Genomic DNA, 57,671 nt, shown 5'->3' on the forward strand with positions numbered 1-57,671 from the left:
GGACCGTTCGCGGTCGGAGCCTCGCCCGAGCGAGGCGGTGCCGAGGACGACGCGGCCGGCCCGGCGTCCGGGCGAGGCGGCACCGCACCCGACGCCGCTGTACCGGCGCTCGAGCGGGGCGACCCGGCGTCCGGGCGAGGCGGTGCCGCGCTCGGCAGGGCCCCACCCGTGCTCTCCTGGCGCGTCTCGCGGCCCGCTGTCGGTGGTGTGTCCGGGAAGCGGGCCGAGGCCTTGGGCGGGGGTGGGGGTGCGGAGGTGGTGTTGCGGGGGGACGTGGCCCACGGGTTCGGGGAGCGGAGTCGGAAGGGCCGCGAGGTGGATCCCGGGCCGGCCCCGTCGGACTCGCTGCCGCGGTCGTCCTCGCTGCGCCGGGGCGCCGCGACGGCACCGGAGCCGTCACCGGCCGTCGACGCCCGGGCCGACGGCACGGTCGACCCGGCACCCGACGCCGATCCCGGCTCCGGAACGGCACCACGGGAGGTCGCCGGCCCCGGCTCGGTGTTCGCCTGCGCGGTCGGCAGTCCCGGCCCCGAAGACCCGCTGGACCACTGACGGCCCGCCTCACCGGTCCTCTGTCGCCCGGTCGCGTCGAACACCTGGCGATCTGATCCACCGGTTTCCTGCTGCCCGGTCCCGTCGAACCCCTGACGGCCCGCCGTCGGATTCCCCTGCGGGCCCGTTTCGTCGCCGTCCGCCTCTGCCGTCGTCGGCGGCTGGAGCGGGCGTGGAGGAATGGAGGCGCGGCGCGCTTCCGTGCTCATGCACCCCCCGTTTCCTCAGGCCCGGGCCGTCCCGGGCACGCATACCCGCATGGGGGGACCGGCATCCCGGCGCGGGCGTGCGACCGGGGGCGGAACGGTCCTCCGTGCGTGCGCGTCACTCTACGGGTTGTTCCTGGGCGAACGGGAACCAGTCCGCGAGGCCGGGGCATCTGCCCGGAACGTCCCCCTACCCTGCGGTAATCCTGTCTGGCAGGCTGCGTTCATGACTGCGCGCGCCGCCGACCGGGCCCGTTACGACCGGGCCACCGCCCATCTCGACGCCCCCCTCGCGATCGTGGACCTGGACGCCTTCGACGCCAACGCGGACGACCTCGTCCGCCGGGCCGGGGGCAAGCCGGTCCGGGTCGCCAGCAAGTCCGTACGCTGCCGGGCCCTGCTCGAACGCGTCCTGGCGAAGGACGGCTTCGCGGGCATCATGTCCTTCACCCTCGCCGAGTCCCTGTGGCTGGCGAGGAGTGGTTTCGACGACGTGCTGCTCGCCTATCCGTCCGCCGACCGCGCCGGGTACGCCGAGCTGGCCGCCGATCCCAAGCTGGCCGCCGCCGTGACCGTGATGGTCGACGACCCGGCGCAGCTCAGGCTCATCGACGAGGCGCGCGACGGCGGGCGTGAAGTGATCCGTGTCTGCCTGGAGTTGGACACCTCGCTCAAGCTGCTCGGGGGGCGGGTGCGGGTCGGGGCGCGTCGGTCGCCGCTGCACTCCCCCGCCCAAGTCGCCGACATGGCACGTGTCGTGGCCCGGCGGCCGGGGTTCAAGGTCGTCGGGATCATGGCGTACGAGGGCCATGTCGCAGGCGTCGGTGACGCCGTGGCCGGGCGGCCCCTGCGTTCGCGTGCCGTACGGCTGATGCAGGCCACCGCCCGCCGGGAACTCGCCGAGCGGCGTGGCGAGGTCGTGCGCGCGGTCCGGGCCGTGGTGCCGGACCTGGAGTTCGTCAACGGCGGCGGCACGGGCAGCGTGCAGCACACCGCCGCGGAGGACGCGGTCACCGAGATCGGCGCCGGGTCGGGGCTGTACGTACCGCGGCTGTTCGACAACTACACGTCGTTCAGCGGCCGTCCGGCCGCGCTGTTCGCCCAGCCCGTCGTACGGCGGCCGGGGGTCGGGGTCGTGACCGTCCTCGGCGGCGGTTATCCGGCCTCCGGTGCGGCCGGGCCGGACCGGCTGCCGGTGCCGTATCTGCCGGAAGGGCTGAAGTACGACCCCCAGGAGGGGCCCGGCGAGGTGCAGACGCCGCTGCTCGGCTCCCCGGCCGACGACCTGCTGATCGGCGACAAGGTGTGGTTCCGGCACGCCAAGGCCGGTGAGCTGTGCGAGCGGTTCGAGACGCTGCACCTGATCGAGGGGGACGCGGTGACGGGGACCGTCCCGACGTACCGGGGTGAGGGCCGCACGTTCCTGTAGGTCGGCTTCTTGCAGGTCAGCCGGCCGGGCCGAGGCTGCTGCCCACGCCGCCGCCCGTGTCCGCGTCGTCGATCGACCGGATCCCCTCGGTGATCCGGTCCATGTCGGCGAGCGGCGGTCCGTCCGGTCCCGCGTCGAAGACGAACCGCACCAGGACCGGCGACTCGCTGCCGACGCTGGACGGGAACACCAGCGACTGCACATAGCCGCCGGGCCCGTCGGCCGTCGTCACCTGCCGGCGCACGAGGTACCCGGCGCGTCCGGCCACTGCGACCTGCCCGGACTTGACGGTCTTGTGCGACTCGATGCCTCCGTAGAGGCGCCGGCCGAGTGCGTCGCGGTCGTAGGCGTCGTCGGTGGCCTTCGAGATGTCCTGCTTCGCGAGGGCCTCGGGGGACTTCTCGTCGTTCTCGGTCACCGTGCGCGAGAAGACCGTGCCGTGCCGGCAGATGCCGACGCCGGCCGGGCAGTCGTAGGTGCCGTCCGTGGTCATGACCACGTCGTCGTCGGCGACGTGCTGCGGCCTGACCCATCCGTCGGGCAACGGCAGGGTGATGCCGTTGAGTTCGTCGACGACGACGGCCGGGTCGTCGGCGGACGGCTCGGAGGTGGTCGGCGAGGGGGCGGGGGAGGCTGTGGACGCGGTGGGCGTGGAGGACGTCGCCGCGGGGTCCGCCACCGTGCCGCCGCCGTCGTCGTCCGCGCCGAGTACGGCCACTCCCGTGACGATCGCGGCGACGAGCACGACCCCGGCGATCGTGAGGGCGACGACGGCCTTCGCGCGTCCGGAGGCCCCGCCGGCCGGCTGCGGCGGCCCGGGTGCCTCGGGGGCACGCCGGTGTTCGGTCCACGCGGTCCCGTCCCACCAGCGCTCCAGGTGGGGAGCGTGGGGGTCGGCGTACCAGCCGGGCGGGGGCGTCATGCTCATTCCGGCACTGTAGGGCGAGCCCTACAGCGGTGTGACGTACGCCCCCGAGATTCCGCCGTCGACCAGGAAGTCGGTGGCGTTCACGAAGGAGGAGTCGTCGCTGGCCAGGAAGGCGACGGCGGCGGCGATCTCCTCGGCCTCGGCGAACCGGCCGAGCGGGATGTGGACGAGCCGGCGGGCGGCACGCTCGGGGTCCTTCGCGAACAGTTCCTGGAGCAGCGGGGTGTTCACCGGTCCGGGGCACAGGGCGTTGACCCGGATGCCCTCCCGCGCGAACTGCACGCCCAGTTCGCGGGACATGGCGAGGACGCCGCCCTTGGACGCGGTGTACGAGATCTGCGAGGTCGCCGCGCCCATCCGGGCCACGAAGGACGCCGTGTTGATGATGGAGCCCTTGCCCTGGCGCCGCATGTAGGGGATCGCGGCCTTGCAGCACAGGTAGACGGACGTGAGGTTGACCTCCTGGACGCGCTTCCAGGCCTCCAGGCCGGTCTCCAGGATGGAGTCGTCGTCGGGCGGGGAGATGCCGGCGTTGTTGAAGGCGATGTCGACGCTGCCGTAGGTGTCGTACGCCGTCTTGAACAGCGCCTCGACCTGCTCGGGGTCGGTGACGTCGACCTTCACGAAGGTCCCGCCGGCCTCTTCGGCGGCGGCCTTGCCGCGCACCTCGTCCACGTCGCCGCAGACGACGTGCGCGCCCTCGGAGGCGAGCCGGCGTGTGGTGGCGAGACCGATGCCGCTGCCGGCTCCGGTCACGACGGCGGTACGGCCCACGAGGCGGCGGCAGATGATTTCTTCGGTCACTGTGCGGGGCCCTCCGTGCTGATGAAGACGTTCTTGGTTTCGGTGAAGGCGGTGAGGGCGTCCGGGCCGAGTTCGCGGCCGATGCCGGACTGCTTGTAGCCGCCGAAGGGGGTCCAGTAGCGGACGCTGGAGTGGGAGTTGACGGACAGGTTGCCGGCGCGGACCGCCTGCGAGACGCGCAGGGCGCGGCCGACGTCCCGGGTCCAGATGGAGCCGGAGAGGCCGTAGTCGGTGGCGTTCGCGAGCCGGATCGCCTCCGCCTCGTCCTCGAAGGGCAGGACCACGGCGACCGGGCCGAAGACCTCCTCGACGGCCACGCGCGCGTGCGGGTCGACTCCGGTCAGGACGGTGGGCGGGAACCAGAAGCCGGGGCCTTCGGGGGCCTTGCCGCGGATGCCTTCGGCGTCGTCGGAGACGTACGAACGCACGCGGTCCAGTTGGACCCGGGAGATCAGGGGGCCCATGTCCGTCCGCTCGTCCGCCGGGTCGCCCACCAGGACCGACTCGATCGCGGGGCCGAGGAGGTCGAGGAAACGGTCGTAGGAGGAGCGCTGGACGAGGATGCGGGTGCGGGCGCAGCAGTCCTGGCCGGAGTTGTCGAGGAAGGACATGGGGGCGGCGGACGCGGCGGCTTCGAGGTCGGCGTCGGCGAAGACGATGTTGGGGCTCTTGCCGCCGAGTTCGAGGGTGACGCGCTTGAGGAGGGCTGACCCCTTGGCCAGCACCTGTTTGCCCACGGCCGTCGACCCGGTGAAGACGATCTTCGCCACGCCGGGGTGCTCGACGAGCGCGTTGCCCGCGACGGGGCCGTGGCCGGGCAGCACCTGGAACAGGCCCTCGGGCAGGCCGGCCTCCAGGGCGAGTTCGGCCAGGCGCAGGGCGGTGAGCGGGGTCGTCTCGGCGGGCTTGAGGATGACCGCGTTGCCGGCGGCGAGGGCCGGGGCGGTGCCCCAGGCCGCGATGGGCATGGGGAAGTTCCAGGGGGCGATCACGCCGACGACGCCCAGCGGTTCGAGGATCGTGACGTCGAGGCCGCCGGGCACCGGGATCTGTCGTCCGGTCAACCGCTCCACTCCCCCGGCCGCGTAGTCGAGCAGGTCGCGGACGTTGCCCGCCTCCCAGCGGGCGTTGCCGACGGTGTGTCCGGCCTCGCGGACCTCCAGCCGCGCCAGCTCCTCGAGGTGTTCGTCGACTGTCGTCGCGAACCGGCGCAGCAGGCGGGCGCGGTCGCCGGGTGCCAGGGCGGCCCACTGGGCCTGTGCCCGCGTGGCGCGTACGACGGCCGCGTCGACGTCGGCCTCGGTGGCGCCGGGGACGGTGGCGACGACCTCCTCGGTCGCCGGGTTCAGTACTTCGAGCTCGTACTCGTGGGACAACTCGGGGGACAAGTAGGGCCTCACAGGCGTTCGAAGGAGCGGCGGAGTTCCCAGTCGGTCACCGCGGCGTCGAACGCGTCCAGTTCGACGCGCGCCATGTTGCGGTAGTGCGCGACCACCTCGTCGCCGAAGGCGGCCTTGGCGATCGGGCTGTTCTCCCAGAGTTCGGCGGCCTCGCGGAGTGTCGTGGGGACGTGCGCGAAGTCGGCGGCGTAGGCGTTGCCGGGACAGGGCTCGGGCAGCTCCAGCTTCTGCTCGATGCCGTACAGGCCGGCCGCCACGAGTCCGGCCACGGCGAGGTGCGGATTGACGTCGCCGCCGGGCAGCCGGTTCTCGAAGCGCAGGGAGCGGCCGTGGCCGACGACCCGCAGGGCGCAGGTGCGGTTGTCGTACCCCCAGGCAACGGCGGTCGGGGCGAAGGAGCCGGGCTGGAAGCGCTTGTAGGAGTTGATGTTGGGGGCGTAGAGGAGCGAGAAGTCGCGGAGTGCGGCGAGCTGTCCGGCGAGGAAGTACCGCATGGCGTCCGACATGCCGCCCTCGTCCTGGGGAGAACCCGCCATCGCGTTGTTGCCGGCGGCGTCCGCGAGCGAGAGGTGGATGTGGCAGGAGTTGCCCTCGCGCTCGTTGTACTTGGCCATGAAGGTGAGCGAGACACCCTCCTGGGAGGCGATCTCCTTGCTGCCGGTCTTGTAGATGGCGTGCTGGTCGCAGGTGACCAGGGCGTCGTCGTAGCGGAAGGCGATCTCGTGCTGGCCGGGGTTGCACTCGCCCTTGGCGGACTCGACGGTGAGACCGGCGGCCGCCATCTCGTTGCGGATGCGGCGCAGCAGGGGCTCGATCCGGCCGGTCCCGAGCACCGAGTAGTCGATGTTGTACTGGTTGGCCGGTGTGAGCCCTCTGTAGTTCGCGTCCCAGGCCTGCTCGTAGGTGTCCTTGAAGACGATGAACTCCAGCTCGGTGCCGACCTGGGCGGTGTAGCCGTACTCGGCGAGGCGTTCCAGCTGGCGGCGCAGGATCTGGCGGGGGGCGGCGACGACCGGGGAGCCGTCGTTCCAGGCGAGGTCGGCGATGAGCATGGCCGTGCCCTCGTTCCAGGGGACGCGGCGCAGGGTGCTCAGGTCGGGGTGCATGGCGAAGTCGCCGTAACCACGGTCCCAGGAGGACATCGCGTAGCCGTCGACGGTGTTCATCTCCGTGTCGACGGCAAGGAGGTAGTTGCAGCCCTCGGTGCCGTGGTGGAGGACCTCGTCGAGGAAGAAACGGGCGGCGAACCGCTTGCCCTGAAGCCGCCCTTGCATGTCGGGAAAGGCCAGGACGACAGTGTCGATCTCACCGCCCGCGACGAGGGCGTGCAGCTCCTCGACGCCGAGCGGGGGTGTGCGGTCTGCCACGGGAAAGCCTCCTTCGGCTTCTTCGGTCAGCCGGAAGCCCTAAGGTATTGGTGAGAACCATTGCTTGGGAAGGGGGGCACGGCCATATGTCGGTGGACGCTGACGGCGGCCCGGACGACCGGCTGACCCCGGTGCTGCGCCCGGTGCGGGCGGGCAACGGCTTCGAGGAGGCCCTGGAGCAGATCCTCCAGGTCGTACGGCTCGGCCTGGTGCCGGGCGGGGAACGGCTGCCCGCGGAGCGGGAGCTGGCGGAGCGGCTCGGGATCAGCCGGGTGACGCTGCGCGAGGTGCTGAAGGTGCTCCAGGACCAGGGCCTGGTCGAGTCGCGGCGCGGGCGGTACGGCGGAACGTTCGTCCTGCCCCGCACGGACGCGGGCGGCGAGGACGAGCTGCGGCGACGGATATCCGCGGTCGACATCGAGGACGTCCTGCGCTTTCGGGAGGTCCTCGAGGTGGGCGCGGCGGGCCTGTGCGCGACGCACGGCCTGTCCGCGGAGCAGGCGGACCGGCTGCGGGAGGCGCTGGCCGCCACGCAGGACGCGCCGCTGACCGAGTACCGCCGCCTGGACACGCTGCTCCACCTCACCCTGGCCGAGCTGTGCGGCTCGCCGACGCTGACCGCGCAGTACGCGGCGGCACGGGCGTCGGTGAACGACCTGCTCGACTGCATCCCGCTCCTCGTACGCAACCTGGAGCACTCGCAGCGCCAGCACACCGCGCTGGTCGAGTCGGTGCTCGACGGGGACGCGGACGGGGCGCGGGAGATGATGCGGGAGCACTGCGCGGGGACGGCGGCGCTGTTGCGGGGGTTCCTGGCGTGAGCGGCAAGAGCGCCCTTGCCGTCCGGGGTGACACTCGGCAAAGGTATAGGTGTAATCCATTGCGGGAGGGCGCATGGCGGACAGGCCGTTGATCGGGATCAGTACCTACCTGGAGGCCGGGGCGCGCTGGGGCGTGTGGGAGCTGGAGGCCGCGCTGCTGCCCGCCGGGTATCCGCGGCTCGTGCAGCGGTCGGGCGGGCTGGCCGCGATGCTCCCGCCGGACGCGCCGGAGCACGCCACCGCGACGGTCACCCGCCTCGACGGCCTGGTGATCGCGGGCGGCCCGGACGTCGAGCCGGTCCGCTACGGCGCCGAGACCGACCCCCGCACCGGGCCGCCCGCGCGCGCCCGGGACACCTGGGAGCTCGCGCTCATCGACGCGGCGCTGACGGCGGGCGTCCCGCTCCTCGGCATCTGCCGGGGCATGCAGCTGCTGAACGTCGCGCTGGGCGGCACGCTCGTGCAGCACATCGAGGGGCACGCGGAGGTCCCCGGCGTCTTCGGCCGGCACCTCGTGAAGCCGGTGCCGGGGACGTCGTACGCCGACGTCGTCCCGGAGGAGACGTCCGTGCCGACGTTTCACCACCAGGCCGTGGACCGCCTCGGCACGGGCCTGGTCCCGTCGGCGCACGCGGCGGACGGGACGGTCGAGGCCGTGGAGCTCCCCGGCGCCCGCTGGGTAGTGGGCGTGCAGTGGCACCCGGAGATGGGTGAGGACCTGCGGGTCATGCGCGCACTGGTCGAGGCTGCCTCTGGCACCGCTCCCTGAGCCGCCGTTCTCTGAGCCGCGAGCACGGGATGAATCCGGCCAACCACATAGCGCTACACCACTGCCCAGACTTCACCGCTTTGTCGATCGGTCCGGCCCCCGGGCCTGGGACACGGGCGGGAACACGGACGGCCGCTCGCGCATTGAACTGAAAGGCAGCGCTCGTTCGCCCGTCCCGCGCCCGCCGTGCTCACCGGCCCGGACGGCCGTCCAGCGCTGCTGGTCAGCCTCTTCGTCCCGGAGAGGGAATCCGCTCCCGGCCAGGCCCGGCGGCTGATCCACTGGCGCGAACTGTGAGGTCCGAGGACACCCAATGTGACATCGATGTGACGGCCGCATGAAACGGTTTGCCGAACATGCGTAAGGTGCAGACAACTCATCAGAAGCGGTGCGCCGTGGCCGGCGCGCACGGGAAGCGCGACGACGAGCGAAGGAGGGAGCCGGAGCGATGGGCGACTACAAAGAGCAGCCTCTTCGGGTGGGCGCGGCCGTACGGCGTCGGCGCCGGTCGCTGGAGCTCACCCTCGCCGTCGTGGCCGAGCGCAGCGGCCTGTCGGTCCCCTTCCTGAGCCAGATCGAGAACGAGCGGGCACGGCCCAGCAGAAGCTCCCTGGAGAAGGTCGCCGACGCCCTGCGCACCACCGCCGTCGAACTCCTCGCCGCCGCCGACCCGGCGTGCAGCGTCGATGTCGTACGCGCGGAGGGCATCGAGGCGGCGCTCGCGCCCCAGGTGCGTTCCCTGGTGCGCGGTCACCATCAGATGCATGCCTCGGAGTTCACCGGCGACCATGACGCGGGCCGCGAATTCCAGTACCGCAACGACCAGTTGATGTACGTCGCCGACGGCGGCGTGGAGATCGAGGCGGAGGGCCGCGCCTACCGTCTAGGCCGCGGCGACACCCTGTATCTCACCGGCGGGGTCCGCCACCGCTGGCGGGCGACGGTGGCGGACACCCGCGTGGTCGTCGTCGCGGTGGCCGAGCACATCGAGGCGGTTCACGACCGGCCACGCCAGTGAGGGTCGTCTCGCTCGTCCCGTCACTCACGGAAGCCGTCGCGGCGACGGTCTCCGGCACCCTGGTCGGCGCCACCGACTGGTGCACGCACCCGACGGACCTGGACGTCGCCCGAATCGGTGGTACCAAGAACCCGAAGGTCGACCGGATCGTCGCCCTCGCCCCCGACCTGGTGATCGCCAACGAGGAGGAGAACCGCGCCCCCGACCTGGCCGCCCTGCGCGCGGCAGGCATCGAGGTACTGGTGACCGAGGTACGCGACGTACCGCGGGCGTTCGAGGAACTCGCACGCGTGCTCCAGGCGTGCGGGGCGACGGCCCGGCCGCGCTGGCTGGACGAGGCGGAGCAGGCCTGGTCGGCGCTGCCACCACCGGCACACCGCACGACAGCGGTCGTACCGATCTGGCGCCGGCCGTGGATGGTGGTGGGCCGGGAGACGTTCGCGGGCGACGTCCTGTCCCGCCTGGGTGTCGACCACCTGTACGCGACGCACACCGAGCGCTATCCACGCATCCCCGTCGAGCAGCTCCGGGCGGCGGCACCGGACGTGGTCGTGCTCCCGGACGAGCCGTACCGCTTCGCGGCCGACGACGGTCCGGAGGCCTTCCCGGGTCTGCCGTGCGCGCTGGTCAGCGGCCGGCACCTGACATGGTACGGACCGTCGCTGGCCGAGGCACCACGGGTGCTGGGCGAGGCGCTGCGAGCAGCTCGCCGTTGACCAGGCCGCGCACGGTGTGCAGGGCAGTGGTGGCCCAGACGGCGACCAGGACGACGTACAGCCCGACCGCGAGCCGGCCGTAGGCGAGTGTGCGCGGGAAGGGCGACTCCCGCGGTGGCGACGACGGCGGTGCCCATGACGGAGGCGCACCAATTCGGCCCGAGGTGACGGATGGCGGTGACCATGTGTCCACCGTCTCGTCGGTGAACGCCCCCGACCAGGGAGTATGACTCCATCAAGGCATAAGGTGTCTTTATGAGCGGCGTTGGGGAACAGCAGAACGGCCGGTCCATGGCCGGTGGCTCGCTGGCGCACCGGGTGCCGGATCTCGGGGCGCTGGAACTGCTGCTGGCGGTGGCGCGGCTCGGGAGTCTCGGCGGGGCGGCGCGCGAAGTGGGCATCACCCAGCCAGCGGCCAGCAGCCGGATCCGCTCGATGGAACGCCAGTTGGGCGTCGCACTGGTGGACCGTTCACCGCGCGGCTCCCGGCTCACGGACGCCGGGGCGCTCGTGACGGACTGGGCGCGGCGGATCGTGGAGGCGGCCGAGGCGTTCGACGCGGGAGCGCAGGCGCTGCGGGACCGCCGCGACTCGCGGCTGCGCGTGGCGGCCAGCATGACGATCGCCGAGTACCTGCTGCCGGGCTGGCTGCTCGCGCTGCGCGCCCAGCGGCCGGACACGGCGGTGTCGCTGCTGGCGGGCAACTCGGCGGCGGTGGCGGAGCGGCTGCTGGCGGACGAGGCGGACCTCGGATTCGTGGAGGGGCTCACCGTGCCGACGGGCCTCGACTCCGTGGTGATCGCCCACGACCACCTGATCGTGGTGACGGCACCCAAGCATCCCTGGGCGCGTCGGCGCCGCCCGCTGGAGGCGTCGGAACTGGCGGCGACGCCGTTGATCCTGAGGGAGAAGGGATCGGGGACACGGCAGGTGCTGGACGCCGCGCTGGGCGGGCTGGCCCGGCCGTTGATCGAGCTGTCGTCCACGACGGCGGTGAAGGCGGCGGCCGTGAGCGGGGCGGGGCCGGCGGTACTCAGCGAACTGGCCGTGGGCGAGGAGTTGGCGATGCGCCGCCTGGTGAGGGTGCCGCTGGAGGACGTGTCGCTGGCGCGAGATCTGAGGGCGGTGTGGCCGACGGGGCACCGACCGGTGGGACCGGCACGGGAATTGCTGTCGCTGACGCGAGGATAGGGAAGCGTTCCGGGAAGGTGGGCCCCACCCCGGGCTGACGCCGGATGGAGCCGGGAGCAGCCGGGGGAAGCCAGGTGCAGCCGGGCGGAGCCGGGAGCAGCCGGGAGCAGCCAGGAGCAGCCGGGAGCAGCCAGGAGCAGCCGGGACCAGCCGGGCGGAGCCAGGAGCAGCCGGGACCAGCCGGGCGGAGCCCACCTCGCCCCTCAGGACGCCTTGGAGCCCGTGGCCGGTCCGGCGTCACCGTTGAGCTTCGGCGTGCTGCCGTCGAACTCGATCCCGCGGAACGTGATCGTGCGGCTCTCGCCGATCGTGTCGGACCACCCGCATCGGGTCCAGCCGGCCGACGGCCCCAGGTAGTCGTGGCACTCGTAGTCCCAGACGTCGGTCTCACCGTCGCCGAAACCCCAGCCGCCGACGGCGTGGTGGCCGTCCGCCTGTTCGTCCCGCACCCAGATGACGTCTCCCGCCTTCTGGAAACAGACGGTGACCCCCTTGCCCACCGAGCACGGAGCGCCGCTCGGCGGGGCGGAGCCGTCCTTGGCCGTCTGCTTGACGGACTCGGTCGCCAGTGCGGGCGTGGCAGCCAGGACGACCGCGGTCACCATGGCTCCCGCCACTGTCAGGATCCTGCTGTTCATGATTGCCGGTCTCCTCTGCGGGCGGGTCAGGAGGTGGGAGCGATCGTCTGCGGGCTGGCCCCATTGGGGACGATCTGGTCGCCGTCCATCGTCATCGGCCAGATGGTGATGTTCTTGTTCTCGGCGATGACGCCGGAGAGCCCGTCGCACACCGTCCAGCCGGCGGCCTTGCCCGCGTGGTCGTGGCAGACCCGGTCGTCGCTCGCGCTGCCACCGGTGAGCCACCAGTGGACGGCGGCGTGGTAGCTGTCGGCGCGGGTGTCCCGCACCCAGATCTCGTCGCCTTCCTTGACGAAACAGCCCTCGGCCCAGCCGCCCGTGGCGCACGCCGCCCCGGCCGGAGGCCCGCCGGAGACATTCCGTGCCGTATAACCGCCGGCGGCGAATGAAGTCCCCGTGGCCAGAACAGTGGCGAGAAAGGCAGAGCCGATTACAGTCGCGCTTCTCTTCAACGCGTCCCCCTTCAATGGTCGGGCACGGGGAAATCCCCGGGAATATCCGACCCGACGCCCCCCGCGCAGCAAAAATCTCCCACATCGGGCGAGAGTGGATCAACCTCTGAAGGGAGCAGGACGAAAAATGGGTGGAATGGTTTCCAAAGTTTCACGGAAACCATTCCACCCACACCTCCGAGGCGTATCCGGAGGCGAAAACCAATCGTCAGGAGTCAGGCCACAGGATCAGGCCACCGGAGCCAGCTTGTCCTCAAGTCCCGGCTGAGCGTCCAGCCACTTCCTCGCGGACGCCTTCTCGTTCCCGGCGCCTCCCTTTTGTATCTCCACCTCGAGGGACGCGAGCTGTTCCTCGGTGAGCTTGAAATTCTTCAGCCAGCCGGCGAACTCCGGGAATTCCTCGCTGAAGCCCTTGTGCGCGACGGTGTGGATCTGTTCGCCCTTGCCCCAGGCCTCTTCCGGGTCCTTGAGTTTCTTCAGGTCGTACTTCCCGTACGCCCAGTGCGGCGTCCACAGCGTCACCACCACCGGCTCACGCTTCTTGATCGACCGGTCCAGCTCCGCCAGCATCGACGACGTACTCGACGACACGACCTTGTACTCGCCCTGAAGCCCATAGGCCTTCAGGACCTTCGAGTTCAGCGTCCCCATCATCCCGGCGCTCGCCTCGATACCGATGATCTTGCCGCCGAACTTCTTCCCCTGACCCTTCAGATCCGCCAGCGAATCAATGCCCTTCACATACGACGGAACCGTCAACTCGAGCGACGTCGGCCCGTACCACGAACCGAGATCCTCCAACTGGCCTTTGTAGCGGTCCACGTACTGCTTGTGCGTGGTCGGCAGCCAGCCGTCCAGTTGGACGTCCATCTGCCCCTGGGCGAGCGAGGTGTAGAGCGGTCCGGGATCGAGCTGCTCGACGTTGGGCTTGTAGCCGCGGTCCTCCAGGATGTTCTGCCAGAGGTAGGTGGCGGCGATGGCCTCGTCCCACGGGAAGTAGCCCATGTCGACCGTCTTCCCCGCGTCCTTGCCCTGCGCCTTCGTGCCCCCGGCGACCGGGGCGAGCTGGTCGACCAGGCCGGGGTTCTTCTTGAGCCACGTGCGCACGCCGTCCTGCTCGGCGCCCTCGCCCGCGGCGCGGATGTCGTTCTCCAGGCTGGTCAGTTGCTGCTCGGTGAGCTTGAAGTCCTTCAGCCACTGCGCGACGACCGGGTCCTTCTGGCTGAAGCCCTTGTGCGCGACGGTGTGGATCTGTTCGCCCTTGCCCCAGGCGCCTTCCGGGTCCTTGAGCTTCTTCAGGTCGTACTTCCCGTACGCCCAGTGCGGCGACCACAGCGTCACCACCACCGGCTCACGCTTCTTGATCGACCGGTCCAGCTCCGCCAGCATCGACGACGTACTCGACGACACCACCTTGTACTCGCCCTGAAGCCCATAGGCCTTCAGGACCTTCGAGTTCAGCGTCCCCATCATCCCGGCACTCGCCTCGATACCGATGATCTTGCCGCCGAACTTCTTCCCCTGACCCTTCAGATCCGCCAGCGAATCAATGCCCTTCACATACGACGGAACCGTCAACTCGAGCGACGTCGGCCCGTACCACGAACCGAGATCCTCCATCTGGGAGCTGTACTTGTCCCAGTACGCCTTGTGTGTCGTGGGCAGCCAGGCGTCGGTCTGGAAGTCGATGTCCCCCCGGGCCACGCCGGAGTAGAGCGGTCCCGGGTCGAGCTGCTTGACGTCCGTCTCGTAGCCGCGCTCCTCCAGGAGCTCCTTCCACAGGTACGTCGTCGCGGTCCCCTCGTCCCAGGGGATGTAGCCCATGTTGATCTTCTTGCCCTGGCCGACGTTCGTACCGGCCCCGGCGACCTGCTGGGAGTCGTCGGAGCCCGCCAGGTTCATGCCGCCCGCGACGAGCGCGAGAACCACGACGCCGATGACCGCGACCGCGGCGTTCGGCTTGTAACGCGTGAACTTCACGCGCCCCGCGGCGACGGCGGCCGCCTTGGCCGCCGCCCGGCGGCCGAGCGGGGACACCCGCTCGCCCAGTGCTCCGGTCATGCGGTCCAGGTACATGGCGAGGATGACGACCGCCACACCGCTCTCGGCGGCCAGGCCGACCCGGAGCTGGGTGATCGCGGAGTAGACCTGCTCACCGAGGCCGCCGGCCCCCGCCATGCCGCCGATGACGACCATCGACAGGGACAGCATGATGACCTGGTTGACCCCGGCCATGATCGTCGGCAGCGCGAGCGGCAGCTGCACCCGGGTCAGGGTGGTGCGCGGGCTGGTGCCGAACGCGTCGGCCGCCTCGATCAGTTCGCCGTCCACCTGCCGGATGCCCAGTTCGGTCATCCGGACACCCGGTGGCATGGCGAAGATGATCGTCGCGAGGAGACCGGGGGTGGTACCGACGCCGAAGAACATGACGCCAGGGATGAGGTAGATGAAGGCCGGCATCGTCTGCATGACGTCGAGTACCGGCCGCAGTTGGGCACTGACCCGATCGCTGCGGGCGGCCCAGATGCCCAGGGGAACCGCGATCACGACGGTGATGACCGCGGCGACGAGAACGAGGGACAAGGTGTCCATCGCGTCGTCCCACAACCCGAGGGAGTCGATCAGGGCCATGCCGACGAAGGCCAGCACACCGGGCAGCAGACCGCGCAGCCAGCACGCGATCACGGCGAGGATGCCCGCCATCAACAGCGGTTCCCCACCACCGAGTACGGCATCGACGCCGTCGTACATGCCGCCGAGCACGGCCTTGACGACATCGAACAAGAAGCTCAGATGGGACTGCAGCCAGTCCACCAGGTCTTCGACCCAGTCACCGAAGTGAAGTCTAGGCATTCTCGATCACCTTCCCGTCGCGGGTTCCGCGCGGGTTGTCGCAGGGTTCGGGCTCGCCCTGCTGGTCGCCGAGGAAGCCGACGAGGCGTTGTCGCGGTACGCGACCGACGAGTTTCCGTGTCGCGTCGACGACTGCCACGGGGTGCGTCAGGCGGGCGCTGATCGCGCAGAGTTCGGTGAACGGTGTGTCCGGCGTCGCGGTCTCGCAGCCGCAGCTGACCTCGTCACCGCGTATGTCCTTGTCCATGACGGCGGACGCGGTCAGCACACGGGAGCGGTCGACGTCCTGGATGAAGGAGGCGACGTAGTCGTTCGCGGGGCGGATGAGGATGTCCTCCGCGGTGCCGATCTGGACGATGCGGCCATCACGCATGACGGCGATGCGATCGCCCAGGCGCATGGCCTCGTTGAGGTCGTGGGTGATGAAGACGATGGTCTTCTTGAGCTTCCTCTGGAGCTCGATCAGCTGGTCCTGCATGTCACGGCGGATCAGCGGGTCCAGCGCGCTGAAGGACTCGTCCATGAGGAGCAGGTCGGCGTTGGTGGCCAGGGCGCGGGCCAGGCCCACGCGCTGCTGCATACCGCCGGACAGCTCGTCCGGCCAGGACTTCTCCCAGCCGGCCAGTCCGCACATGGCCAGTGCCTCGGTGGCACGCTCCTCGCGCTCGGCGCGGGGGACGCCCTGGTTGCACAGGCCGTAAGCGGCGTTCTCCACGACGTTTCGGTGCGGGAAGAGCGCGAAGTGCTGGAAGACCATGCTGATCTTGTTCGCGCGCACCTCACGCAGTTCGCGGTCGGTGAGCGCGGTGAGGTCCTGGCCGTCGAAGCGGACGTGCCCCGCGGTCGGCTCCAGGAGGCCGTTGAGCATACGCAGCAGCGTGGACTTTCCGGAGCCGGACAGGCCCATGACGACGAAGGTCTCGCCCGGTTCCACGGTGAAAGAGGCGTCGACCACGGCCGCGGTGGTGCCGTCGGCGCGCAGTTCCTCCCGGTCGGCTCCCTTTCGGAGCTGCTCGACTGCGTCGTCCGGTCGTTTGCCGAACACCTTGTAAAGCCTCTCGGCCTCAAGTCTGGCTGACACGCGTACCTCTTGTCTCGGCGGCAAGAAAGGGGAGACGAAGGGCCGCAAACTGTTGAATGCGCAACCGGCATCGCTCCGAGGCGGCGCCTGCCCGAACGCTTGGGGGTCAAACGCAGGCGTGCCCCAGTTCACATGACGTTTACCTCTGCCCATGATGTTGCCGTCTGCGGTCGGTGTCAGTGCCGTACGGCATGATGCGAGGCGTGACCGGACGACTGATGCTCCTCGACACCGCCTCGCTCTACTTCCGCGCCTACTTCGGCGTGCCGGAGTCCGTGAAGTCCCCGGACGGCACACCGGTGAACGCCGTGCGCGGGCTGCTGGACTTCATCGACCGCCTGGTCAAGGACCATCGTCCGGACCATCTGGTGGCGTGCATGGACGCGGACTGGCGGCCCCAGTGGCGGGTCGAGCTGATTCCCTCGTACAAGGCGCATCGCGTTGCCGAGGAGCACGAAGTGGGCCCGGACGAGGAGGAGGTGCCCGACACGCTGTCGCCGCAGGTGCCCATCATCGAGGCAGTCCTCGACGCGCTGGGCATCGCGCGCGTGGGCGTGGCGGGGTACGAGGCGGACGACGTGATCGGCACGTTCACCGCGCGGGCCAAGGGACCGGTCGACATCGTCACCGGCGACCGCGACCTGTATCAGCTGGTGGACGACGCACGTGGGGTGCGTGTGCTGTATCCGCTCAAGGGCGTCGGCACACTGCAGACCACCGACGAGGCCGTGCTGCGGGAGAAGTACGGGGTCGACGGCAGGGGGTACGCGGATCTTGCGCTGCTGCGCGGCGACCCGAGCGACGGCCTGCCGGGCGTGCCCGGCATCGGCGAGAAGACGGCTGCCAAGCTGCTGGCCGAGTTCGGCGACCTGGCCGGGATCATGGCCGCGGTCGACGATCCGAAGGCCAGGCTCACGCCGTCGCAGCGCAAGCGGCTCGACGAGTCACGGCCGTATATGGCGGTGGCGCCGAAGGTCGTGAAGGTCGCGGACGACGTCCCGCTGCCGGACGTCGACACGATCCTGCCGCGTACGCCGCGCGATCCCGCGGCGCTGGACGCGCTGGCGGTCCACTGGGGACTGGGCGGGTCGTTGCAGCGACTGCTGGCGACTCTCGTGGCGTAATCGAAGATCTCGTGGCGCAATCAAAGATCTCGCCGTCGTGAGCGACATTCGCGCCCGGCGGGAGCAAAGTTCTACTCAAGAGGTCGAGAGACCTCTCATATGGGGGTCTTCACCGTGGGGGAAGGTGCTAACTTAGGTAAGCCTAAGCACAGGGATCAGGGAGGCCGCCATGGCAGAACGACCGGGACGCACGCCGCGGAAACCCCACTCCGCGCAGGTCGTCCGTACCGAACGGCTGACCCCGCACATGCAGCGCGTGGTGCTCGGCGGCGAGGGCCTGGCCGACTTCTCGGCGGACACCTGCACCGACCACTATGTGAAGCTGCTGTTCCCGGCCGAGGGCGTGACCTATCCTGAGCCCTTCGACATGCAGCGCATCCGAGAAGAGTTCCCCCGCGAGCAGTGGCCCGTGACGCGGACGTACACGGTGCGCGCCTGGGACGCCCAACACCGCGAGCTGACCCTGGACTTCGTGATCCACGGCGACGAGGGGCTCGCCGGACCGTGGGCCCTGCGCGCCCAGCCGGGCGAGACCGTGTGGTTCATGGGCCCCGGCGGCGCCTACGCCCCCGACCCGGCCGCCGACTGGCATCTGCTCGTCGGCGACGAGAGCGCGCTGCCCGCGATCGCCCGTTCCCTGGAGGCGCTGCCCGACGGCGCCCGCACCCATGCCTTCGTCGAGGTCGCCGGGCCGGAGGAGGAGCAGAAGATCGACTCCGATGTGGAGGTCGTCTGGCTGCACCGCGGTGACCGGCCCATCGGCGAGGCGCTGGCCGAGGCGGTACGGGCGCTGGAGTTCCCCGAGGGCCGCGTGCACGCGTTCGTGCACGGCGAGGCGGCCTGGGTGAAGGAGCTGCGCCGGCTGCTGCGGGTCGAGCGCGGGGTCCCGCGCGAGGACCTGTCGATCTCCGGCTACTGGCGCCTCGGCCACAACGAGGACGGCTGGCAGGCCGCCAAACGGGACTGGAACGCGCGCATCGAGGCGGAGCAGGAGGGGGCGGCACCGGCCGCCTGAGCAGACCTGCCAGGGGCGGCACCTTCAAGGGTGCCGCCCCTTTACCGTGCCCGCCCAAAGCGGATCAATGAGCGGACCAATGAGGGATCGACGAGCGGATGACAACTGATCCGCGTCGCGATTCGGCGAGTACCGGCAAGAGCGTGAGGACTTGGGCCCGCACCCGACACTCCGACGTCACGCACGCGAAACAGCCCCTCCCTAATTTCTGTCACCCGACAGGAATTCTGCTTTCTCCTCTCCCTGTCCCCTCCGCTCCCTGCGCCGAAGGCAGGTGCCGCCGTGACGACAACCACCCCCTCCGACGTACGTCCCGATCCACCGCACTCCCCCGACGACCGCTCCCTCACCGCGTTCGGCTACCGCCAGGAACTGCACCGCAGCCTGGGCCGGTACGCCTCCTTCGCGGCCGGGTTCTCCTTCATCTCCGTCCTGACCACCGTCTTCCAGTTCTTCGCCTTCGGGTACGCGTTCGGCGGCCCCGTCTTCTTCTGGGCCTGGCCGGCGGTGCTGGTCGGGCAGCTGCTGGTGGCCGCCTGCTTCGCCGAGCTGGCCGCGCGCTATCCGATCTCCGGCGCCATCTACCAGTGGTCGAGCCGCCTGTCGAACCTCAGCTTCGGCTGGTTCGCCGGCTGGATCATGGTGATCGGGCAGATCGTGGTGGTCGCGGCGGCGGCGCTGGCCCTGCAGATGGTGCTGCCGGCCATCTGGTCCGGCTTCCAGCTGATCGGCACCGACTCAGCGCCCACCTCGGCGGACGGCGCGGCCAACGCGGCCGTCCTCGGTGTGATCCTGCTGGCCCTGACGACGCTCGTGAACCTCCTCGACAACCGTGTGATGTCCGTGATCAACCGCGTCGGCGTCACCGCCGAGATCATCGGCGCGGTCCTGATCGTCGTCCTGCTGCTCACCCACTCCGAACGCACCCCCGGCATCACCTTCCACACCGACGGCGCCGCCCAGTCCGGCCTGCTCGGCGCGCTGCTCGTGGGCTCCTTCACGGCGGCGTACGTGATGATCGGCTTCGACAGCGCGGGCGAGATGAGCGAGGAGACCCACCACCCCCGCCGCACCGCGCCCCGCACGATCCTCACGGCACTCGGCGCGGCCGGCCTGCTGGGCGGTCTCATCGTCCTCGGCGGACTGCTCGCCGCGCCCAGCCTCACGGACGGGCGTCTCGCGGTCGACGGACTGAGCTACGTCCTCACCAGCAGCCTCGGCGACGGGGTGGGCCGCGCGCTGCTGGCCGACGTGGTGGTGGCGATCGCCGTGGCGACCCTGGCGATCCAGACATCTGCCTGCCGGATGCTGTTCTCCATGGCCCGCGACGGCCAGCTCCCGTTCGCCCGCCGCCTCGCCAAGGTCAACCCACGCACCGGCATGCCCGGCGCCCCCGCCCTGGTGGTCGGCGTCCTCGCGGCGGCCCTGCTCCTGCTCAACTTCGCCTCCCCGGAGGCGTTCCTGGCCATCGGCACGACCTGCATCGTGATGCTGTACCTGGCCTACGCGATGGTCACCGGTCCCCTGCTGGTCAGCCGCCTGCGCGGCCGCTTCACCAGCGACGGCACGGACGAGACGGGCGCCCGGCTGTTCTCCCTCGGCCGATGGGGCGTCCCCGTCAACGCGCTGGCCCTGCTGTACGGCCTGTTCATGACCGTCAACCTGGCCTGGCCGCGCGCCGCGGTGTACGACCCGGCGGGTGGGCACTGGTACTTCCAGTACTTCACCGTGCTGTTCCTCGGAATCACGATCGTCCTGGGCGTGGCCTACCGGGCGTACAAGGCCCGTACAGCGGTCGCTCCCGAGGCCGTCCCGGTGTGAGCGGCGCTTACGCTGGCGGGTGATGAGACGCAAGACCCGGATCCCGCCCTCTCCCCTGCCGCAGCGCGAGGGGGTGGATCCGGTGCGCGTGCGGCTTCCTGTCGAGGGGGCGTGGGCCACCGTACGGGAGCATCTGGTGGAGCGGCTGTCCGGAGCGGGTGACGGGGTCGTCGACCGGATGCTCGCCGCGGGGCAGGTCGTCGGGGCGGACGGGCGGGCGGTGGCGCCGGACGCGGCGTTCGTGCCGGGGATGTTCGTGTGGTTCCATCGGGAGCTGCCGGACGAGGTGCGGGTGCCGTTCCCGCTGGAGGTCGTGTATCGCGACGAGCACATCGTCGTCGTCGACAAGCCGCACTTCCTGGCCACCACCCCGCGCGGCAGTCACATCACCGAGACCGCGCTGGCCCGACTGCGCCGGGAGCTGGGCGTGCCCACGCTCAGTGCGGCGCACCGCCTCGACCGGCTCACCGCCGGGCTCCTGCTGTTCACCGTACGGCCCGAGGAGCGCGGGGCGTACCAGGCGCTGTTCCGCGACCGGCGGGTGCGCAAGGAGTACGAGGCGGTCGCGCCGTACGATCCCGCGCTCGCCCTGCCCCGGACGGTGCGCAGCCGGATCGTGAAGGAGCGCGGAGTGCTGGCCGCCCGGGAAGTCGAGGGCGAGCCGAACGCGGTCAGCCGCGTCGAGCTGGTCGAGCACCGCTCAGTGGCGAACGCCGGGCGCGGCCGGTACCGGCTGGTGCCCGCCACCGGGCAGACCCATCAGCTGCGCGTCCACATGAACGCGCTCGGCGTGCCGATCCTCGGCGATCCGCTCTATCCGGTGGTGACCGGCCCCGTGCCGGCCGGTGACTTCGGGCGTCCGCTCCAACTGCTCGCGCGGAGCCTTGAGTTCACCGATCCGGTCACGGGGGCGGAGCACCGGTTCCGCAGCGGTCGGGTCCTTCGGGCGTGGATGTCGTACGACGGCTGGGCCGCCGGTCAGTAACCGCGCAACCAGCGCAGGAAGCGCCGCCAGGCGCCCCGGGGCCGGGCCGGTTCCGGTGTCGGCGCGGGCTGCGGCGGCGCGGCGGCCGGCTGGGGCTCCGCGACCGAGGCGGGCGCCGGCTTCGGCTCCGGCTGGTGGGTGCCGATCTGCCAGGCGGGCCGCTGGGGCGGAACCGCGGTCAGCCCGGGCTTGGCCATCACGTCCTGCGGTGGCTTCGGCGCGAACCGGACCGGCAGTTCCACCAGGTGGCGGGAGGCGATCGACTCCGTCCAGGTCAGCTCGTCCTCGTCGCAGTCGAGTTCGACGTCGGGCAGCCGCATCAGCAGGGCGTCGACGCCGGTGTCGGCGATGGCACGGCCGATGTCCTGGCCGGGGCACTCGTGCGGGCCGCCGCCGAAGGCCAGGTGGGAGCGGTTGCCCTGCATGTGGGCGGACAGGTCGGGACGCACCCGCGGGTCGACGTTGCCCGGCGCGATGCCGAGGAGCAGCCCGTCGCCCTTGCGGATGCGCTGGCCGCCGAGCTCCGTGTCCTGCTTGGCGAAGTAGCCGAGGACCGCGCTGAACGGCGGCTCGTCCCACAGCGACTGCTCGACCGCCTCCGGCACCGTCATCTGGCCGCCGTTCAGCTGGGCGCGGAAGCGCGGGTCGGTGAGCACCATGCGCAGCACGTTGGCGATGAGGTTGGCGGTGGCCTCGTACGCGGCGATCAGCACGACCCGCAGGTGCTCCCTGACCTCGTCGTCGCTGAGCCCCGCCGGGTGGTTGATGAGGTGGGAGGTGAAGTCGTCCTCGGGCCGGGCCCGGCGGCGGGTGGTGAGCCGGCCGAGGGCCTCCATGATGTAGGCGTTGCTGGCGATCGCGGTATCGGTACCCCGGAGCATGTCGCGGGCGGCCTGCACGATCCGGTCGTTGTACTCGTTGGGCATGCCGAGGATCTCGCACATCACGGCCATCGGCAGGTGCTCGGCGAACTGGCTGACCAGGTCGGCGGCACCCTCTTCGCAGAACCGGTTGACCAGGCGCTGGGTGTGCCGGTTGATGTGGCGGCGCAGGCCCCGGTGGTCGATGGTCGACATGGCGCCGGTGACCGCCCCGCGCAGCCTGAGGTGCTCGTCGCCCTCGGCGTGCGAGGCGATGGGCTGCCAGGCGATGTGCGGCATGAGCGGGTGGTCGGGCTTGACCGTGCCGTCGACGAGCGGCGTCCAGATGCGGCTGTCCCGGCAGAACTGCCCGGGCGAGCGCACCATGTGCAGGTTCTCGGTGTGGCCGAGCACCGCCCACATCGGCACGTCGTCGTGGAGCAGCACGGGCGCCACCGGGCCGTGTTCCTCCCGGAGTTTCTCGTACAGGGACCTGAGGTCCTCCGCCTCGGGGCCGTAGAGCCGGTTCAGTCCGCCGGGGCCGCGGCCGTGGGCGGGACAGCCGGGCGGCGGGCCGAAGCTGGGGTCCGTACCGGTCAGGGAGTGGGATTCAGGCGTCACAGTGGTCGCTCCGCGGTGGATCCGGTGTCTGTGTGTGGCTGTGTCTGTGTCTGGGGAAGAGTGGGAACGGGAGGGGGTGCGGCGGTCACCTCAGCGCGCCCGTCATGGCGAGGCCGTGCAGGAAGCGCATGAGGGTCATCAGGGTGTCCCGGCTGGAGGCGCGGCGGCGCGCGTCGCACTCGACGATGGGGATGTCCTCGCTCAGGTCGAGTGCGGTGCGCAGCTCCTCGATGGGGTAACGGGGCGCGTCCGGGAAGGAGTTGATGGCGACGACGAACGGCACGCCGCGCTCTTCGAGGCGTCCCATCACGTCGAAGCTGACCTCCAGCCGGCGGGTGTCGATCAGCACGACCGCGCCGAGCGCGCCCTCGAACAGCCCGTTCCACAGGAACCAGAACCGCTCCTGCCCGGGGGTGCCGAAGAGGTACAGCACGAGTTGGTCGGTGATGCTGATCCGGCCGAAGTCCATCGCCACGGTGGTGGCCGTCTTGGACTCGGAGCCGTAGTTGTCGTCGACGCCGACGCCGGCCTGCGTCATGGTCTCCTCGGTGGTCAGCGGTTTGATCTCGCTGACCGAGCCGACCATGGTCGTCTTGCCGACGCCGAAGCCGCCGACGATGACGATCTTCACCGCGGCCTCGGCGGTGTGCGGAAGCTGGTCCTCGGTTCGGGGACCCGGGATGGTGTCAGAGCTTTTGAAGTCCATGCATCACCGCTTCGAGGAGGGAACGGTCGGCCAGCGCCTGGCGGATGATCGGGGCGCGCGCCGTCACCAGTTCGGCCGTCAGCAGCTCGGTGACCAGGACGCTCACCACGCTGAACGGCAGGCTCAGATAGGCCGACAGCTCGGCCACGGACAGGGGGGCCGTGCACAGCCTGAGCAGCGCCGCCTGCTCCGGCGTGGCGGAGCGCGGGGGGTCGGCGTGCGCCACGACTAACGTGACCAGGTCGAGTTCGGTGCGCTCGACGCCGTCGGGTCCGGTGATCACGTACAGCCGCTCGGGGTTCTTCTTCTGGCCCTCGGGCGGTTGCTCCTCCTCACGCGGGGGTTGCTGTCCCTGCTGTGGGGGCTGAGGTTCCGGTTCCTGCTTGGCGTAGCGCCGCCGACGTTGCGGAGGAGTCATACGCTCTGCCCGTTGCGCCTCGGCGGGCTGGTCAGATGCGCGCCGATCCGGACCACCAGGTCGCTCATGCGGGCGCTCATGAAGCCGGGTTCGGCGCGCACGTCGGAAAGCACCGCGAGAAAGGCGTTGGGGCCCGCGGCCATCAGGTAGAAGTAGCCCCTGTTGATCTCGATGAGGACCATCTTCATCTCGCCGTCGCTGCCCGGGATCTCCTGGGCGACGGCGCTCGCCAAACTCTGCAGGCCCGCGCAGGCCGCGGCGACGCGGTCGGCGGTGTCCGGGTCGCCGCCGTGGCGGGCGATGCGCAGGCCGTCGGCGGAGAGCACCACGATCATCTGGATGCCCGGTACGCCTTTGGCGAGGTCCGTGAGCATCCAGTCGAAGTTGCCTCGCTGCTGGATCACTTGAGGTCCCCCTCGTTGTCGGCCTCGGCGTGGGCCGCTTCGTTGGTCGGCTGGGTGTATTTGCTCGGGTTCTTGAGTCCGTCGAAGAACGCCTGGACCCACAGGCCCGGTGGGGGTTCGGGCGCCTTGTCCTCGGGCTCCGGCTCGGGCTCGGGCTCGCGCTTGGCGGTCGACCAGATGGTCGGCCGGCCCTCCCGTTCGGCCTGTTCGATGGCGGCCTGCTCGGCGTACCGCTGGGTGAGCGAGGTCTTGACCCGGCTGCGGCGCTGCGGCAGGCCGTTTGCCGTCCACTCGGTGACCTCGGGGACGTCGTCCTCCAGGGAGACCGGAGTCACGAACTTGGGGCTGGTGGGGCGGCGCAGCTTGGGCCTGCGCTTGGGACCGGGGAGAGCGCCGGGTTCGGGGGTGGGCAGGGCCGTGGCGCCGATGCCGTGAGCGAGTCCGACACCCGGCTCGGAGGTGAGCATGTCGCTCGGCACGACGAGGACGGCCCGGACGCCGCCGTACGCGGAGGCGCGCAGCGAGACCTTCATGTCGTACGTACGGCAGAGGCGACCGACGACGGCCAGGCCCAGGCGCGGCGATTCGCCGATGTCCTGCAGGTCGACGCCCGCCATGGCACGCTCCAGCATGCCCTCGGCGCGGGCGCGGGCCTCTTCGCTGAGGCTGACGCCGGAGTCCTCGATCTCGATGGCGACGCCGGTCTGCACCTCGGTGGCGGTGACGTGCACCTTGGTCTGCGGCGGCGAGTAGCGGGTGGCGTTGTCGAGGAGTTCGGCCGCGGCGTGGATGACGGGCTCGACGGCGGTGCCCTTGACGTTGACCTTGGCGATGGAGGTCAGGTCGATGCGCCCGAACTCCAGGATCCGGGACATGGCGCCGCGCAGCACGCTGTACAGGGCGACGGGCTCGGGCCACTGGCGGCCCGGCCGGCCGCCGCCGAGGACGGAGATGGAGTCGGCGAGGCGGCCGATCAGCGCGGTGCCGTGGTCGATGCGCAGCAGGTCGTCGAAGACCTCGGGGTTGCGGCCGTGGTCCTCCTCCATCTCGCGGAGTTCATTGGCCTGCTGGTGGACGATCGCCTGGACGCGCCGGGCGATGTTGACGAAGGAGCGCTGCGTGGCGTCACGGAGCGTCTCTTCCTGGTCGACGATGTCGAGCACCGTCCTGATCAACGACACCTGGGCTTCGGGGAGGTCGCGCCAGGCGGGGTCCATGTCGCCGAGTAGGAGAATCACCTCTCTGGGGGAATGCCCACCGCGCAGATAGGTGAGCGCGGTCGGCGCGATCTCCTTCGCGAGGCGGGTCATCTCGTCGTCATGGGCGGCGATGCGCCGTTCCAGATAAGCGGTGTGACGGGCGTGGTCCGCCCGTTCCTTCCGCAGGGTGCGGCCGCGGCGCACCGCCTCGGCTGCCGCCGCGATCACCAGGAGCGTGGCGACGGCGCCGCACCAGCCGACAGCCACCCGGGCCGGCTCCGTCACCACGGCGACGGCGGCCCCGGTCGCCGCGGCCATCACTATGCCGGGCAGCAACAGCACGCGCGCATACGAAAGTTCACGGCGACCTGGAGGGGATTGAACACTCACCATGTGGGCCCTCTGAAACAAATCGGCTGGGAGTCGGGGGAGCTTGCAGGGGGACTTACAGGGGGATACGTCATGGATCTGTCGGGATCTTCGGTATGTTCGGGAACAAACGCACGAATACATCTCAACTCGGTGCGCTGCGGGCGAGCTTAGTCCGACCGGATCATCGCCGTGTCATATTCAGCAAGCGCCTGAAATGGGGTCGGCGGCAGGAGTACGCTCGACTCCATTTACACGCTCGGAGTTCAGTCGCACACGGTGCGTCACGGAGCACAGGCGTACGAAAACCACTCACCGTGACGGGTGAAGAAGCCCGGAATCGGGCTCTGGATCATTACCCCGCTCAGAGCCCGGCAATGCGCAGAGCGGCGTCCGCCGCCGCGTCAGCGAATGCCGACACGGGCCGCTCCGGATCGGAGCGGTGCACGAGGATGACTCCCTCGATCAGCCCGAACACCAGATCCGTCCGCAGATCGAGCTCACTCTTGGCGAGCGCGCCACCGGCTCGCGTCGCGGCGAGCAACTGCCGGTAGGCGTCCTTGAGTTCGGCCCGCACGGCATGGAAGCCGGCGAACCGCTCGGCGCGCACCTCGGGCAGCAGGTACAGGACGCCGAGGTTGTGCGGACCGCCGCACAGCACCTCCACGTCGGCGCGGCACAGCTCCCACAGCCGGTCCTCGGCCGGGGTCATGTCGTCGGCGAGGAGTTCACGGGCGTACGCCAGTGAGGGTGTGACGGTGGACTCCAAGAGCTCGGCGAGCAGCTCCTCCTTGCCGGAGACGTAGTGGTACATGGACGCCTGGCGCATTCCTGCGCGCTCGGCGACGGCGCGGGTGGAGGTGGCCGCGTAGCCGAGGGTGGTGAACAACTCCGCGGCGGCCGCGAGGAGTTCCTCGCGCGGCTCGAGACCGCTGTCCGGCCGCTGCGCGGCCCGCGGTCTGCCGACCCGCCGGCTCCGGTCTCCATCCGCTGTCCCCATGTGTTCGATCCTCGCACACCACCCCATTCGGCGATCTTGGTGAGGGTCCGGCAATCGACCGGCAACCGGCCCGCAACGACCACGACCCACCGCGCCCTTAATTTCTGTCGAGCGACAGAAATAAGCCGAGAGCCGGAGGTGCCGGTATGGCGACAGAGACCACGTACGGGGCCCGCGACCATGCGCGCGCCCAGGAGGGCACGCACACCGAGGCCATGCCCGTCGTGCCGGCCGCGCACTGGCCGGCCCCGCCCTGCGAGGCGGGGCACCTGGTGTGGGCCGAGACGGTGGCGGGCGGCAACTACACGCACCGGGTGCTGGCCCGCGGCACCGAACTGCGCCTGACCGACCTGCGCGGCGACGCCTGCGCGCATCTGCTGCTGTACGCGGCCGACCGGCCCTGGGAGCGGCTGAACGTCGCCGACACCGTGAAGGTGCAGTGGAACGCCTACCTGGGCGAGAGCCGACTGCTGCTGTCCGACCAGGGCCGGGTGCTCGCCTCGGTGGTCGCCGACACCTCCGGTCGGCACGACGCCCTGTGCGGCACCTCCACCCTCGTCCGCAACAGCGAGCGGTACGGCGACGGCACACCGCAGGGCCCCTCCCCCGCCGGGCGCGAGCTGTTCAAGCTGGCCGCCGCGAAGAACGGCCTCGCACCGCGCGACCTGCCGCCGTCCCTCTCCTTCTTCCAGGGCGTCGAGGTCCGCGAGGACGGCACCCTCGACTTCACCGGCTCGAACGGCCCCGGCGGCAGCGTGACCCTGCGCGCCGAACAGGACGTCACGGTGCTCATCGCCAACGTGCCCCACCCGGCCGACCTGCGCCCCGAGTACGTCAGCACCCCGCTGGAGGTGCTCGCCTGGCGCGCCGAGACCACCCGGCCCGGCGACCCGCTGTGGGACGCCACGCCCGAGGGCCGCCGCGCCTTCCTGAACACCGCCGAGTTCCTTGCCGCGAGGGGGCTCTCATGAAGTCCGTCATTCCCGCCCGGGCCGCCTGGTCGTCAGTGATCCGCGCCGGCGAGACCCTCACCATCACCGATCTGCACGGCAACCAGGCCGTCGACTTCCTCGTCTACGACGCCCACGACACGTCCGTGCGCTACAGCGCCCCGGACACGATCCACGCGCAGGGAAACATCTTCCTCACCACGGGCAGCGTGCTGCTGTCGAACGAGCACACGCCCCTGATGACGGTCGTCGCGGACGACGTGGGCCGGCACGACACGGTCGGCGGCGCCTGCTCCAAGGAGTCGAACACCCTCCGCTACGGCCACCACACGTGGTCGCAGCACGCGTGCGTGGACAACTTCCTCGCCGAGGGCGCGCGGCACGGCCTCGGCAAGCGCGACCTGGTCTCCAACATCAACTGGTACATGAACGTGCCCGTCGAGAAGGACGGCACGCTCGGCATCGTGGACGGCCTTTCGGCGCCGGGACTGTCGCTCACGCTCCGCGCCGAACGGGACGTCCTGGTCCTGGTCTCCAACTGCCCCCAGATCAACAACCCGTGCAACGGCTTCGACCCGACGGCGGTGGAGATGACGATCAACGAGGCGACGATCGCCGGGGCGGGCACATGACCTTCGACACGCTGCTGGTCGCCAACCGGGGCGAGATCGCGGTCAGGATCATCCGTACGGCCCGTGAGCTCGGCCTGAGGACGGTCGCCGTGTACTCCGACGCCGACCGCTCCGCACCCCACGTCCGGCTCGCCGACCAGGCGGTACGCCTCGGCCCGGCGCCCGCGAAGGAGTCGTACCTCGACGCCGATCTCGTGCTGAAGGCGGCCAAGGACACGGGCGCGGGCGCCATCCATCCCGGCTACGGCTTCCTGTCCGAGGACGCTTCGTTCGCACGGCAGTGTGAGGAGGCCGGGATCGTGTTCGTGGGTCCCACGCCCGAGCAGCTGGACCTGTTCGGCGCCAAGCACACGGCACGGGCGGCGGCCGAGGCGGCGGGGGTGCCGCTGGCACCGGGGACGGGGCTGCTGGCGTCCGTGGAGGACGCTCTCTGCGAGGCAGCCGTCATCGGCTACCCGGTCATGCTCAAGGCCACCGGCGGAGGCGGCGGTATCGGCATGTCGGCATGTCGTTCCGCCGACGAACTGACTCAGGCCTGGGAGCGGGTGCAGCGCGTCGCCGCCGCATCCTTCTCCTCCGCCGGCGTCTTCCTGGAGCGACTCGTCGAACACGCCCGCCATGTCGAGGTGCAGGTCTTCGGCGACGGCGACGGCACGGTCGTCACCTTCGGCGACCGCGACTGCTCCCTCCAGCGCCGCAACCAGAAGGTGCTGGAGGAGGCACCCGCGCCGGGCCTGCCCGACCACGTGCGTGAGCAACTCGCCCGTAGCGCTCGTGACTTGTGCGCCTCCGTCGGCTACCGCTCCGCCGGAACCGTCGAGTTCGTCTACGACGACACCCGCGAGGAGGCGTACTTCCTGGAGGTCAACACCCGTCTCCAGGTCGAGCACCCGGTCACCGAGGAGATCTACGGCGTCGATCTGGTCGCCTGGATGCTCCGCCTGGCCCGCGGTGAGACGGACGTCGTCCGCGAACCGGCCGCACCGCACGGCCACGCCGTCGAGGCCCGCCTCTACGCCGAGGACCCCTCACGCGAACACCGGCCCAGCGCGGGCCTGCTGACGCGGGTCGAGTTCCCGCCGGGGGTGCGCGTGGACGGCTGGGTGGAGACGGGCACCGAGGTGACGACGTCGTACGACCCCATGCTCGCGAAGGTCGTCGCGTACGGCCCGGACCGAGCGCACGCCCTCGCGCGACTGGACGAGGCGCTGGCCCGCACGCGCGTCGACGGCATCGAGACGAACCTGGGCCTGGTGCGGGCGGCGCTCGCGGACCGGGACTTCACGCGGGCCGCGCACTCCACGGCGACGCTCGCTTCCGTGAGCGATCCGACCCCGCGCATCGAGGTCGTCGCGGGCGGAACCCTCACCACCGTCCAGGACTGGCCGGGCCGCACCGGCTACTGGCAGGTCGGCGTGCCGCCGTGCGGCCCGATGGACGACCTGTCCTTCCGGCTCGGCAACCGGGCGCTCGGCAACCACGAGGGGGCGCCCGGGCTCGAGTGCACGCTCCAGGGGCCGTCCTTGAAGTTCACCCACGCCATGACCGTGTGCGTGACGGGGGCGCCGGCTCCGGTCACCGTGGACGGTGCGCCGGTGGCGCGGTGGGAGCCGGTGACGGTGCCGGCGGGGGCCGTACTGGAGATCGGCGCGCCTCTTGAGCACGGCCTGCGAACGTACGTGCTCTTCGCCGGAGGGCTCGACGTCCCGGCGTTCCTGGGCAGCGCGAGTACCTTCACGCTGGGCCGGTTCGGCGGGCACGGCGGGCGGGCGCTGCGCACGGGGGACGTCCTGCACGGTGGGACGGTCGTTGCGGGCACGCCGGTGTCTTGCGAGGACCGCCCTGATTTCACTGCCGTATGGCACGTCGGCGCCGTCGAAGGCCCGCACGCCGCACCGGAGTTCTTCACCGAGGACGACATCCACGACTTCTACGCCGCCGACTGGAAGGTCCACTTCAACTCCGCACGGACAGGCATACGGCTCGTCGGCCCCAGGCCGCGCTGGGCACGCACCGACGGCGGCGAGGCGGGCCTGCACCCGTCCAACATCCACGACACCCCGTACTCCGTCGGAGCCGTCGACTACACCGGCGACATGCCGGTGCTGCTCGGCCCGGACGGCCCGTCGCTCGGCGGGTTCGTGTGCCCGGCGACGGTCCTCAGCAGCGAGCGCTGGAAGCTGGGCCAGCTGCGCCCGGGGGACACGGTGCGCTTCGTGCCGGTCGACGTGGCGGGCGGACGGCGGCCCACCATCGTGGACGGCGGCATCCTCGCCCGGGACGGCGACGTGACGTACCGCCGCAGCGGCGACGACAACCTGCTGGTCGAGTTCGGCCCGATGCAACTCGACCTGGCCCTGCGCATGCGTGTCCACGCGCTGATGGAGGCGGTGGCCGAGGACGGCCCGGACGGGATCACCGACCTGACTCCCGGCATCCGCTCCCTCCAGATCCGCACGGACCCGCACCGCCTGCCGCAGCACGAACTCCTCGCCGCCGTACGGCAGATCACCGCTTCCCTCCCGCCGTCCGACGAACTGGTCGTCCCCTCCCGCACGGTCCACCTCCCCCTGTCCTGGGACGACCCGGCGACCCGCGAGGCGATCGCCCGCTACATGGCGGGCGTCCGCGACGACGCGCCCTGGTGCCCGTGGAACATCGAGTTCATCCGCCGCGTCAACGGCCTGGATTCGGTCGAGGACGTCTACCGCACGGTCTTCGACGCGGAGTATCTGGTCCTGGGCCTGGGTGACGTGTACCTGGGCGCCCCGGTCGCCACCCCTCTCGACCCCCGCCACCGCCTGGTGACGACGAAGTACAACCCGGCCCGCACCTGGACGGCCGAGAACTCGGTCGGCATCGGCGGGGCGTACCTGTGCGTCTACGGCATGGAGGGCCCGGGCGGCTACCAGTTCGTGGGCCGTACGACCCAGGTGTGGTCGGGCTGGCAGCAGCGCGGCGCGTTCGAGCCGGGCTCACCCTGGCTGCTGCGCTTCTTCGACCGCATCAAGTGGTATCCGGTGGACGCGGACGAACTCCTCGATCTGCGCGCCGACATCACCTCCGGGCGTTTCGTGCCACGCGTCGAGGAGGGCACCTTCTCACTGGCCGAGTACCAGGCTTTCCTGGCTGAGAACGCCGAGTCGATCGCGGAGTTCAGGTCGCGGCAGCAGGCGGCCTTCGCGGCGGAGCGGGACGCGTGGCAGGCGGCGGGCGAGTTCACGCGCGCGGAGGCGGTGGCCGCACCGGCGGCTCCGCCGGCGGAGGTGACCGTGCCCACGGGCGGCCGTCTGATCGAGGCCGAATTCGCCGCGTCCGTGTGGCAGTTGAACGTCGAGCCGGGTGACGAGGTCACGGTCGGGCAGCCGCTGCTCGCGCTGGAGGCGATGAAGATGGAGTCCAGGGTGCACGCGCCGATGGACGGCGTGGTGGCTCAGATCCTGGCCAGGCCGGGCGACCAGGTGGAGGCAGGGACGGCGCTGGTCGTCCTGGCCCCGGCCGCGAACTGAAAGTCGAGGACCCCCGATGTCCAGCATGTCCCCCACCCTCTCCCGAGTCCGCGCCGCCTACGCCCGCGTCGAGGCCACAGGCCGCCCCGAGATCTGGATCGACCTGCGCCCGCAGCACGAGGTGGAGGCCGAGGCCCGCGCGATCGACGCCCGCGTGTCCTCCGGCGAGCGCCTGCCCCTCGCGGGCCGTCTGCTCGCCGCCAAGGGCAATATCGACGTGGCCGGCCTGCCCACCACCGCGGGCTGCCCGTCGTACGCCTACCACCCCGAGGCCGACGCGCCGGTGGTCGCCCGGCTCCGGGCCGCCGGGGCGATCGTCCTGGGCACCACGAACCTGGACCAGTTCGCGACGGGCCTGGTGGGCACCCGCTCGCCCTACGGCGCCGTCCGGAACGCCCACGACCCCTCCCGCATCAGCGGCGGCTCCAGCTCCGGCTCGGCCGTCGCCGTGGCACTGGGCATCGTCGACCTCGCCCTGGGCACCGACACGGCGGGCTCCGGCCGGGTCCCGGCCGCCTTCAACGGCATCGTCGGCCTCAAGCCCACCCGCGGCCTCGTCCCCGCGAGGGGCGTCGTCCCGGCCTGCGCCTCCCTCGACTGCGTGACGGTCTTCGCCCGCACCCTCCCGGAGGCCGAACAGGCACTGGCGTACATGGCGTCCCCACCCGACCGGGAGCTCCCGCCGCTTCCCCAGCGTGCACCGGGCCCATGGCGTGTAGCGGTCCCGGCGCGGGAACAACTCGGCGAACTGGACGAGGGATGGGCTCAGGCGTACGAGGCGGCGGTGGCCCAGCTGATCGCTTCAGGCGCCTCCGTCCGCGCCCTCGACCTCACGCCCTTCACCGAGGCGGCGGCGATGCTCTACGAGGGCGCGTTCGTCGCCGAGCGCTACACGGCGGTGGGTGCCTTTGTCGACAAAGAGGCAGAAGCGGGCGGCACGAGTCTCGACCCCACCGTCGCCGGCATCATCACCCGCGCCCGTGACATCCCGGCCCACCAGCTCTACGCCGACACCGACCGGCTGGCCGCCCTGCGCACCCGCGCCCTCGCCGAACTGGCCGACGCGGACGCCCTGCTGCTGCCCACCGCTCCCGGCCACCCCACCCTGGCCGAGGTGGCCGCGGACCCGTTGGGCGCCAACGCCCGCCTGGGCCGCTTCACCAACTCCACCAACCTCTTCGACCTCGCCGCGGTCGCCGTCCCGTCCGGCGAGGTGAACGGCCTGCCGTTCGGCGTGATGCTGATCGGCCCGGCATTCACGGACGACCGCCTGGCCAGGATCGCCGCGCTGCTCCAGCCGGAGACGCACTTGGCGGTGGTGGGCGCACACCTGACGGGCCAGCCGCTCAACCCCCAGCTGCTCGCCTTGGGCGCCCGCCTCGACCGTACGACCACGACGGCCCCGGTCTACCGTCTGCACGCGTTGAAGACCGACCCGCCGAAGCCGGGCCTGGTCCACGTCGGCGGGGGCGGGGCGGCGATAGAGACGGAGGTCTGGCGCCTACCGGCGGAGGGCCTGGGCCGCCTGCTGACGACCCTGCCCCGCCCGATGACGCTGGGCAGAGTGGAACTGGCGGACGGCACGAGCGTGCCGGGCTTCCTGTGCGAGCCGAGCGCACTTGGGAACGCCGAAGACATCACGGGGTACGAAAGCTGGCGTTCGTATCTGAATCGCTGAGTCGGACAACGCCGAGTAGGGGCGCGGGGCTGAGTCGATATGCGGCTCCGCCGCGTGGGCGCGACCAGCCACAGACAACTCGCACCCGCCCCCCGTACCGTCACCCCACAGACGAGTAGGCCACAACCCCCCGCAACAGCTGATCAACCGCCTTACGCGCATTCTTCGCAACCGTCGAACCCCCGGAGGACACGGGCGCCGCCGCCGAAATCTGCCCCAGCACATCGATCACCTGCTTGCACCACCGCACAAAGTCCCCCGCCGGCATCTCCGCCTCGCGCAGCACCTCGTCGAGCCCCTTCCCGGAAGCCCACATGTACGCGGCCCAGGCAAACCCGAGATCAGGCTCCCGCTGCCCGACCCCCTCGGTCTGACTGATCCGGAACTCCTCCTCCAGCGCATCCAGCCGCCCCCAGATCCGCACCATCTCCCCCAGCGCGGCCTTCGCCTTGCCCGAAGGCAACTTCGGCGCCATCGCATCGTCGCTCAGCCGCGCCTCGTACACCAACGCGGAGACGCACCCGGCGAGTTCGGCAGGACCGAGCCCCTCCCACACGCCCGCGCGCAGACACTCACTCGCCAGCAGGTCCAGCTCGCCGTACAGCCGCGCGAGCCGCTTGCCGTGCTCGGTCACCTCGTCGCCGCGCAGATAGTCCAGCTCGGTCAGCAGCGCCACGATCCGGTCGAACGTACGGGCGATGGTGTTGGTACGCCCCTCGATGCGCCGCTCCAGCTGCGAGGTGTCCCGCAGCAGCCGGTGGTAGCGCTCGGCCCAACGGGCGTGATCCTCACGGTCGTCGCAGCCGTGGCACGGATGCGCCCGGATCGCCGTGCGCAGCCGGGCGATCTCCCGGTCGTCGGCGGCCTGGGACCGCTTCTTGCGCGCCCGCTCCGGCGGAATGTGCCCGGCCTTGGTCCGCAGGGCGGACGCGAGGTCCCGACGGGACTGCGGCGACCGCGGATTGAAGGACTTCGGGATCCGCATCCGCTCGAGCGGCTCGACGGGCACCGGGAAGTCCATCGACGCGAGCCGCTTGACCTGCCGCTCCGCCGTGAGCACCAGCGGACGCGGCCCGTCGTGGGCCTCGAACCCGCGGTGCCCGTTGGACCGCCCGGCAGGCAGGCCCGGATCCAGCACCAGCGCCAGACCCGCGTACTTGCCGGTCGGGACATGGATGACGTCCCCCGGCTTGAGCTTCTCCAGCGCAACGGCCGCCTCGGCCCGCCGCTGCGCCGCCCCCTGCCGGGCCAGCTCGGTCTCCCGGTCCTTGAGCTCCCGCCGCAGCCGTGCGTACTCCTCGAAGTCGCCGAGGTGGCAGGTCATGGAGGTCTTGTAGCCCTCGAGGCCCTCCTCGTTGCGCTGCACCTGCCGCGAGATCCCGACGACCGACTTGTCGGCCTGGAACTGCGCGAACGACGTCTCCAGCAGCTCACGCGAGCGGTGCCGCCCGAACTGCTCGACGAGGTTGACCGCCATGTTGTACGACGGCTTGAAGCTGGACCGCAGCGGATAGGTGCGCGTCCCGGCCAGTCCCGCGAGGTGCTCGGGGCTCATCCCGCGCTGCCACAGCACGACCGCGTGGCCCTCGATGTCGATCCCGCGCCGGCCCGCACGCCCCGTCAGCTGCGTGTACTCGCCGGGGGTGATGTCAGCGTGCTGCTCGCCGTTCCACTTGACCAGCTTCTCCAACACCACCGACCGGGCGGGCATGTTGATGCCCAGCGCGAGGGTCTCGGTCGCGAACACGGCCTTGACCAGGCCGCGTACGAACAGCTCCTCGACGACCTCCTTGAACGTCGGCAGCATGCCCGCGTGGTGGGCGGCGATACCGCGCTCCAGGCCTTCCAGCCACTCGTAGTAACCGAGGACGTGCAGGTCCTCGGGCGGTATGGACGCCGTGCGCTCCTCGACGAGGGCGCGCACCCGGTCCCGCGCTTCTTCGTCGTTGAGTCTGAGCCCCGCGTACAGGCACTGCTGTACGGCGGCCTCGCAGGCGGCGCGGCTGAAGATGAACGTGATGGCGGGCAGCAGGCCCTCGGCGTCGAGCCGCTCGATGACTTCGGGCCGGCCGGGCGTCCACACGCGTGAGCGCTGCCGTCGTTCCCGCTCGCGGTCCGCCTCGCGCATCGCGCGGCCGCGCCTGCGGTCCTGGAACGACGGCCGGGTCGCCTCCATCCGGGCCAGCCGCGAGAGGTCGGGGTTGACGGCCTTCTTGTGGCCCTCGCCCTCCTCGAACAGGTCGTACATCCGACGGCCGGCGAGCACGTGCTGGAACAGTGGCACGGGCCGGTGCTCGGAGACGATCACCTCGGTGTCGCCGCGGACGGTGTCGAGCCAGTCGCCGAACTCCTCGGCGTTCGACACGGTGGCCGAGAGCGAGACGAGGGTGACGGACTCGGGGAGGTGGATGATCACCTCTTCCCAGACGGCTCCACGGAAGCGGTCGGAGAGGTAGTGCACCTCGTCCATGACCACGTGTCCGAGGCCGAGGAGGGTCTGGGAGCCCGCGTAGAGCATGTTCCGCAGCACCTCGGTGGTCATCACGACCACCGGGGCGTCGGGGTTGACGCTGTTGTCGCCGGTGAGCAGGCCCACCTTCGCCGTGCCGTACCTGCGGCACAGGTCGGCGTACTTCTGGTTCGACAGCGCCTTGATGGGTGTCGTGTAGAAGCACTTCTTGCCCTGCTGGAGGGCGAGGTGGACGGCGAACTCGCCGACGATCGTCTTGCCGGAGCCGGTGGGAGCGGCCACCAGGACGCCCTTGCCCGCCTCGAGTGCCTCGCAGGCCTCGATCTGGAAGGGGTCGAGGCCGAAGTCGTACATCTCGCGGAAGGAGGCGAGCGCGGTGGCCTGCTCGACAGCGCGCCTGCGTGCTGCCGCGTACCGCTCGGCCGGTGAGAGATCCTCTGTCATCGTGCTTTCGAGCGTACCGGGCCCCACTGACAACAGGACGATCATTATCCGGATCGGCACTCCGCGAACCAGGGATCCGCGCAGTTCACCGCTCTTCGCCCGGCCGCCCCTCGTATACGACGCGCGGCCGGGTGCGCCGCGTGGGCGCCCCGGCCGCGGGGGCTGTGAAGAGGGGATCCCCTCAGGTCACGTCGTCATAGCCGTTGACCCGTTCCGTGGTCGCCTGCTCGGGCAGGGCACGGCTGGCGCTGACGGTTTCGACCTCGCCGATGTCCTCGGGCGTGAGGTCCAGCTCGGAGGCCTCGTCGTCGTCGGGGCCCAGCGCCTCGCGGCGGCGCCTGCGCCGGTCGTTGATCAGTGAGAAGGCGACCGCGCCGAAGTACAGGATCCAGATCGGTCCGGCCAGCGCCAGCATGGTCAGCGGGTCCGTGCTCGGGGTCGCGACCGCCGCGAACACCGTGATGCCCATGATCATGCCGCGCCACCAGCCGAGCATCCGCTTGCCGGTGATCGCCCCGGTGAGGTTGAGGAAGACCAGCAGCAGGGGCAGCTCGAAGGAGAGGCCGAAGACGAGCACCATGCGCGTGACGAGGTCGAGCAGGTCGTCCAGCGGCAGGAGGTTGGAGGTGTTGCCCGGCGTGAAGTCGAGCAGCACCTTCGCCGTGGTGGGCAGCACCGAGTAGGCGAAGTACGCGCCGCCGATGAAGAGCGGGGCACCCGTGCCGACGAACGCGTAGGCGTACTTCTTCTCGTGCCGGTGGAGTCCGGGCGCAACGAAGGCCCACAGCTGGTAGAGCCACACCGGCGACGCCAGGACGACGCCGACCATCAACGACACCTTCAGCGCCAGCGTGAACGGCGTGAGCAGACCGTTGATGGTGATCTGGGCACACGGCTCGGTGGACTTCGACTTCGCCAGTTCCGCGAAGGTCATGTCACAGCCGACCGAGTCGAGGATCGGCTTGGTGATCAAGTTGATGATGTCGTTGTAGAAGAAGGCGGCGACGACCGTGACGGCAACGATGGCCAGCAATGCCTTCGCGAGCCGGTTGCGAAGCTCACGAAGATGCTCCGCGAGGGGCATCCGCCCCTCGGGATCCTTCTCCTCTTTGCGGGCAGACTTCAGCAACCCACGTTCCCATCTCGTGCGGCGGGCCGGAGATCACCGGCCCTGCGTCAGCGCTTGGTGGTGTCCGTCGGCTCGGTGACCGGGCGCGAGCTCGTCACGTCGCCGGGGGCTGCCTGGATCGTGCGCTGGGCCGGGGTCTGCTGGTCGTCGTGCGGCGGGGCCGCGGGAGCGGACGCGTTGTCCTGGCCCTCGGTCTTCATCGCCTTGGCCTCGCTCTTGAGGATGCGCGCGGACTTGCCGAGCGAACGCGCCATGTCCGGAAGCTTCTTCGCGCCGAACAGCAGGATGATGACGACGAGGATGAGAATGATCTCGGGGGCGCCGAGCCTTCCGAACATAAGTCTTTACCTTCTCACCGAGGCGGCTGGGGTGGGGTGCTGTCCGACCGATCGGACATGTGTCCGATCGACCGTGCTGGCAGCGATCGTAACGCTCAGGGGTAAACGTGTGGCAATCCCTGTGCGTACTCCCGGTCCGCGGTCCGGGCCTCGTTCTCCGGGCCGCGACCAGCAGCGTACCTGGCGGGGCCGTCAAGGTGACAGGGCGAAGTGGCCCAAAGCGCATCACATGCGGGACTCACAGGTCCTGTACGGCAGTTCTCACAGCGAGTCCGCAGCCCGCGCGGCGCTCATGGACGCGCGCTCCAGGTCCTCGGCGGCGCGGTTGATGCGCTGCGCGGAGTCCGTGACCTGCCTGCCCAGACGCTGCGCCTCCAGGAAGACCCGTACGGCGAGCACACCGAGAACAGCAAGACCCAGGAAACCCACAACTACCGCGAACATCGGCCAGAACATGACGCCGAGCCTAGACCGTCCGGCACATCAGTCAGTGCCAGAGGTCGTGCCAGAAGTCGTGCCAGAGGCCGTCTAGAGGGTCGAGTGCAGCCGCAGGGTGCTGACCCCGCCCCCGGTGAGCAGTTCGACGATCCGCTGGCCGGCGGGCTTGCGGACGGCCGCACCGCACTCGGGGCAGGTGAAGGAGTAGAAGGTGGTACGGCTCGTGGCGCCGATGGCGAGGCGCAGGGCGCTCGCGGCGAGTTCGAAGCGCCCCCGGCAGTCCGGGCAGCCCGCCCGGAACACCACGGGAGCCACGCTCTTCATCCCGGCGAACGCGGCGGCCACCGTCATTCCCCGCACACCAGACGTCGACGACTCGCTCAAAGCCCCTGCTCCTCTGTTTCTGGTCGTTCGCCTCCGGGGCGCGACAGCCGGTGTCGACGCGCCCCTGCTGCTCACTCGCGTCTGTCGTACGGCCGGTCGGACTGCCCGTCCTGCCCCGCGCGCACTTCGGGCACGCCCGCTGCCTCGACCCCGTCGTACGCCGCCAGCGCCTCGCGAGCCGCCTGACGGGCGCTGTCGGCGAGGTCGCGCGGCGAGACGATCCGGCCGTCGCGGCCGAGTCGCAGCGCCAGCCGCCTGAGCGACGCCGGATCCGGGGTGCGCAGAGTGATGCGCAGCCCGCCGTCCGGAAGCTCATCCGCGCTGTCGTGCGGGTAGTACTCGGCCACCCAGCGCCCGCCGGGACCGACCTCGACCACGACCTCCGGATCCTCGGCGGCGGGCTGCACCAGCCCCTCCGACAGATCCCTGAGCTCGATCTCGGGCGGCGCGGACGGTTCGTCGAGGATCTTGATCTCGGCGACCCGGTCGAGCCGGAAGGTGCGGCGCGCCTCGGAGCGGCGGCACCAGGCCTCGACGTAGGTGTGGCCGACGCTGACCAGACGGATCGGGTCGATCTCCCGTTCGGTGACCTCGTCGCGGGCGGGCGAGTAGTAGCGGATCCACAGGCGGCGCCGCTCGGCGATCGCCCGGTCGACGTCCGCGAAGACGCCGCCCTCGGACTCGAAGGTCACCGACAGCCGGGAGCTGGCCCCCGCCTGTTCGCCGGCCGCGGCCTCCACCTTGGCGGTGGCCCGCAGCAACGCCTGCCGGTCGCTCTCGCGCAGGCCGGGCAGGGTCGACACCGCGCGGGCGGCCACCAGCAGCGCGGTGGCCTCGTCGGCGGCGAGCCGCAGCGGCTCCGCGACATCGTCGGGGTTGTGCCACCAGATGCGCTCGCCGTCGGTGTCGATGTCGAGCAGATCGCCGCCGCGGAAGCTGGTGCCGCACATGGGCAGCACATCGAGGTCGGAGACCAGTTCCTCCTCGGTGATCCCGAAGGCGCGGGCCACATCCTCGACCCGGGCGCCGGGGCGCTCCTTCAGATAGGTCATCAGGGAGAGCATCCGCCGGGTCTGGTCGATGGCGTTGGTCGGCCTGGCCGGTTTTCCCACCACTTTCTTACGCCCCCTCAGCCCTTGGCCACGGCACGCAGCCGGTCCACCACGTCGGCCCGCAGCTCGGCGGGCTCCAGGACCACCACGTCCGGCCCGAACTCCACCAGCCAGGCGTCCAGGCCATGGCCGTACGGAATCTCCAACTCGTCCCAGCCGTCGCCCAGTTCCCGCACGAAGGTGGCCTTCGCCCGTAGGGGGTACCCCGCGCCCGTCCGCAGCCGGATCAGCGCGGAGCGGTCGGCGGTCTCGCCCGCCCAGCTCGCGACGGTCTCCCGCACGGTGACGACATCCGGGACCGGAGCGGTGTACCGGGTTCCGCGCGTGCGCACCTTGCCGGTGATCCGGGACAGCCGGAACACCCGCTCGGCACCCCGGTCGCGGTCGAAGCACGCGAGGTACCAGTGACCGCGCCAGCACTCCAGGGCCCACGGCTCGACGTGCCGGGGCTCGGGGCGGGCGGCGGTGGCCTTGCGATAGTCGAAGACCACCGGGCGGCGGTCGCGGCAGGCCAGCATCAGCGGCTCGAACGCGGCCTCGTGCACCGGGATGCGCGGCTCCAGGGCGCCATGCGCCTCATAGGGGTCGACGTCCTCGGGCAGCCCGGCCGCGCGCAGCTTCTGCAGGGCGCCGCTGGCCGCGCCAGCGAGCCGCGCCTGCTGCCACACCTTGGCGGCCAGGCCCAGGGCGGCGGCCTCCTCGGCGTCGAGGGTGATGGGCGGGAGGCGGTTGCTGTCGCGGCGGGCCAGGTAGCCGACCTCGCCGTCCAGGTTCTCGACGGTCTCGATCACGAGTCCGAGCTCGCGAAGATCGTCCTTGTCCCGCTCGAACATCCGGTTGAAGGAGTCGTCACTACCCGCTTCGAGGTAGGCCTCGATGGACTCACGCAGCTCGCGCTTGCTGAGCGGCCGCCGCGTCCCGAGCAGACACAGCGCCAGGTTCATCAGCCGCTCGGCCTTGGCAATGGCCATCGACGCCCTTCGCCTCCCTATGTGCTTGACGACGTTGACCGTACCGCCCCGAAGTGGCGTGGCAAAAGCCGAGGGCCCATGCCAGGACAGGCATGGGCCCCAGGTGGTCAAGACCGGTCGTACGGCGATCAGACCCCGAGGAGGTCGACCACGAAGATCAGGGTCTCGCCGGGCTTGATCGCCGGGGTCGGGCTCTGGTTGCCGTAGGCGAGGTGGGCCGGGATGGTCAGCTGGCGGCGGCCGCCGACCTTCATGCCCTGCACGCCCTGGTCCCAGCCCTTGATGACCCGGCCGCCGCCCAGCGGGAAGCGGAACGGGGTACCGCGGTTCCAGCTGGCGTCGAACTCCTCGCCGGTGCTGAAGGCGACGCCCACGTAGTGGACGGTGACGGTCTGACCCGCCTGCGCCACGGCGCCGTCGCCCTCCCAGATGTCCTTGATCTCGAGGTCCGCCGGGGGCTCGCCGCCCGGGAAGTCGATCTCGGGCTTGTCGATGCTCACGTCTTACGCTCCTGCTTGTCCGCGGAAAGGCAACAGGGACCAGTCTTGCATCCCGGCGTGATCACCGCGCGCCCGCGCCCGGGGGCGTCACATCTTCGCCAGGATGTCCACCGAGAAGACCAGCGTGGAGTCCTTCTTGATACCGCTGCCCTCCGGCGGGCTGTCGCCGTACCCCAGGTTCGGCGGGACGACGATCAGCACGCGGCTGCCGACCTTCTTGCCGGTCAGCCCCTGCGCCCAGCCCTTGACGACCTGCTGGAGCGAGAACGACGTCAGCGCCTTGCGGCCGTACGTCGAGTCGAACTCCTTGCCGGTGTCCCACAGCACGCCCTTGTACTGCACGAGCACGGTGCTGTCCGCGGCGACCTCGTCGCCGTCGCCCTCGATGACGTAGTTCGCCACCAGCTTCGTCGGCGCGTCCGACTTGGGGATCTCGATGGAGGGCGCCTTGCCGTCGGTGTTGGTGCCGACCTTCGGCACGTCGATGTTGTCCTGGGCGACGTCTGTCCCCTTGGCCGAGCTCGTCGCGTTGAACGTGTCCTGCACGTCGACGACGAAGACCAGCGTGTCGGTGCCCTTGATGCCGCCCTGCGGATTGCCCTGCGTGCCATAACCCCAGGTGGGCGGCACGGCGAACTCGACCCGGCTGCCGGTCTTCTTGCCCGCCAGCGCGTACCGCCAGCCGTCGATGATGCTGCCCGTGGAGAGCTGGATGAGCAGCGGCGTCTTGCGGTCGTAGGAGTTGTCGAAGACCTTCGCCGTGTCCCAGATCTGGCCGAGGTAGTGCGCCTGGATGTAGTCGTTCTCCGCGACGGTCTTGCCGCTGCCCGCGACGAGCGTCTTCACCGCCAGCTGCTTCGACGGGTTGCCGCTCCCCTTGGCCACCGTCGGCTTCTCGCCGAACTTCGTGCCCGCGCTGATCGCCGGCAGCGGGCCGTCGACGATCTTCGGTGGCGGCGCCGCCGTCGGGGCCGGCGCCGAGGGTGAGGGCGACGCGCTGTCGCTCGCCTTACTCGAGTCGGACCCGTCGTCGCCGCATGCGGCGAGCGTCGTCAGTCCTGCGGGTACGGCAATGAGAAGGGAGCGTCGGCGCACTGTGGGGGCCTCGTAATCAGTCGATCTTGTTGATGGAGTGCGCGCAACTCTACGGCGTGAGAAGGGCGCCGTACGTGAAACGTACGGCGCCCGTGTTGCGTTCCAGTGGTTCTTGCGGAAACGCGTTTGCTCACATTCCGGCGATCAGCTTCTCCACCCGGTCGTCCACGGAACGGAACGGGTCCTTGCACAACACCGTGCGCTGAGCCTGGTCGTTGAGCTTGAGGTGGACCCAGTCGACCGTGAAGTCACGGCGCTGTTCCTGCGCCCGCCGGATGAAGTCGCCGCGCAGCCGCGCCCGAGTGGTCTGCGGCGGCACCGACTTGCCTTCGAAGATCTTCAAGTCGTTGCAGATCCGGGCCGCTTGGCCCTTCTTCTCCAGCAGGTAGTACAGGCCGCGACGGCGGTGGATGTCGTGGTAGGCGAGGTCTATCTGCGCCACCCGCGGGTGGGACATGGTCATGTTGTGCTTGGCCCGGTACCGCTCGATGAGCTTGTACTTCATCACCCAGTCGATCTCGGTGCCGATCCGGTCGAGGTCCTCGGCCTCGATCGCGTCCAGGGTGCGGCCCCACAGCTCCAGGACCTGCTCCACGGTGCCGGTGCGGATGCCACGGCGCTCGCAGAAGTCCACGGCCTTCTCGTAGTACTCGCGCTGCACCTCCAGGGCCGAGGCCTCCCGGCCGCTGGCCAGGCGCACCTTGCGGCGGCCGGTGATGTCGTGGCTGACCTCGCGGATCGCCCGGATCGGGTTCTCCAGGGTCAGGTCCCGCATCACCGTGCCCGCCTCGATCATGCGCAGCACCAGGTCGGTGGCGCCGACCTTGAGCAGCATGGTCGTCTCGGACATGTTCGAGTCGCCCACGATGACGTGCAGGCGGCGGTAGCGCTCGGCGTCCGCGTGCGGCTCGTCGCGCGTGTTGATGATCGGCCGGGAACGGGTCGTCGCCGAGGAGACGCCCTCCCAGATGTGCTCGGCGCGCTGGCTGACGCAGTAGACGGCGCCGCGCGGGGTCTGCAGGACCTTGCCCGCGCCGCACAGCAGCTGACGCGTGACGAGGAACGGAATGAGGATGTCCGCGAGCCGGGAGAACTCGCCGTGCCGCGCCACGAGATAGTTCTCGTGGCAACCGTACGAGTTGCCCGCCGAGTCGGTGTTGTTCTTGAAGAGGTAGACGTCGCCCGCGATTCCTTCCTCGTGCAGGCGTCGTTCGGCGTCCACCAGGAGTCCTTCGAGAATGCGCTCGCCTGCTTTGTCGTGGGTGACCAGTTCGGTCACGTTGTCACATTCGGGTGTCGCGTATTCCGGATGTGAGCCCACGTCGAGATAGAGGCGGGCGCCGTTTCGCAGAAAGACATTGCTGCTACGGCCCCATGACACGACACGGCGGAAGAGGTACCGCGCCACCTCGTCAGGAGACAGGCGGCGCTGTCCCCTGAACGTGCACGTGACGCCGTACTCGTTCTCCAGCCCGAAAATGCGGCGGTCCATGAGTGAACATTACGCCCGATCCCCCGAGCTGAAACGAGGTTCGACGGCACGGTTTGGATCATTTTCCGATGAAGACGCAACCACCGCTCCCCCACCGGAAGCTGCGAGGACCCGCCCCGTGGCCAGCAGAACCAGCAACGACACGCCCCCCGCCGCGCCCGGCACGGCGAAGCCCCACAGGGCGCCACCGGCATCGACGACCGGTCCCGCCAGCCCCGTTCCGACCGAGTGGCCCACCGTGAACGTCGTCACAAGCCAGGAGAACGCCTCGGTGACCGTCCCCCTCGGCGCGTGCCGGTCGACCAGGACGAAGGCGCAGGCGATGGCGGGCGCGAGGAAGACACCCGCGAGGACCGTCAGCAACGTCATGGCGACGGCGCCCGGCATCAGCATCAGCGGCAAGTAACACACCGCCAGAAAAGCCACCAGGACCTGCAGTCGCCGCGCGGGCTCGCCGGTCCACCGCCGGGCCCCGTAGAACGTGCCGCCGACGAGCGCGCCCAGCCCCAGCGCCGCCATCAGCCAGCCGTACACCACGTCGCCGCCGTGGTCGTCCGCGTACGGCACGGACGCCACGGTGATGGAGCCGAGCGCGATGCCGACGAACAAGAACGCGCCGAGGAGCGCGAGGAGTCCGGGCGACCTGAGCGCGCCGAGCCAGTGCGCCTCGCGCGGCGCCGACCGCCACGCGCGCGAAGGCGGCGACACGACCACGGAGAGCGCGCCCAGCACCCCGATCACGTTCAGCACCAGCAGCGCCGCCTGCGCCGACCACAGCGACACGCACAGCGTCACCAGCAAGGGCCCGACGGCGAACATCACTTCCTGCGCTATGGCGTCCATGGCATACGCCGTGTGCACCTGGTCCTCCTTACGGAGGACAGAGGGCCACAGGGCCCGCAGACCGCCCTCGAGGGGCGGTGTGAAGAGCCCGGCGCCCGCCACGGCGGCGTAGGCGAACGGCAGCGGCTCCACGCCCGTGAAGGCGAAGGCGGCCATCGCCAGGGCCGACAGCACCACCGCCGGCAGCTGGACACGCGGCTGCCCGTGGAGATCCACCAGCCGCCCGAGCACCGGCTGCCCCACGGCGTTGGCGACACCGTAGACGGCCGCGAGTGCCCCGGCCAGGCTGTACGAGCCACCCTCCGCGCGCACGAACAGCACGATCGCGATCGCGGCGGTGGCGTTCGGCAGCCGCCCTATGAGCGTGCCGACGAGCAGCCGGGCGGCGTGCCTCGCCCTGAGGATCTCCAGATATCCCGCGGCCATGTCCCGCCCTCTCCGTCGCCGTGGCCCATGAGGTTTTACGTATAACGTCCCCGTCATACGTACCATGAGCGCTGTTCACCCGTCCAGACGAAAGCGCAGGCACCCGGTGGCCCGAGCCAGCACCCGCCCCACGAGCCGCGACGTCGCCCAGGCCGCCGGCGTCTCCCAGGCCGCGGTCTCCCTGGTGCTCGGCGACAAATGGCGCGGACGGGTGTCACAGGCCACCGCGGAACGCGTACGCGAAGCCGCCCGCGAACTCGGCTACCGCCCCAACCTTGCCGCCCGCAACCTCCGCCTCGGCCGCACCCGCACAGTCCTCCTCGTCGTCCCCGCCCTGACGACCGAGTTCTTCGCGGGCGTCTACACCGGCGCCGCCCGCGTCGCCGCCGACCACGGCTTCGGCGTCGTCCTCTACCCCTCCCCCGAAGGCATCGGACCCGCCCGCGACCCCTTCGCCTCCGCCCAGGCCGCCCTGGACGGCGTCATCGCCTCCTCCATGGCCGCCGACGCCCTCACCGCCATCCACGGCGACCAGCTGCCCTTGGTCATGCTGGACAGCGACCCCTCCGGAAGCCTCGGCGCAGCGACCGTCAACCTGGACATCACCGACGGAGTACGGCAGGTCGCCGAACACCTGCTCGACCTCGGCCACCGCCGCTTCCTGCACCTCGCGGCCGACGTACCGTCCTGGACCTTCGAAGTACGCGCCCGCGAACTGGCCACCCGGGTCGGCGCCGTCCCCGGCACCTCGATCCGCACAGCCCACGCACCCCTCTCCATCGAGGGCGCCCTGACCGCCGCCGAGACCGCACTCTCGGCCCCCGGCCCCCGCCCCACCGCCGTGGTCTGCGACGACGACAAACTCGCGGCCGGCGCCTACAAGGCCATCCGCCGCCTCGGCCTGCACATCCCCGACGACATCTCCGTCACCGGCCTCGACGACCTCGCCCTCGCCACCGCCATCGACCCCGAGCTGACCACCGTACGACTCGACGCCGAGCTCTTCGGCGAACGCGGCATGCACGCCCTCCTGGCCGTCCTGGAAGGCCGCCGGCCCGAGCCCGGGGACATTCCCGTCGAACTCGTCGTACGAGCCTCCACGGCCCCGCCCAGCGCCTCCTGAACCACCTGTGCCCCGGCCGAGCGACCGGCCGGGGCACACAAAGGGTGAGACAAGAAGGAACTACTCAGACAAGACGGAACTACTCCTCCTCGGAGCTCTCCGCCTCGGTGCTCGCACCACCGCTTTCCAGCAGCCGAGCGAGCTGCCGGCCGACGATGCGCTTGAACTTGCGCGACTGCGGACGCGTACGATCCAGCACCGCCACCTCCAGCCGCTCCGCGGGAATCTCCCGCTCACTGCCGTTCGTGTCACGCGACAAGGCCTGGACAGCCAGCTTGAGCGCCTCGGCCAGGCTCATGCCGTCGTGGTGGCGCTGGTCGAGGTAGCTGCTGATCTGCTCGGCATTGCCGCCGACCGCGACCGAGCCGTGCTCATCCACGATCGAACCGTCGTGCGGCAGCCGGTAGATCTGGTCGCCCTCGGGCGTCTCCCCGACCTCGGCGACGACCAACTCCACCTCGTACGGCTTCTCGGCCTGGCTGGAGAAGATCGTGCCCAGCGTCTGGGCGTAGACATTGGCGAGACCGCGGGCGGTCACGTCGTCACGGTCATAGGTGTAACCACGAAGATCGGCATACCGCACACCACCGATCCGCAGATTCTCGTACTCGTTGTACTTGCCGGCGGCCGCGAAACCGATCCGGTCATAGATCTCGCTGAACTTGTGCAGCGCACGGGACGGGTTCTCGCCGACGAAGACGATGCCGTCGGCATACTGCAGCACGACCAGGCTGCGACCACGGGCGATGCCCTTGCGGGCGTACTCCGCCCGGTCGGCCATGGCCTGCTGGGGTGAGACATAGAACGGCGTCGACACCGGTTATCCGTCCCTTTCTATCGAAGTCACAGGATCACCTTGAAAAGACCGGGCCACCGACTACAGCAGCGCGGCCCGCGGACCGTCGGGCCGCTCCAGACGACGCTCCAGGATCGAGCGGGCGATCTCGGAGGACTCGTCCTCGGTGAGCCGACGGAAGCCGTCCTCGGTGATCACGGTGACGATCGGGTAGATCCGGCGCGCGACATCGGGACCACCGGTCGCCGAGTCGTCGTCTGCCGCGTCATACAGAGCCTGCACCACCAGCATCGTGGCATCGGCCTCGGACAGGTCGTCACGGAAGAGCTTCTTCATGGCACCGCGCGCGAAGATCGAGCCGGAGCCCGTGGCCGCGAAGTGCTGCTCCTCCGAACGGCCACCCGTGACGTCGTAGGAGAAAATCCGCCCCTTCTCCCGGTCCACGTCGTACCCGGCGAAGAGCGGAACCACGGCCAAGCCCTGCATGGCCATGCCCAGGTTGGAACGGATCATGGTCGACAGCCGGTTCGCCTTGCCCTCCAGGGAGAGCTGCGCCCCCTCGACCTTCTCGAAGTGCTCCAGCTCCAGCTGGAACAGCTTGACCATCTCGACAGCCAGACCGGCGGTGCCGGCGATACCGACGGCCGAGTACTCGTCGGCCGGGAACACCTTCTCAATGTCACGCTGAGCAATGACGTTACCCATGGTGGCGCGCCGGTCACCGGCGAGCACCACCCCGCCCGGGAACGTGACGGCCACGATCGTCGTCCCGTGCGGCGCCTCGATCACTCCCTGCGTGGGGGGCAGCTGCCGGTTGCCGGGCAGCATCTCCGGCTGGTGATCGGACAGGAAGTCCATGAAGGACGACGACCCAGGCGTCAGGAAGGCAGCTGGTAGACGCCCGGTGCTACGAGTGTTGGCTTCCACGCGTTTCCTTCCAGGTAGTCGGCAGCTCGGTACGCAGCTTCGGGATCGTCCCTCAACAGGCCGAGGCCGGAATTGCAGTTGAAGCACAGTACGCCACGGACCCTACCCGTCTTGTGACAGTGATCCACATGAGCGGCGGGAGCCTTCAGGCAGATCGCACACAGCCCCATCTGAGAGGCGATCATCTCGTCACGCTCTGCTTCGGTGATGCCGTACTGGCGCCGCAGATGGTCCGCTCGGGCTTTCGATGCACGGCAGGCTTTGCAGCTGGTTGCGAAGCCGTCGGAGGCCTTCGAGTTCCGATGCCATTCACTGTGCGGCTTGATCTCAGCACAGCTCCGGCAGAACTTGTGCCCCTCGGGCGTCTCCACCCGCGGCCGGATGTTCTTCCCTTTTGCCAATTGCCGGGCCTGGTGGTACGCCGTCCAGCACTCCCGGCAGTAGGCCTGCAAGCCATCACGGGCTGACCTATTGCCAGCGAAGGCTGCCCGCGGCTTGTGATCCTTGCACCGCGAGCAGCGCTTCAGGCCTTCACTGTCGTGCAAACCCGACTCCCCCATCGACCTTCGAATCGAAGGAGAAAGCGGCCTACTGGCCACCCTTCTGAACGAAGGAGCGCACGAAATCCTCTGCGTTCTCCTCGAGGACATCGTCAATCTCGTCCAGCACCGAGTCCACGTCGTCGCTCAGCTTCTCCTGCCGCTCCTTGAGGTCCTCGGATACCTGCGCCTCGGGCGCCTCCTCGACCTCTTCGGTGTTGCGCGTCGCCTTCTGCTGTCCGCCGCCGGTGTCCTTGGTCGCCATAACCCTCACCCCGCTCGGTTCGACGTTCTTGATCAGACCCTACAAGCAGGGTCCGACATCGGCCCCGCAGTTCCCTCAACGTCCGGGGACCACCTCGATGATTCCCGGACGCCGAAGATTCCACCCTGTGGGACCGAGTCGGCCCCGAGTACCCGCTCAGCCGCCCGACAGCACCCTGACCAGGTCTTCCGCCGTGCGGCAGCGGTCCAGGAGCTCCTTGACGTGATTACGCGTTCCGCGAAGCGGTTCCAGGGTTGGAACGCGCTGCAGGGAATCCCGGCCCGGCAGGTCGAAGATCACCGAGTCCCAGGAGGCCGCGGCGACATCGTCGGCGTACTGCTCCAGGCAGCGTCCGCGGAAGTACGCGCGTGTGTCCTCTGGTGGCTTCGTACGGGCCCGCTCGACCTCTTGGTCGTCCAGCAGGCGCTTCATCCGGCCACGGGCCGCGAGACGGTTGTAGAGGCCCTTCTCGGGGCGTACGTCGGCGTACTGGAGGTCGACCAGGTGGAGCCTGGCCGCGTCCCAGTCGAGGCTGTCGCGGCGCCGGTAGCCCTCCATGAGCTCCCGCTTGGCGACCCAGTCCAGCTCGCCGGCCAGGCTCATCGGGTCCCGCTCGAGGCGGTTGAGGGTGTCCTCCCACCGCGCCAGGATGTCCTTGGTCTGGTCGTCGGCGTCCGCGCCGTACCGCTCCTCGACGTACTTGCGGGACAGCTCGAAGTACTCCATCTGCAACTGGACCGCGGTGAGTGTCCGGCCGCTGCGGAGCGTGACCTGGCGCTTGAGTGTCGGGTCGTGGGAGACCTGGTGGAGGGTGCGGACGGGCTGGTCGACGGCGAGGTCGACGGCGATGAAGCCGTCCTCGATCATGGACAGGACCAGGGCGGTCGTGCCCAGCTTGAGGTAGGTCGAGATCTCCGAGAGGTTCGCGTCGCCGATGATCACGTGCAGGCGGCGGTACTTCTCGGCGTCGGCGTGCGGCTCGTCGCGGGTGTTGATGATCGGGCGCTTGAGGGTGGTCTCGAGGCCGACCTCGACCTCGAAGTAGTCGGCGCGCTGGCTGAGCTGGAAGCCGTGCTCGTGCCCGTCCTGGCCGATGCCGACGCGGCCCGCTCCGGCGAAGACCTGGCGGGAGACGAAGAACGGCGTGAGGTGGCGCACGATGTCCGAGAAGGGGGTTTCCCGCTTCATCAGGTAGTTCTCGTGCGTGCCGTAGGACGCGCCCTTGTTGTCGGTGTTGTTCTTGTAGAGGTGGATCGGCTGGGCACCGGGGAGCTGTGCGGCCCGCTCCGCCGCCTCTGCCATGATCCGTTCGCCGGCCTTGTCCCAGAGGACGGCGTCGCGTGGGTTGGTGACCTCGGGGGCGCTGTATTCGGGGTGTGCGTGGTCGACGTAGAGCCGTGCACCGTTGGTGAGGATCACGTTGGCGAGGCCGATGTCCTCGTCGGTGAGCTGGCTGGCGTCGGCGGCCTCGCGGGCGAGGTCGAAGCCTCGCGCGTCCCGCAGCGGGTTCTCCTCCTCAAAGTCCCAGCGGGCCCGGCGGGCCCGGTGCATCGCCGCTGCGTAGGCGTTGACGATCTGGGATGAGGTGAGCATGGCATTGGCGTTGGGGTGGCCGGGGACGGAGATCCCGTACTCCGTCTCGATGCCCATTACTCGCCGTACGGTCATGCGGCCCTCCTTGCCCGGCGGCGCCCTCGGTCGGGGGCGCCGCTCAAGTACCGCTGGCGCTCCGATGCGTGTGCGGTGCCCGTCCCCGCACTGCGCGACTCGGCGGTATGGAAGAGCCTAGAACGCCTTTGCGCTGGTGGGGAGATCATTTGCGTCATTGGGTTGCTCCAGCCGTGGCCTGTAAAACAGTCGGCTGCGGATGCCCGGTGAGGGCACCCGCAGCCGCCCTGCGTTTTACAGGTACTGACCGGTGTTCGCCACCGTGTCGATGGAGCGTCCGGTGTCCGCGCCCTGCTTTCCGGTGATGAGGGTACGGATGTAGACGATCCGTTCGCCCTTCTTTCCGGAGATGCGGGCCCAGTCGTCCGGGTTTGTTGTGTTGGGCAGGTCCTCATTCTCCTTGAACTCGTCCACGCATGCCTGGAGGAGGTGGGAGACGCGGAGTCCCTTCTGGTTGTGCTCGAGGAAGTCCTTGATCGCCATTTTCTTGGCGCGGCCCACGATGTTCTCGATCATGGCGCCGGAGTTGAAGTCCTTGAAGTAGAGGACTTCCTTGTCGCCGTTGGCGTAGGTGACCTCCAGGAAGCGGTTCTCCTCGGATTCGGCGTACATCTGTTCCACGGCCGTCTGGATCATGCTCTGGACCGTGGAGGCCCGGTCGCCGCCGTGCTCTCCGACGTCTTCGGAGTGCAGCGGGAGGCGCTCGGTGAGGTACTTCTGGAAGATGTCCTTGGCCGCTTCGGCGTCGGGCCGCTCGATCTTGATCTTCACGTCGAGTCGGCCGGGCCGCAGGATGGCGGGGTCGATCATGTCCTCGCGGTTGGAGGCGCCGATCACGACCACGTTCTGCAGGCCTTCCACGCCGTCGATCTCGGCGAGCAGCTGCGGGACGATGGTGTTCTCCACGTCCGAGCTGACGCCCGAGCCTCGGGTGCGGAACAGGGACTCCATTTCGTCGAAGAAGACGATGACGGGGGTGCCCTCGCTGGCCTTCTCACGGGCACGCTGGAAGACGAGGCGGATCTGCCGCTCGGTCTCGCCGACGTACTTGTTCAGCAGCTCGGGGCCCTTGATGTTGAGGAAGAAGCTCTTGCCGGTGGCTTGGCCGGTGACCTCGGCGACCTTTTTGGCCAGCGAGTTGGCTACGGCCTTGGCGATGAGCGTCTTGCCGCATCCGGGGGGTCCGTACAGGAGGACGCCCTTGGGTGGGCGCAGTTCGTGCTCCTTGAACAGGTCCGGGTAGAGGTACGGGAGCTCGACGGCGTCGCGGATCATTTCGATCTGGTTGCCCAGGCCGCCGATCTGCTCGTAGCCGATGTCCGGTACTTCTTCGAGGACGAGCTCTTCGACCTCGCTCTTGGGGACGACCTCGTAGACGTAGCCGGAGCGGGGTTCGAGCAGGAGGGCGTCGCCGGGGCGGATGGTGACGTCCAGCAGCGGCTCGGCGAGCCGTACCACCCGCTCCTCGTCGGTGTGCCCGAGCACCAGGGCCCGCTCGCCGTCCTCGAGGATCTCCTTGAGGGTGACGATGTCACCGACGCGCTCGAACTCCATGGCCTCGACCACGTTGAGCGCTTCGTTGAGCATTACTTCCTGGCCGCGCCGGAGCTCGTCGAGCTCGACGCTGGGGCTGACGTTCACCCGGAGTTTGCGGCCTCCGGTGAAGATGTCGGCCGTGCCGTCCTCGTTCGCCGTGAGGAAGACTCCGAAGCCGGCCGGCGGCTGCGCGAGCCGGTCGACCTCCTCCTTGAGGGCCACGATCTGGTCGCGGGCCTCGCGGAGTGTGTTGGCGAGTCGCTCGTTCTGGGCGGACACGCCGGCCAGGTTGGTCTGCAGCTCGACGATCCGCTCTTCGAGAATCCTCGTGTGTCGCGGAGAGTCGGCGAGCTTGCGTCGCAGGACGGCGATCTCCTGCTCAAGGTAGGCAATCTGCCCGGCAGGGTCTTCGGACCCTCGTCCCGGGCGGATGCCGCGGTTCATGTCGTCGTCGTGGGCTGCCACGGTCCTCACCTCCTCCAAGGGGAGCTGGACGCTTCCAGACCCTACCTGGGTGGGTGTCGATTGAAACCCCTAGATCACAATGACTGTCAAGGTGTGTCGTCGGCCACACCCCGTGCTCTTCCTCACGCGGTGTGGATACCCACTCAACGACATTCAGAAGCGGCCTGTTCCAGGCCGGAGTGGTCAAATCCCTGCACGGCTGACCGGAGTTGCGGTGGTCGGGGGTGGGACTGCCTGGGCGAAAGCGGCAGCGGGTCGGTCGGTGTGGGTGGCGTCGGCGGTGGATTCCGGGCCGGGCGGCGGGGGGTCCGGGGCCGCCGGGGGGCCATGTCATGTGACGCTGGGTGTCCGGCCGGGCGGAGCGCGTCACCCGCGATGCGGCTCGGCTGCTGGCGGCGGCCGGTCGGATCCGACCGGATGGGGCGGGCGGTCGGCCGTGTCTCACCCGCCGGGGAATGCGCACCGAACGTGGCTGAAAGCGGCCGGAGGTAGGGTCGAAGTGTTCAACACCCGTCAGGGCAGGACCGACTTGCTTTCGCGGTCGGGGACCCGACGCAGGAAACGGCAGGAGAGATGAGCGTGCAGCAGGAGGCCGGGGTCGGCGGCGAGGCGCTGGAGGTCTGGATCGATCAGGACCTCTGTACCGGCGACGGCATCTGTGCCCAGTACGCGCCTGAGGTGTTCGAGCTGGACATCGACGGTCTGGCCTATGTGAAGGGCGCGGACGACGAGCTGTTGCAGGGCAAGGGGGCCACAACGGCCGTACCACTGCCGCTTCTCACGGATGTGGTGGACTCCGCGAAGGAGTGTCCGGGCGAGTGCATCCATGTGCGTCGGGCTTCGGACAAGGTCGAGGTGTACGGCCCGGACGCGGACGCCGAGTGACCGCGAAGGCGCTCCCCGTTACCTTTGTCTGATTTCTCACATCCGCGGTCGGTGCGGCCGGCTCAGACGGTGTGCGCTCCGCGGGGTGTCGAGCGGACGAAGGCGCCGTTCTTCCACTGCCACTTCGCGCTGTCCTTCGTGTCGGGGCAGCAACTGGGCACGGCGGAGGAGGAGTAGCCGAGCAGTGTCGCGAGGACGGCTCCGTCCCGGACGGCGAAGTCGGTGACGGTACGGCGGTCCTTGGGGTCGACCAGGGTGGCGACCACGCGGGGGGCGCCGGTGTCCGCGGCCCGGGTGATGACGTACACGGCGTCGGGCGGGGTGCCCATGGGGGCGTCGCAGTGCACCACGGCCACCGTTTCGGGCTTGCCGTCGCCGTCGAGGTCTCCGGAGGCCTTCTTCACCACGAGCGCCTTGACCGGTCCGCACTCGAGGGGGAAATCGACGCCCGCGGGGTCGGGGGGTGCGGTGACGGCGGGGGCCGGCTTGTGGTCCGGGCCGGCCGCCTGGGCAGCCGTGGCCGGGTTGGGCTGCAGGACCGAGGACAGGGCCACGACTCCGGCGACGGCCGTCGCGGTGGCGACCCAGTGGATCGGACGGGTGTGGGTGTGTGCCAGTTCCGGGACGGCGGGTTGCTGCACTCGGAGCGTCTCCTGTGAGGGCTGTGCCGGTGGGGGTGGCTCAGCATGGTGCCACACGTCACAGTGCGAGGGAACGGCGGGGTCTGTGTTCCGGACGCGGCGTTGACGCCTTGGGTTGACGGGTTCTGGCGCGGCGTCAGCACGAAGAAGAGCGCGGCCGAGTTCCCCGGTGTCCGGGGAACTCGGCCAGAGTGCTTGTAGGTTGACGCGGCACAAGCCGCGCTGGGCCTAGGGCCTGTTGCGAAAGTCCCGCCTGCCCCGCGACGCCCGGCACGCGCTCTCGCCGCACCGGGCACAAGCCCAAGTACATCCAGTACGAGGGCTTGCACCCGGCACGCCGAGAGCACGCACCGGACGCCGCGGGGCCCGCCCTCCGGGCGGACGACGGGACTTTCGCAACAGGCCCTAGCGGCCGCCGGTGCCTCCGTCGGCGTTGGGGCCGGCGTAGTCCTCGCCGTAGGCGCCCTTGGCGGGACGGCGGCGGCGCATGGGCGGCTCGACGCCGTCGGCGAGGCGGCGGGCGGTGAGCAGGAAGCCGGTGTGGCCGATCATCCGGTGGTCCGGGCGGACGGCCAGGCCTTCGATGTGCCAGTTGCGGATCATCGTCTCCCAGGCGGTCGGCTCGTTGAAGCAGCCGATCTCGCGGATGGACTCGACGGTCCTGGCGAGCTGGGTGGTGGTGGCGACGTAGCAGCAGAGGATGCCGCCGGGGACGAGTGCCTTGGAGACGGCCTCCAGGCACTCCCAGGGGGCGAGCATGTCGAGGATGACGCGGTCGACGTCCGTGTCGGACAGGTTGTCCTGGAGGTCGCCGACGGTGAGCTGCCAGGCGGGGTGCGGGCCGCCGAAGTAGCGCTCGACGTTGGCTTGCGCGATCTCGGCGAAGTCCGCGCGGCGCTCGTAGCTGTGCAGCATGCCCTGGTCGCCGATGGCGCGCAGCAGGAAGCTGCTGAGCGAGCCGGAGCCGACGCCGGCCTCCACGACGCGTGCGCCGGGGAAGATGTCGGCGAAGGCGAGGATCTGCCCCGCGTCCTTGGGGTAGACGACGGCCGCCCCGCGGGGCATGGACAGGACGTAGTCGGGGAGCAGGGGGCGCAGCGCGAGGTAGGCGACGTTCCCGGTGGTGCGGACAACGCTGCCCTCGGGAGCGCCGATCAGTTCGTCGTGCGGGAAGGAACCCTTGTGGGTGTGGAAATTCTTCCCGGCTTCGAGCGTGAACGTGTAGTGGCGGCCCTTGGGGTCGGTCAGCTGTACCTGGTCCCCGACCTTGAAGGGCCCGCGACGGCGGGCGGCACCGGTCGGTTCGGACATGTGACCAGCCTACCGGCGTTTACTGGGGCCGCCGACCACGGGACGCCTACGCCGAGGGCCTGGCCATCGCTTTCACGAAGGCGCGCTCCACGTCGGCCGCGGACAGGACGCCGTAGATCTCGCCGGTCTCCTCGACCACCAGGTACTCCGTGGCGGGGGTGGCGCGCAGGGCGTCCAGGAGGTCCTCTCCGGCCAGCTCGGCCGAGACGCGCATGCCGTCGGTGAGGTCCTGGGCGAGGCCGCTGACGGCGACCCAGGGGCGGCGGTGTTCCGGTACGCCGACAATGGCGGCCTCGCGGACGAGGGAGATCGGGGTGCCGTCGGGGTCGACGACGACCAGGGCGCGGGCTCCGGCGGCGTTGGCGCGGCGCAGGGCCTCGGAGAGGGGCGTGTCGGTCTCGACGGGGACCGCGCGGCGGGTGAGGGTGCGGGCGCGCAGGTCGGGGAGGTGTTCGCGCAGGCGGGCCATGCGCAGGCTGTTGCCGGCGCCGGTCCAGATGATCGCGGCGAGGATGGCGGCGAGCAGGGCGTCCATGACGGTGTCCATGCCGACGTTGTCCTCGGCGTTGGAGCCGAGCGCCCCGGACTGGGTGAGGAGGGGCAGGCCGATCAGGACGGAGACGGCGAGGGCGCGGCCGACCCAGGCGGCGGCGATGGTGCCGTTCATGGGCTTGCCGGTGATCTTCCAGACGACGGCGCGGAGCATGCGGCCGCCGTCGAGGGGCAGGCCGGGCAGGAGGTTGAAGGCGGCCACGATGAGGTTGGAGATCATCAGGCCCGCCAGCAGGACGCCGGGTACGGTGCCCGGCTCGATGGGCAGCAGGGCGAGGTAGAACAGGCCGGCGAGGACGAGGGAGAGCAGTGGCCCGACGAAGGCCAGCACGAACTCCCGTCCGGGCGTCTCGGCCTCCTTCTCGATCTCGGAGACTCCGCCGAAGAACTGGAGCTGGATGCGGCGGACCGGGAGCTTGAAGCGGAGGGCGGCGACGGTGTGGGCCAGTTCGTGGACGAGGACGGAGGCGTAGAAGGCGACCGCGAAGAAGAGGGAGACGAGGTAGCGGGCGGCGCCGAGTTCCGGCAGTACGCGGTCGAGCTGGCCGCCGAACACCCAGGTGATCAGGGCGGCGACGAGGAACCAGCTGGGCGCGACGTACACGGGCACCCCGAACGGCCGGCCCATCAGCAGCCCGCCCCGCGGCGCCGGGGGCTGGGGCGGGCGGCCCTTGGCGAGACCGGAGTGAGCGAGAGGGCGGTCGGCTTCGGCGGGAGGTGAGGGAGGAGGGACGTCGCCGGGGGGTGTAGGGGGCGTCGGCCGGTCGCGCTCGGTCCCCTCCGTCGGGTCGGTGTCGGCCGGGCCCGGGGTGGCCTCCGAGGGCTGCCGCGAGGTCGGAGGCTCGGCGGCTGGGCCTACGGCGGGCTCAGCGCCCTGTCCCTCTTCAGTGTGGCGCGGCGCGTCCTGCCCGCGGACGCCGCGCCCCTCGGCGTCATCGTGCCGCGCGTCGAACCGTCGTACCACCATGGTCTGTTCGTCGGCCGGGGCGGCCTCGGCGTTGTCGGTGCCCTGCGGGGTCGGGTCGGGGCGTGCGGGACCGGTGGCCGGCGTCGCAGCTGCCTCGTGGTGCTCGGCCGACTCGTCGTTGCCGGACCGCGGCTGCCCGCTCCCGCCGCTCTCGTCCACGATGTCCCCTCGGTCCCCTCGTTCGAAGCGTCTTCCGCGCCTGCCGGGCGGAAGGGTCTCGGGTCGATGGTATGCGGCCGTCGCGATGCGTTCCGCCCCGGCACCCCCTGCGTTTGCTCCGCTGTCGCGGCGGTCGCGGACGCGGCTGCGTCACTGTCAGTGGCGGGCCGTATGGTCTGTGGTCATGGAGACGAGCACCGAGGGCCCCGCGGAGGCCCACAGCGGCGGTACCGCACCGGCGGATCCGCCGGCGGCGGCCGAGCCGACGGCGGCAGGGGATGCGGCGGCCGTGATCGAGACCGTCGCCGTCGCCATACCACCGGCCTCGCTGTCTCCCTCGCGTGCCAGTGACTTCATGCAGTGCCCGCTGCTGTACCGGTTCCGGGTGATCGACCGGCTGCCGGAGAAGCCGAGTGAGGCGGCGACCCGGGGAACGCTGGTGCACGCGGTCCTGGAGCGGCTCTTCGACGCCCCGGCCGCCGAGCGGACGGCGCCCCGCGCCAAGTCGCTCATCCCCGGTCAGTGGGACCGGCTGCGCGAGAGCAGGCCGGAGGTCGTGGAGTTGTTCGCCGATGATCCGGAGGGCGAGCGGATGGCGCGCTGGCTCGGCGAGGCGGAGCGGCTCGTGGAGCGCTGGTTCACGCTGGAGGACCCGACCCGGCTCGAGCCGGCGGAGCGT

The 57,671-nt window shown here is 70.3% G+C and carries 51 protein-coding genes and 1 pseudogene (1 of these 52 running past the window's edge); 18 read left to right on the forward strand and 34 right to left on the reverse strand.

Annotation, left to right across the window (positions count from 1 at the left end; all coding sequences use genetic code 11):
- Positions 1-552: pseudogene (locus tag CLM62_RS50255) on the forward strand (hypothetical protein); the annotation flags it as partial.
- Positions 553-984: 432 nt separating this feature from the next.
- The gene (locus CLM62_RS27795; RefSeq protein WP_095752648.1) at positions 985-2,187 is read left to right on the forward strand and encodes an amino acid deaminase/aldolase; all 1,203 of its coding nucleotides are present in this window, start codon (positions 985-987) and stop codon (positions 2,185-2,187) included.
- A 16-nt stretch (positions 2,188-2,203) separates the two neighbouring features.
- Here the strand turns inward: CLM62_RS27795 and CLM62_RS27800 are convergent, their stop codons facing one another.
- From CLM62_RS27800 to CLM62_RS27815, 4 genes are read right to left on the reverse strand one after another with little or no spacing between them, the layout of a single operon-like run.
- Complete coding sequence (locus CLM62_RS27800; RefSeq protein ID WP_095752649.1) at positions 2,204-3,109, reverse strand: DUF2510 domain-containing protein; 906 nt, start codon at positions 3,107-3,109, stop codon at positions 2,204-2,206.
- A 27-nt stretch (positions 3,110-3,136) separates the two neighbouring features.
- Entirely contained in the window at positions 3,137-3,919 is a 783-nt protein-coding gene (locus tag CLM62_RS27805) for a 3-oxoacyl-ACP reductase (RefSeq protein ID WP_095752650.1), read from the reverse strand.
- Positions 3,916-5,307, reverse strand: a complete 1,392-nt coding sequence (locus CLM62_RS27810) for an aldehyde dehydrogenase family protein (protein WP_257004128.1) — start codon at positions 5,305-5,307, stop codon at positions 3,916-3,918. Before CLM62_RS27810 ends, CLM62_RS27805 begins: the two co-directional genes overlap by 4 nt.
- A gap of 8 nt (positions 5,308-5,315) precedes the next feature.
- A complete protein-coding gene (locus CLM62_RS27815; protein WP_095752651.1) occupies positions 5,316-6,686 on the reverse strand; it encodes a glutamine synthetase family protein in 1,371 nt (456 codons plus the stop codon).
- An 86-nt stretch (positions 6,687-6,772) separates the two neighbouring features.
- On the opposite strand from CLM62_RS27815, the gene CLM62_RS27820 reads away from it, so the two are divergent.
- From CLM62_RS27820 to CLM62_RS27845, 5 genes are all read left to right on the forward strand, one after another.
- Positions 6,773-7,507 carry a FadR/GntR family transcriptional regulator gene (locus CLM62_RS27820; RefSeq protein ID WP_095752652.1) on the forward strand — a complete coding sequence of 245 codons (735 nt, stop codon included), beginning with the start codon at positions 6,773-6,775 and terminating at the stop codon, positions 7,505-7,507.
- 73 nt (positions 7,508-7,580) lie between these two features.
- On the forward strand, positions 7,581-8,276 hold the full coding sequence (locus CLM62_RS27825) for a gamma-glutamyl-gamma-aminobutyrate hydrolase family protein (protein ID WP_095752653.1): 696 nt from the start codon (positions 7,581-7,583) through the stop codon (positions 8,274-8,276).
- A 448-nt stretch (positions 8,277-8,724) separates the two neighbouring features.
- On the forward strand, positions 8,725-9,294 hold the full coding sequence (locus CLM62_RS27830; protein WP_095752654.1) for a helix-turn-helix domain-containing protein: 570 nt from the start codon (positions 8,725-8,727) through the stop codon (positions 9,292-9,294).
- A complete protein-coding gene (locus CLM62_RS27835) occupies positions 9,291-10,010 on the forward strand; it encodes a helical backbone metal receptor (RefSeq protein WP_095752655.1) in 720 nt (239 codons plus the stop codon). The genes CLM62_RS27830 and CLM62_RS27835 overlap by 4 nt, the downstream gene beginning before the upstream one ends.
- 255 nt (positions 10,011-10,265) lie before the next feature.
- Positions 10,266-11,201 carry a LysR family transcriptional regulator gene (locus tag CLM62_RS27845; RefSeq protein ID WP_095752656.1) on the forward strand — a complete coding sequence of 312 codons (936 nt, stop codon included), beginning with the start codon at positions 10,266-10,268 and terminating at the stop codon, positions 11,199-11,201.
- A 203-nt stretch (positions 11,202-11,404) separates the two neighbouring features.
- Here CLM62_RS27845 and CLM62_RS27850 read toward each other — a convergent pair whose 3' ends face one another.
- From CLM62_RS27850 to CLM62_RS27865, 4 genes are all read right to left on the reverse strand, one after another.
- Entirely contained in the window at positions 11,405-11,839 is a 435-nt protein-coding gene (locus CLM62_RS27850) for a hypothetical protein (protein WP_095752657.1), read from the reverse strand.
- Between the two features lie 26 nt (positions 11,840-11,865).
- A complete protein-coding gene (locus CLM62_RS49440; RefSeq protein ID WP_143659162.1) occupies positions 11,866-12,291 on the reverse strand; it encodes a hypothetical protein in 426 nt (141 codons plus the stop codon).
- 228 nt (positions 12,292-12,519) lie between these two features.
- The gene (locus CLM62_RS27860) at positions 12,520-15,144 is read right to left on the reverse strand and encodes an ABC transporter permease/substrate binding protein (RefSeq protein WP_095752659.1); all 2,625 of its coding nucleotides are present in this window, start codon (positions 15,142-15,144) and stop codon (positions 12,520-12,522) included.
- Positions 15,137-16,225 (reverse strand): glycine betaine/L-proline ABC transporter ATP-binding protein, encoded by a 1,089-nt coding sequence (locus CLM62_RS27865; RefSeq protein ID WP_095752660.1) that lies wholly within the window; start codon positions 16,223-16,225, stop codon positions 15,137-15,139. Before CLM62_RS27865 ends, CLM62_RS27860 begins: the two co-directional genes overlap by 8 nt.
- Positions 16,226-16,419: 194 nt before the next feature.
- Between CLM62_RS27865 and CLM62_RS27870 the strand changes: the two genes are divergently transcribed.
- From CLM62_RS27870 to CLM62_RS27885, 4 genes are all read left to right on the forward strand, one after another.
- Positions 16,420-17,349: a 5'-3' exonuclease H3TH domain-containing protein gene (locus tag CLM62_RS27870; protein WP_373559193.1), complete on the forward strand. Its 930-nt coding sequence runs from the start codon at positions 16,420-16,422 to the stop codon at positions 17,347-17,349.
- Between the two features lie 169 nt (positions 17,350-17,518).
- Complete coding sequence (locus CLM62_RS27875; RefSeq protein WP_095752662.1) at positions 17,519-18,364, forward strand: siderophore-interacting protein; 846 nt, start codon at positions 17,519-17,521, stop codon at positions 18,362-18,364.
- A gap of 282 nt (positions 18,365-18,646) precedes the next feature.
- The gene (locus CLM62_RS27880) at positions 18,647-20,185 is read left to right on the forward strand and encodes an amino acid permease (RefSeq protein WP_095752663.1); all 1,539 of its coding nucleotides are present in this window, start codon (positions 18,647-18,649) and stop codon (positions 20,183-20,185) included.
- A 22-nt stretch (positions 20,186-20,207) separates the two neighbouring features.
- Positions 20,208-21,170 (forward strand): RluA family pseudouridine synthase, encoded by a 963-nt coding sequence (locus tag CLM62_RS27885; protein ID WP_095752664.1) that lies wholly within the window; start codon positions 20,208-20,210, stop codon positions 21,168-21,170.
- Here CLM62_RS27885 and CLM62_RS27890 read toward each other — a convergent pair.
- The 6 genes from CLM62_RS27890 to CLM62_RS27915 all read right to left on the reverse strand — a co-directional run bounded on the left by CLM62_RS27890 (position 21,164) and on the right by CLM62_RS27915 (position 26,747).
- Complete coding sequence (locus CLM62_RS27890; RefSeq protein WP_095752665.1) at positions 21,164-22,651, reverse strand: cytochrome P450; 1,488 nt, start codon at positions 22,649-22,651, stop codon at positions 21,164-21,166. The two genes, CLM62_RS27885 and CLM62_RS27890, sit on opposite strands and share 7 nt — an antisense overlap.
- Positions 22,652-22,736: 85 nt before the next feature.
- Complete coding sequence (locus CLM62_RS27895) at positions 22,737-23,357, reverse strand: ATP/GTP-binding protein (RefSeq protein WP_095752666.1); 621 nt, start codon at positions 23,355-23,357, stop codon at positions 22,737-22,739.
- A complete protein-coding gene (locus CLM62_RS27900) occupies positions 23,338-23,775 on the reverse strand; it encodes a DUF742 domain-containing protein (protein ID WP_095752667.1) in 438 nt (145 codons plus the stop codon). The genes CLM62_RS27895 and CLM62_RS27900 overlap by 20 nt, the downstream gene beginning before the upstream one ends.
- Positions 23,772-24,179, reverse strand: coding sequence for a roadblock/LC7 domain-containing protein (locus CLM62_RS27905; protein ID WP_095752668.1), 408 nt, complete (start codon positions 24,177-24,179; stop codon positions 23,772-23,774). Before CLM62_RS27905 ends, CLM62_RS27900 begins: the two co-directional genes overlap by 4 nt.
- Entirely contained in the window at positions 24,176-25,771 is a 1,596-nt protein-coding gene (locus tag CLM62_RS27910) for a sensor histidine kinase (protein WP_179382253.1), read from the reverse strand. The genes CLM62_RS27905 and CLM62_RS27910 overlap by 4 nt, the downstream gene beginning before the upstream one ends.
- Positions 25,772-26,111: 340 nt before the next feature.
- Positions 26,112-26,747 (reverse strand): TetR/AcrR family transcriptional regulator, encoded by a 636-nt coding sequence (locus CLM62_RS27915; RefSeq protein ID WP_095752670.1) that lies wholly within the window; start codon positions 26,745-26,747, stop codon positions 26,112-26,114.
- 146 nt (positions 26,748-26,893) lie between these two features.
- Between CLM62_RS27915 and CLM62_RS27920 the strand changes: the two genes are divergently transcribed.
- The 4 genes from CLM62_RS27920 to atzF are packed head-to-tail and all read left to right on the forward strand — an operon-like array spanning position 26,894 to position 33,516.
- Entirely contained in the window at positions 26,894-27,718 is an 825-nt protein-coding gene (locus CLM62_RS27920) for an urea amidolyase associated protein UAAP1 (protein ID WP_095752671.1), read from the forward strand.
- Positions 27,715-28,329: an urea amidolyase associated protein UAAP2 gene (locus CLM62_RS27925; RefSeq protein ID WP_095752672.1), complete on the forward strand. Its 615-nt coding sequence runs from the start codon at positions 27,715-27,717 to the stop codon at positions 28,327-28,329. Before CLM62_RS27920 ends, CLM62_RS27925 begins: the two co-directional genes overlap by 4 nt.
- Complete coding sequence (locus CLM62_RS27930) at positions 28,326-31,838, forward strand: 5-oxoprolinase/urea amidolyase family protein (RefSeq protein ID WP_095752673.1); 3,513 nt, start codon at positions 28,326-28,328, stop codon at positions 31,836-31,838. Before CLM62_RS27925 ends, CLM62_RS27930 begins: the two co-directional genes overlap by 4 nt.
- A 25-nt stretch (positions 31,839-31,863) precedes the next feature.
- Positions 31,864-33,516: an allophanate hydrolase gene (atzF, locus tag CLM62_RS27935; protein WP_095752763.1), complete on the forward strand. Its 1,653-nt coding sequence runs from the start codon at positions 31,864-31,866 to the stop codon at positions 33,514-33,516.
- 100 nt (positions 33,517-33,616) lie between these two features.
- Here the strand turns inward: atzF and CLM62_RS27940 are convergent, their stop codons facing one another.
- The 11 genes from CLM62_RS27940 to CLM62_RS27990 form a co-directional block, all read right to left on the reverse strand.
- On the reverse strand, positions 33,617-36,475 hold the full coding sequence (locus CLM62_RS27940; RefSeq protein WP_095752674.1) for an RNA helicase: 2,859 nt from the start codon (positions 36,473-36,475) through the stop codon (positions 33,617-33,619).
- A 136-nt stretch (positions 36,476-36,611) separates the two neighbouring features.
- The gene (gene tatC / locus CLM62_RS27945; RefSeq protein WP_179382254.1) at positions 36,612-37,559 is read right to left on the reverse strand and encodes a twin-arginine translocase subunit TatC; all 948 of its coding nucleotides are present in this window, start codon (positions 37,557-37,559) and stop codon (positions 36,612-36,614) included.
- A 47-nt stretch (positions 37,560-37,606) separates the two neighbouring features.
- Positions 37,607-37,897, reverse strand: a complete 291-nt coding sequence (tatA, locus tag CLM62_RS27950) for a Sec-independent protein translocase subunit TatA (protein WP_095752676.1) — start codon at positions 37,895-37,897, stop codon at positions 37,607-37,609.
- Between the two features lie 261 nt (positions 37,898-38,158).
- Entirely contained in the window at positions 38,159-38,353 is a 195-nt protein-coding gene (locus CLM62_RS27955) for a hypothetical protein (protein WP_095752677.1), read from the reverse strand.
- A gap of 72 nt (positions 38,354-38,425) precedes the next feature.
- Complete coding sequence (locus CLM62_RS27960) at positions 38,426-38,719, reverse strand: hypothetical protein (RefSeq protein ID WP_095752678.1); 294 nt, start codon at positions 38,717-38,719, stop codon at positions 38,426-38,428.
- Between the two features lie 71 nt (positions 38,720-38,790).
- Positions 38,791-39,834, reverse strand: a complete 1,044-nt coding sequence (locus tag CLM62_RS27965) for a YafY family protein (RefSeq protein WP_095752679.1) — start codon at positions 39,832-39,834, stop codon at positions 38,791-38,793.
- 14 nt (positions 39,835-39,848) lie between these two features.
- The gene (locus CLM62_RS27970; protein ID WP_095752680.1) at positions 39,849-40,802 is read right to left on the reverse strand and encodes a YafY family protein; all 954 of its coding nucleotides are present in this window, start codon (positions 40,800-40,802) and stop codon (positions 39,849-39,851) included.
- Positions 40,803-40,930: 128 nt separating this feature from the next.
- Complete coding sequence (locus CLM62_RS27975; RefSeq protein WP_030053355.1) at positions 40,931-41,302, reverse strand: FKBP-type peptidyl-prolyl cis-trans isomerase; 372 nt, start codon at positions 41,300-41,302, stop codon at positions 40,931-40,933.
- An 87-nt stretch (positions 41,303-41,389) separates the two neighbouring features.
- The gene (locus tag CLM62_RS27980; RefSeq protein ID WP_095752681.1) at positions 41,390-42,397 is read right to left on the reverse strand and encodes an FKBP-type peptidyl-prolyl cis-trans isomerase; all 1,008 of its coding nucleotides are present in this window, start codon (positions 42,395-42,397) and stop codon (positions 41,390-41,392) included.
- Between the two features lie 130 nt (positions 42,398-42,527).
- The gene (pafA, locus tag CLM62_RS27985; protein ID WP_028801611.1) at positions 42,528-43,889 is read right to left on the reverse strand and encodes a Pup--protein ligase; all 1,362 of its coding nucleotides are present in this window, start codon (positions 43,887-43,889) and stop codon (positions 42,528-42,530) included.
- Positions 43,890-43,898: 9 nt separating this feature from the next.
- Positions 43,899-45,158: an MFS transporter gene (locus tag CLM62_RS27990; protein WP_095752682.1), complete on the reverse strand. Its 1,260-nt coding sequence runs from the start codon at positions 45,156-45,158 to the stop codon at positions 43,899-43,901.
- A 106-nt stretch (positions 45,159-45,264) separates the two neighbouring features.
- Here CLM62_RS27990 and CLM62_RS27995 point away from each other — a divergent pair, with 106 nt between their 5' ends.
- Complete coding sequence (locus CLM62_RS27995; RefSeq protein WP_095752683.1) at positions 45,265-46,281, forward strand: LacI family DNA-binding transcriptional regulator; 1,017 nt, start codon at positions 45,265-45,267, stop codon at positions 46,279-46,281.
- A gap of 79 nt (positions 46,282-46,360) precedes the next feature.
- Here CLM62_RS27995 and prcA read toward each other — a convergent pair whose 3' ends face one another.
- From prcA to arc, 6 genes are all read right to left on the reverse strand, one after another.
- Entirely contained in the window at positions 46,361-47,098 is a 738-nt protein-coding gene (gene prcA / locus CLM62_RS28000) for a proteasome subunit alpha (RefSeq protein ID WP_095752684.1), read from the reverse strand.
- 60 nt (positions 47,099-47,158) lie between these two features.
- Positions 47,159-48,004 carry a proteasome subunit beta gene (prcB, locus tag CLM62_RS28005; RefSeq protein ID WP_095752685.1) on the reverse strand — a complete coding sequence of 282 codons (846 nt, stop codon included), beginning with the start codon at positions 48,002-48,004 and terminating at the stop codon, positions 47,159-47,161.
- Complete coding sequence (locus tag CLM62_RS28010) at positions 47,956-48,564, reverse strand: endonuclease VII domain-containing protein (protein ID WP_095752686.1); 609 nt, start codon at positions 48,562-48,564, stop codon at positions 47,956-47,958. The genes prcB and CLM62_RS28010 overlap by 49 nt, the downstream gene beginning before the upstream one ends.
- 28 nt (positions 48,565-48,592) lie before the next feature.
- On the reverse strand, positions 48,593-48,808 hold the full coding sequence (locus tag CLM62_RS28015; protein WP_095752687.1) for a ubiquitin-like protein Pup: 216 nt from the start codon (positions 48,806-48,808) through the stop codon (positions 48,593-48,595).
- Between the two features lie 156 nt (positions 48,809-48,964).
- Positions 48,965-50,476: a depupylase/deamidase Dop gene (gene dop, locus CLM62_RS28020; RefSeq protein ID WP_303709744.1), complete on the reverse strand. Its 1,512-nt coding sequence runs from the start codon at positions 50,474-50,476 to the stop codon at positions 48,965-48,967.
- A gap of 234 nt (positions 50,477-50,710) precedes the next feature.
- Positions 50,711-52,477, reverse strand: a complete 1,767-nt coding sequence (gene arc / locus CLM62_RS28025; protein WP_095752689.1) for a proteasome ATPase — start codon at positions 52,475-52,477, stop codon at positions 50,711-50,713.
- A gap of 573 nt (positions 52,478-53,050) precedes the next feature.
- Here arc and CLM62_RS28035 point away from each other — a divergent pair.
- Entirely contained in the window at positions 53,051-53,362 is a 312-nt protein-coding gene (locus CLM62_RS28035) for a ferredoxin (RefSeq protein ID WP_095752690.1), read from the forward strand.
- A 62-nt stretch (positions 53,363-53,424) separates the two neighbouring features.
- On the opposite strand, the gene CLM62_RS28040 is transcribed toward CLM62_RS28035, so the two are convergent.
- The 3 genes from CLM62_RS28040 to CLM62_RS28055 form a co-directional block, all read right to left on the reverse strand.
- Entirely contained in the window at positions 53,425-54,003 is a 579-nt protein-coding gene (locus CLM62_RS28040; protein ID WP_095752691.1) for a hypothetical protein, read from the reverse strand.
- Positions 54,004-54,408: 405 nt separating this feature from the next.
- Positions 54,409-55,314 (reverse strand): tRNA (adenine-N1)-methyltransferase, encoded by a 906-nt coding sequence (locus CLM62_RS28050; RefSeq protein ID WP_095752692.1) that lies wholly within the window; start codon positions 55,312-55,314, stop codon positions 54,409-54,411.
- A 46-nt stretch (positions 55,315-55,360) separates the two neighbouring features.
- Entirely contained in the window at positions 55,361-56,992 is a 1,632-nt protein-coding gene (locus CLM62_RS28055) for a site-2 protease family protein (RefSeq protein WP_095752693.1), read from the reverse strand.
- Between the two features lie 184 nt (positions 56,993-57,176).
- Here CLM62_RS28055 and CLM62_RS28060 point away from each other — a divergent pair, with 184 nt between their 5' ends.
- Positions 57,177-57,671, forward strand: the 5' portion of a protein-coding gene (locus tag CLM62_RS28060) for a RecB family exonuclease (RefSeq protein ID WP_095752694.1). 483 nt of this gene lie beyond the right edge of the window; only the first 495 of its 978 coding nucleotides appear in the window; it begins with the start codon at positions 57,177-57,179; its stop codon lies beyond the right edge, outside the window.

It is taken from the genome of Streptomyces sp. SA15 (genome assembly GCF_002291145.1).
In the GTDB taxonomy this organism is placed as follows: domain Bacteria; phylum Actinomycetota; class Actinomycetes; order Streptomycetales; family Streptomycetaceae; genus Streptomyces.

Bases quoted from the DNA above. Each gene is read 5' to 3' on its own strand.
- CLM62_RS28010 (WP_095752686.1), bottom strand. From the start codon at position 48,564: ATGGGGGAGTCGGGTTTGCACGACAGTGAAGGCCTGAAGCGCTGCTCG.
- CLM62_RS27860 (WP_095752659.1), bottom strand. From the start codon at position 15,144: ATGCCTAGACTTCACTTCGGTGACTGGGTCGAAGACCTGGTGGACTGG.
- CLM62_RS27990 (WP_095752682.1), bottom strand. From the start codon at position 45,158: ATGGCCGCGGGATATCTGGAGATCCTCAGGGCGAGGCACGCCGCCCGG.
- CLM62_RS27920 (WP_095752671.1), top strand. From the start codon at position 26,894: ATGGCGACAGAGACCACGTACGGGGCCCGCGACCATGCGCGCGCCCAG.
- CLM62_RS27845 (WP_095752656.1), top strand. From the start codon at position 10,266: ATGAGCGGCGTTGGGGAACAGCAGAACGGCCGGTCCATGGCCGGTGGC.
- CLM62_RS28015 (WP_095752687.1), bottom strand. From the start codon at position 48,808: ATGGCGACCAAGGACACCGGCGGCGGACAGCAGAAGGCGACGCGCAAC.
- CLM62_RS28035 (WP_095752690.1), top strand. From the start codon at position 53,051: ATGAGCGTGCAGCAGGAGGCCGGGGTCGGCGGCGAGGCGCTGGAGGTC.
- CLM62_RS27910 (WP_179382253.1), bottom strand. From the start codon at position 25,771: ATGGTGAGTGTTCAATCCCCTCCAGGTCGCCGTGAACTTTCGTATGCG.
- tatA (WP_095752676.1), bottom strand. From the start codon at position 37,897: ATGTTCGGAAGGCTCGGCGCCCCCGAGATCATTCTCATCCTCGTCGTC.
- CLM62_RS27820 (WP_095752652.1), top strand. From the start codon at position 6,773: ATGTCGGTGGACGCTGACGGCGGCCCGGACGACCGGCTGACCCCGGTG.
- CLM62_RS27930 (WP_095752673.1), top strand. From the start codon at position 28,326: ATGACCTTCGACACGCTGCTGGTCGCCAACCGGGGCGAGATCGCGGTC.
- CLM62_RS27955 (WP_095752677.1), bottom strand. From the start codon at position 38,353: ATGTTCTGGCCGATGTTCGCGGTAGTTGTGGGTTTCCTGGGTCTTGCT.
- CLM62_RS27825 (WP_095752653.1), top strand. From the start codon at position 7,581: ATGGCGGACAGGCCGTTGATCGGGATCAGTACCTACCTGGAGGCCGGG.
- CLM62_RS27940 (WP_095752674.1), bottom strand. From the start codon at position 36,475: ATGATCGTCCTGTTGTCAGTGGGGCCCGGTACGCTCGAAAGCACGATG.
- CLM62_RS27800 (WP_095752649.1), bottom strand. From the start codon at position 3,109: ATGACGCCCCCGCCCGGCTGGTACGCCGACCCCCACGCTCCCCACCTG.
- CLM62_RS27900 (WP_095752667.1), bottom strand. From the start codon at position 23,775: ATGACTCCTCCGCAACGTCGGCGGCGCTACGCCAAGCAGGAACCGGAA.
- CLM62_RS27915 (WP_095752670.1), bottom strand. From the start codon at position 26,747: ATGGGGACAGCGGATGGAGACCGGAGCCGGCGGGTCGGCAGACCGCGG.
- atzF (WP_095752763.1), top strand. From the start codon at position 31,864: ATGTCCCCCACCCTCTCCCGAGTCCGCGCCGCCTACGCCCGCGTCGAG.
- CLM62_RS27795 (WP_095752648.1), top strand. From the start codon at position 985: ATGACTGCGCGCGCCGCCGACCGGGCCCGTTACGACCGGGCCACCGCC.
- CLM62_RS27970 (WP_095752680.1), bottom strand. From the start codon at position 40,802: ATGGCCATTGCCAAGGCCGAGCGGCTGATGAACCTGGCGCTGTGTCTG.
- pafA (WP_028801611.1), bottom strand. From the start codon at position 43,889: ATGGACCGCCGCATTTTCGGGCTGGAGAACGAGTACGGCGTCACGTGC.
- CLM62_RS27885 (WP_095752664.1), top strand. From the start codon at position 20,208: ATGAGACGCAAGACCCGGATCCCGCCCTCTCCCCTGCCGCAGCGCGAG.
- CLM62_RS28050 (WP_095752692.1), bottom strand. From the start codon at position 55,314: ATGTCCGAACCGACCGGTGCCGCCCGCCGTCGCGGGCCCTTCAAGGTC.
- CLM62_RS27875 (WP_095752662.1), top strand. From the start codon at position 17,519: ATGGCAGAACGACCGGGACGCACGCCGCGGAAACCCCACTCCGCGCAG.
- CLM62_RS27830 (WP_095752654.1), top strand. From the start codon at position 8,725: ATGGGCGACTACAAAGAGCAGCCTCTTCGGGTGGGCGCGGCCGTACGG.
- CLM62_RS27870 (WP_373559193.1), top strand. From the start codon at position 16,420: ATGCGAGGCGTGACCGGACGACTGATGCTCCTCGACACCGCCTCGCTC.
- CLM62_RS27925 (WP_095752672.1), top strand. From the start codon at position 27,715: ATGAAGTCCGTCATTCCCGCCCGGGCCGCCTGGTCGTCAGTGATCCGC.
- dop (WP_303709744.1), bottom strand. From the start codon at position 50,476: ATGACCGTACGGCGAGTAATGGGCATCGAGACGGAGTACGGGATCTCC.
- CLM62_RS27895 (WP_095752666.1), bottom strand. From the start codon at position 23,357: ATGGACTTCAAAAGCTCTGACACCATCCCGGGTCCCCGAACCGAGGAC.
- CLM62_RS27850 (WP_095752657.1), bottom strand. From the start codon at position 11,839: ATGAACAGCAGGATCCTGACAGTGGCGGGAGCCATGGTGACCGCGGTC.